We start from the raw sequence: 54658 nt of genomic DNA on the forward strand, positions 1-54658 counted from the left end.
GTCGTCTGGTTCAGGAAACCTATGCGAACAAGGTTTATGCCAATCAGGTTGGCAAGATCGTTCGTTCGGGCATCCAGATCACGACAGCGTCTGCAATTTGCGCCGTGCTCGATATGCTTGCCAAAGGTGAAATTGCACAGAAGGGTTTTGTTCGTCAGGAAGACATCACGCTTGATGCATTCCTCGCAAACCGCTTCGGCAAGGCCTATGCACAAGACGATCATTCGACGCGTCTCGTTGCCTGAAAGCACCTTTAAGGCCATATCAGACCCGTTGCGCTCAATGCGCAGCGGGTTGTTTGCGTTCTGATATGACCAAAGTTGCGATTGAATTGGTTCGGCTTTGCGGGCAATCCGAACTGAGGACTTCATAAAAAGCCCGTGTCTAACAAGAGGAATAGGGAAGCGATGTTTAAAACAATTTTGCTGGCCGGTCTGGCCTCTGTCGCCCTCGCCATGCCTTCGCAGGCGAAGGAATGGAAAGAAATCCGTATCGCCAGTGAAGGTGCCTATCCACCCTTTAACTATATGTCGCCCGACGGTAAGTTGGTGGGATTTGATCTCGATATCGCCAATGCACTTTGTGATGCAATGGAAGCCAAGTGCACAATCGTTGCCAATGATTGGGATGGAATGATCCCCGGCCTTCAGGCAAACAAGTTCGATGCGGTGATTGCTTCGATGGCCATTACGCCAGAGCGTGAAAAGCAGGTTGCGTTCTCCGAGCGCTATTATACAACGCCGCTCGCAGTTGTTGTACCCAAGGACAGCGATATCACTTCGCTCGAACCTTCTGCATTCGATGGCAAAACCGTAGGTGCGCAAGCTGGTACAACGCAGGGTAACTATGCCGATGACGTTTATGGCAAGGCCGGCGCGGATGTGAAGCTTTACCCAACGGCTGATGAAGCCAATGCTGATCTTGAAAATGGCCGTATTGACGCAATTGCAGCTGACAAGTTTCTTGCCGCAGATTGGCTGAAAAAGCAGGGAGCTGATTGCTGCAAGTTCCTGGGCGATATTCCGGGTTCGGAAACGAAGATTTCTGTGGCTCTGCGTCAGGGCGACGATGATCTGCGCGAGCAATTCAATGCGGCCATCAAAAAAATTCGTGAAGACGGCACTTACGAAACAATTCGCAAGAAGTATTTCGACTTCGATATCTATTGATAGAATTTATGAGCGTCGCCAAATGTTTAACTTGAAACTGGCGACGCTCGGTGCTTCATTGAGAACATAATATTGTGGGCGAGAAACCTGCAAAGCAGAACTATAACAATGTTCAAGGGGAATATTATGTTGAAATCAATCCTGTTCGCAGGTGTGGCCTCCATTATCGCTGCACTTCCAGCGCAAGCTAAAGAATGGAAGGAAATCAAGATCGCCACGGAAGGCGCTTATCCGCCATTCAATTTTGTTGCAGCTGATGGCTCTTTGCAGGGGCTTGATGTCGATATCGCCAATGCGCTTTGCAAGGCGATGGACGCTAAGTGCACCATCGTTGCCAATGATTGGGACGGCATGATTCCCGGTCTTCAAACCAACAAGTTTGATGCCGTTATCGCGTCGATGAGCGTGACGGAAGAGCGCAAGAAGCAGGTATCTTTCACTGACAAATATTATTCCACACCGTTGTCAGTTGCTGTTCCTAAAGACAGTCCGATCACGTCACTTGATGCAGAAGCGTTCAAAGGCAAGTCGGTGGGTGCGCAGGGATCCACCACGCAGGGCACGTATGCGGAAGATGTCTACGGTAAAGCCGGAGCAGACGTCAAACTTTACCCGACAGCTGATGAAGCCAATGCCGATCTTAAAAGCGGGCGTCTTGATGCGGTCGTATCCGATAAATTCCCGATTTCGGACTGGATCAAGGCTGATGGGGCTGATTGCTGCAAGTTGATAGGCGATGTGCCCGGCACACAAACCGACACAGCAATTGCTGTGCGTCAGGGTGACAATGATCTGCGCGAACAGTTTAATGTCGCCATTAAGAAAATCCGTGATGACGGAACTTATGAGACAATCGTCAAGAAATATTTCGACTTCGATATTTACTGATTCAATATAAGTTGTTTGTAAAAGTTTGCTCACTTTGATGTATGAATGCGCGCATCGACAATATTGTCGATGCGCGCTTTTATTTCATGAAATGGGTTGGGGATACCATGCAGCAGCAAGATGTCATCGTTCTGGGCGCGGGTATTGTCGGGGTTTCAGCCGCGCTTCACTTGCAGGCACGAGGCCGATCGGTAACGCTTGTTGATCGCGGCGAACCGGGACAGGGTACAAGTTTTGGAAATGCCGGTCTTATCGAGCGTTCAAGTGTTATTCCCTATTCGTTCCCACAAGGCTTTTGGACTTTGCTGCGCTATGGTTTAAACCGGCGTTCTGATGTGCGCTATGATCCATTCTATGTTCCACGTATCGCCCGCTGGCTGTTTCAGTATTGGCGAGAATCTTCACCGGAACGCCTGAAAATCGCCACCGACGCCATGTTGCCTCTCGTGCAAGCGAGTGTAAGCGAGCATGATGCTCTGATCGAACAAGCAGGTTGTCAGCGCCTGGTTCGTTCGCAAGGGTGGATCGAAGTTTTCCGCAGTGAAACGGCTTTTCAGGCTGCTGTTCAGCGCCTGCCGCAGTTACAACGCTTTAATCTGGCCTATGATGTTTTGGCTTCACAAGCGCTGAGAGTGCGCGAAGCAACGCTGGGTGAGGTTGCAGGTGGTATCCATTGGCTCGACCCAAAAACTATTGTCAATCCCGGTGGTCTGGTTCAGGCTTATGCGGATTTGTTTCGATCAAATGGCGGCCGATTTGTTAATGGTGATGCAGCAACGCTTTGCGAAAGCACAAATGGCTGGCAGGTTATCACCAGGGATGGCCCAACTTTCGCACGTGAAGTTGTTGTGGCACTTGGCCCGCAGTCGGGGCTGATTTTTAAAAAATTTGGCTATCAAATTCCGCTTGGTATTAAGCGTGGCCATCATATGCATTTTGAAATGCAGGATGGTAAGCGCATTGGTCACACAGTTGTTGACGAAGAAGCAGGTTATGTCCTCGCGCCGATGGTGCAGGGGGTTCGCCTTTCGACCGGTATCGAGTTTGCATCACCGGATGCTCCAGCCAATTTCATTCAGTTGAAGCGTGCTGAAAAAGTGGCGCGACGCCTTCTGCCGCAATTGGGTCTGCCAATTGAAACCAAACCATGGCTTGGCCTGCGCCCGTGCCTGCCGGATATGCGGCCGGTTATTGGACCCGCGCCGCGCCATAAGGGACTATGGTTTGATTTCGGTCATGCGCATCATGGTCTTACAATTGGTCCGGCAAGCGGCCGGTTACTCGCCGAGATGATGACAGGTCAAAACACATTTACCGATCCAGCGCCTTATTCGGCAAATCGATTTCTCTAATAGGCTTCGATTTTCGGCGGGTGGTCTTGTCATTTGCGGTGAAGCGGGGTTATCAATTAATCCCTTTCACATCCGCGTTCAGCGGCAAATCAATCCGGAAAAATCTCGTGAAAATGAAGCCTTTGGGCCGCACAGGCCTCAATGTCAGCGAAATATGCCTCGGCACCATGACCTGGGGCGTGCAAAACACTGAAAACGATGCGCATGAGCAGCTCGATTTTGCTGTCGATGCTGGTGTCAACTTTATCGATACAGCCGAAGCTTATGCCATTCCGATGAGCCCGGAAAGTTTTGGTAAAACCGAAACTTATATCGGAAACTGGTTTAAAAAGACTGGCAAGCGTGATCAGGTCATTCTCGCCAGCAAGATTGCAGGTGGTGGCCGTCAACCGTGGATTCGCGGCGGGGCAAAGCCTAGCCGTGCAAGTGTTGCAGAGGCCGTTAATGATAGCCTCTTACGATTGCAGACAGATTACATCGATCTTTATCAGATTCACTGGCCATCGCGTCCGCACTATCATTTTGGTCAGGGCTGGAGCTTTGATCCGTCCAGCGTTGATCCGAAAGTTGAACGCGAACAGATCCACGATGTTCTGCTTGGTCTGGAAGATGCCGTTCGCGCGGGTAAAATTCGCCACGTTGGTTTGTCGAATGAAACCGCATGGGGCACCATGCAATGGCTGAATATTGCTGAGCAGCACAACCTTCCGCGCATGGCATCGATCCAGAACGAGTATGGATTGTTGCAGCGTGAATTTGATCATGACATGGCGGAAGTTTCGCTGTTCGAAGATGTAGGTTTGCTTGCATATTCAACGCTTGCGGCAGGAGTCCTGACCGGCAAGTACCTTGATGGCAAGAAGCCAGAAGGTTCACGTGCTTCTGTAATGGAGGGCGGCATGTGGCGCGATAATTCTTACTCGCAACCAGCAATTCGCGCTTACATCGATGTTGCCAGTAAGCATGGACTTGATATCGCGCAGATGGCCATTGCATTCTCTGCATCAAGGCCGTTTATGACTTCGGTCATTATTGGTGCAACGACTATCGAACAGCTCAAAACGAACATTGCTGCCGATGCACTAAAGCTCTCGGATGAAGTACTGGCAGACATTGACCAAGTCTACCGTAATTTTCCACGTCCGCTTTGATTGAAATCAGCCAGCCACGTATCTGTGGCTGGCTTTTTAGCCTTTCAGATAAATCTCGTGTTTGACAATCCAATCGTCGATTGGCGTCTCGCTTGATGAACTCACGATCACCAGCCGGTCAAACTTTAACTTTCGACCTGACAGCTCTTTGGCAAGTCGTTGAATCTCTGCGTGCTTCAACGTTGAATCGTCAACACCGTAGGCCAGCGAGACATGCGGCATGAAACTCTGCAAGCTGGCATCGCCTGAAATTTCAAGCGTGTCCTGCTTCAGGCGCATCAGTGCCGGTGCTTTTTCAAGTGCTGCATAGAAAGAGCGAAAATAGGCTTCGCTTCCCGTCACATTCTCAATCAAGAGCTCAAGCGGTTTGCGGCCGATGGCGAGGCTTATCGCCTGTGGCAGAAGCTCTTCTGCAGATCGTTTCATATCCGGCACAAGCGTTATGTGAGGTTCAAATACCGGTGAGTTGAAGCGCTCGCTCAAATCCCGGACGATTTTCTCTAGAAAAACAAGATCATCTTGAGCGGGGCGCAGCCAAATCGAATGATCGGACATTCAGGGTTTGCCTCCGTTTAAAGAATTCTCTGCTTTGAGCCCGCGGACGCTGCCACGCAGAATAAGCGGTGTGTCGATCATCACCATCTGCGGCGGCTCGTTGGGCGCGCTTTGTCGTTCATCAAGCATGCGGACGATTTCCGCTGATAGGCGCTCGGCATTCTGATCGAAAGTTGTGAGACGGTATGCTCCCCAGCGCGCTTCGGTGACGTTATCAAAACCGATAACGGACAAGTCTTCCGGGATAGAGAGGTTAAAAACGTCGCGCGCGCAATCAATCAGCCCAAATGCCATAAGATCATTGACGCAAAATACTGCTTCAATCCGGTCGCGCTCACTGAGCAGAAGCGACGCTGCTGCAAAGCCGCCATCGTAATCCGTCAGCTCTCCGCGCTGTACGCTGACATTGAGACCTAAGTTTTTAGCTCGAGCGACATAGGCTTCTTCGCGTTCCAGAAGATTTGGACTGCGAACATTTGATGTCACTAGCCCAAGCCGCTTCATGCCGCGCGCAGCGAACACATCCACCGCGGTTTCTGCCGCTTGTTTGTTATTGATCCGGATATGGTCGGGGCCATCTTCGTTACGGCCAACAACGATCAGGGTATGGCCATTGCGCTGTGCCAGTTCGACAAAAGACGATGACGGCATACCAGACAGAACCACAGTCGCTTCGGCCCGATAACGAAGAAGCGTCTGGTGAGCTGCCGAAAGGTTCTCGCCGTGCTGACCGGTGGGGATCAACACTGGCACGCTACCACGCGCCGTCAATCGACGGGACAGGGCTGCGATCTGGCGTGAGCGAAAAGGGCTTGCTGGATCGGCTGCGATCATACCGACGATGCGGCTGCGGTTGGCAAGCAGACCACGCGCCAGATCATTCACCTGATATCCGAGCTTATCGGCTGCTTTCAGCACTTTTTCACGCGTTGACGGTGAAACACTGGCTCCGGGCGTAAAGGTGCGGGAGACAGCGGAGCGAGACACACCAGCCTCCACCGCGACTTCGTGCGCGCTAATGAAGCGTGGCTGATTTTCGGGAAGCTCGTCCTGAAAACAATCTTTCTCGGCCATAGTTATCGACCCACTTTCGAGAGAACATCGGCGCGCAGAAAACGCTCGACGACGAACATGAACGCAATAGATGGCACCAGCAGGATCAGCGCACTGATCGACGCGATCTGATAATTGCCACCAGAGCTTGCTGTATAAAGCATCAGCGGCAATGTTGTAATGTCGGGTGCGCCGACAAAATATGTACCGGTGAATTCATCCAGTGATTCAAGGAATACAAAAATTGCACTTGCAAGCAGGCCGGGTGCGGCGATTGGCAATGTAATGTGGAAGAAGGTCTTCATGGCGGAAGCGCCCATAGAACGCGCTGCTTCTTCCAACTCGCGATCAATCGCCGAAAAAGCGGCTGTCGCAATCCACACCGCATAGACCAGACCATGCGTCACATGCACCAGTACCACACCGATAATCGTACCGTTCAAACGCAACGAGTAGAACATCTGTGCAATATTCACGTATATCGGCAAGTTCGGAAATGCCTGAGGGATCAGCAGGATCAGCAAGATTATCCCACGAAATGGCAGCTTCAGCCGCGCCAGTGCATAACCAGCGGGAATGGCAAGACCTAATGAGACAAGGACAGTAAGGCTTGCGATGATAACGCTTGTGCCGAGCGATGAAAGCGCATTTCCACGCGGTGAAAACACATTCGCCCAGAAGGAAAAGCCATATTGAATAGGCAGCGTATGCGGAAAATACCAGCGTTCAGCTACCGCCCAAAGCAGCAGATTGGCAAGCGGACCGAAGATTGCAAAGGCCAGCAGTCCAAGCAATATGCCACGCGGTATCCAGCGCCAGTCGAGTGCGGTGCTCATCAGCCATGCTCCTTCATGGTTTGTCTGAGATAAATCCATGCAACCAGACTGGTCATCAGGAGCGAGATAGTGCCAAGCGCATTGGCGACGCCGTAATCGCCATAGGCATTGATACGGAAAGCCATATTCGCCGTGATCATTGTAGGCGACTGTGCATTGATCATCAGCGGCACTGAGAGCACAGACATCATCGTGACAAAGCTGAGGATCAGGCCAACGAGCAATGTTGGGCGGACTTGTGGAAGAACGATTTCGATGAGAATGCGAAGACGTCCAGCACCGAGATTGCGCGCAGATTCAATCGTGCTGCGATCAATCGATGCCATTGCACCAGCAAGAAGCAAAGTAACGAAAGGCGTCTGTTTCCAGACAAATGCTATGACAATACCGCGCCAATCAAGAAAGCTCATTGCCTGTAGTGGTGTGAGAATGCCGCTCTCGATCAGGAGGCTGTTCATCAGGCCGTTCTTAGCGAGAAATGTGCGCAATATCTGGCCGACCACGATGAAAGGAATGAACAGCGGCCAACGATAGAGCCAGCGCAGTACGGTGACGGCACGTTGATTGGAACCGAGCGTCAGATAGCCGCCAATAGCGATCGCAAAAAGAGCAATCAGCGCAGCAGAAAGCGTTACGATCACAAGGGTGAACACCATGTCGCTTGAATATAGCTCGAAAGCCTTGGTGAAATTGTCAAAACCCCAATTCTCTCCAACATGAAATGCTCCGGTTATTGCACCAAACAATGGTACGATGAACAGAAACAAAACGATTGCCAGTGCTGGTGCGACCAGCAGAAACCCCGTCATTCTCTGCGACATGGATATTCCCCGAGTTTATTAGTTAGGTGCCGGGTGCATGAAACACGCACCCGGCATGCTATTTATCAGTTGCCAACCTGACGCTCGTAAGCTTCAAGAATTGCCTTGTTATAGGGTGCAATCGGGAAGGGTTTGCCGTATTTAGCCAGATCTTCAGGCGATATATCGGTGAAAAGTTTGTTCCATGTGTCCGTATTGAGTTCAGCCTGAACGTGTTCAGCATCAATCCCTGGATACCAGTTGAAGCGTTCGACAATGCCTTCAGCCTGAACTTTAGGACTGGTTGCAAGCGCTACGAACTTTTCAGCAAGTTCTTTATTGGCGCTTTTTTCTGGAATGACATAATGCATTGGCTGCCCGGGCATACCCGGCGAAGGCAGAACAAGTTTCATTTCCGGTGGAAGCTGGCCATTGGCCTTCCACGAATAGAACATATCAACCCAGACCGGACCCATGGCGATTTCACCACGGCTCAACATGTCGAGCGTACCTGCATTGCCCGGTGTCAATGTTGCATTCGTGGTGAACTCTTTCAGCGAGGCAAAGGCCTTGTCCCAGTTCCTGGCTTCGCCTTCTTCGAACGGACCTTTCATCAGTTTGTCTGAATCGCCACCATAGGCATAAACCCAGCCCATGACGAAGCTCACGCCCGATGCGCCACCTTTGATGCCATTATAACCGAACTGCTTCGGGTTTTCCTTGGCCCATGTGATTAACTCGTCATAGCTTTTCGGTGGATTTGCAACGAGAGCCGGGTTGTAGGCAAGCGCCGTCTGGCTGTTGAACATTGGCATAACATAGCCATCGACATTGGTACCAAGCGCCATCTTGGCGTTGTCGCGCGTGACGAGCTTGCCGCTGTCGATCTTGCTGCGATAGTTTTCGAGAAAATTCTTTTCGACCATCGGGCCTGCAAATTTCTCATGAACAACTGCAACGTCAGCGTCCCACTTTTCAATGCCAGCCTTTGACTGTGCTTCGAAGCGCTCGAGAATTTTCTGGGAGCCAGCGTCGCCCGGGCCGGTGCCAACAACGCGAACCGTTGTGCCAGGATTTTCCTTCTCGAACAATGGACCGAGATACTCATTTACGTAATCGACCATGTTTTGATCGCCAGCAGTCAAAACGGTCAATTCCTGCGCTGCGGCCGGCGACGCCGTCAGGCCGAGGACAAGAGCTGTTTTCAGGATCGTCTTCATCGAATAATTCCTGCTTTTATATCCGCATAGCGGAAGATTTAGGCGGTTGGATATTGTGTATCCGGTGAGGTGTAATCGGGAATTCTGTGCGGTTGCGGACGGTTATAGGCCCGCAATCCTCTGCTGAGCAGGTCAAACTGCTAAAGATCGGATTGATGAGAACTCTTTAGATGTGCACAGCTGTGCATTGCCGGAGAAACCACTCATCAAGCTTATCAGGTCACTTATCGAACAGGAAAAGCGCCTGTTCAGGAATACGGATTTCAACTGGTGAACCGGGCTGGTGGCTCTCCGTTGCATCAACCAGAAGATGTCTCCCGCCGACATTTATCATGTGCCGCCATAGGCCGCCCGGGTAGCTCGTCTGATCGACTGTGCCGGTCAGGATAAGTTCAGGTGTTGTGCCAGAATTAGCGGCGCCGGGGCTTGTGAGTTTGGCGGCTTCACTGCGGAAACGCGTTGTTGCAATGCCATCAGACAGATTGCGACGTCCGGCCGGGATTGTGCTTGCTTTGTTATGCGCACCTGCTGCGATCTCTATGCGGTCTGCCTTAATGCTGACCGGAAGCTCGATGACGTTCTCAGCCCCCATAAAGGCCGCAACAAAGTCAGATGCCGGATGATTATAAACTTCTTCCGGTGCGCCAGCCTGTGCCACTTCGCCATTGTTCAAGATAACGATGCGGTCAGCCATAACCATGGCTTCTTCACGATCATGCGTCACATGTACAGCCGTGATACCAAGGCGACGCTGCAGAGCGCTGATTTCATGGCGAACGGACAAACGGATGCGGGCATCAAGGTTTGAAAGTGGCTCATCAAGCAGCAGAATGTCGGGTTCAATAGCGAGCGCACGACCGAGTGCTACACGCTGGCGCTGACCGCCGGAAAGTGCGGCTGGCTTGCGATCAAGCAGGATATCAAGCCCAAGAAGGCGTGCAACTTCTTGAACTTTCTGCCGGATTGTATCTTTCGCTGTGCCGCGAATACGCAGCCCATAGCCGATGTTTTGCGCAACCGTCATATGCGGCCAGAGCGCATAGGACTGAAACACCAAAGCCATGCCGCGCTTGTCAGGCGGTAACCGGGTGACATTCTTGCCACCAACATGGATAGCGCCATCGCTTGGTGTATTGAAGCCAGCTATCGCGCGCAATAAGGTGGTTTTGCCGCAACCGGAAGAGCCGAGCAGCGCTACAAACTCGCCCTTCCTGACCGAAAGGTTTACGCCTTTGAGAATCTCATTATTGCCATAGCGAACGCGTGCATCCGCTACCTCCAAAAATGCAGGCATATGCATATCCTCCCCAGGATCGACGGCCGGTTTTATTTTTTCTGCACAGCCGTGCAATCTGGATTGAAGCATTTTTATTCTACCTCGACAAGCAACAAAATGTATTGGACTGGAAAAACGCGAACAGCCTTTAAAGGCCGCTCGCCGTCATGTCTAACTATCGAGGATTTATAACAGGCATATGACTGACGCGGTGCGGAAGTGTAAAAACGTGGACAGCTTTGCAAAGCTGTCCACGCTGCACGCAAGCTGTTTCGACACAAAAGGAGACAGCTTACAATAGAGTTCAGGCCGTTTCGGCCTCATGCTGTGTTTCTGCACGTGCCGTTCGCCAACTTGAGAACAGGAAAGCTGCAATGAAGATCACAGTCATCAACAGCACAATTGTTGGTGCAGGGGCGCTGTCGATGAAGAATGACAGATAAACACCCATAAAGGACGAGAAGACTGCAACGATGACTGAGGCGATCATCATGCTGCTGAATCTGCGGGTGAGCAGGAAGGCGATTGCGCCGGGAGCAATTAACATGGCTATAGCGAGAATGATTCCAACCGCTTTCAAGACACCTACAATAGTGAGCGAAATCAAACACAGAAGCCCATAATGCAAGAGCTGTACTCGCAAGCCAACCGCACGCGCCTGCGCGGGGTCGAATGCATGCAGCAGGAAATCGCGCCATTTGACGATCAGAACGCCTGCGGTTACAGCGGCGATAATCGCGGTCTCTATAAGGTCGCCTGTGCTGATGCCCAGAATATCGCCAAAAAGGATGTGATCAAGATGCACATTCGCGCGGACCGAAACATAAAGCACCAGTCCAAGCCCAAACATTCCTGAAAAGACGATGCCCATGACAGTGTCCTGCTTGATACGGCTGTTTTCCTTGAGGAAGCCTGTGGCAAGCGCGCAGATCATGCCTGCAGCAAACGCACCGATACCAAAAGGAAGGCTGACCATATAGGCAATCACAACACCCGGTAGCACCGCATGGCTAATAGCATCTCCCATCAGAGACCACCCCTTGAGCACCAGAAAACAGGAGAGGAGGGCCGTTGGAATAGCGATCAGCACCGACGCGATTAGTGCATAGATCATAAAATCAAACTGGAACGGCATCAGCAGCATGTCGAAAAAGCTCATAGCTCAACCTCCCGCAATGCTTTGGCTGCGCGCCTGCGGGCCGCAAGCATGCCATGCTTGGGGGCCAGAAAAAATACGGTCAGAAACACAAGCGTTTGCAGCACAACAATGATGCCGCCGGTGGCGCCGTCCATGAAATAGCTGACGTAAGCGCCGATGAAGCTGGTGAAGGCTCCAATTAGCACCGCAATCCACAAAAGCCGCGAAAAGCGGTCTGAAAGCAGATATGCAGTTGCGCCGGGAGTGACCACCATGCAGATGACAAGAAATGCGCCTACGGTCTGCATGGCAGCAACGGTCGATGCTGAAAGCAACGTAAAGAACATGATCTTGAGTGCCGTTGGTTTTAATCCGATGGAACGCGCATGGCTTTCATCGAAAAACACTACCATCAGGTCTTTCCATTTCAACAAAAGCAATGCGAGCGAAACGAAGCCTATGATCGCCAGTTGCAGAATGTCGCCGGGTGTAATCGCCAGAATATTTCCTAGCACGATGGTCTGAATGCTGATCGAGGTTGGCCGCAGCGAAATCATAAAGAGGCCAAGGCCGAAGAATGCCGTGAAAATCAACCCGATAATCGCGTCCTCTTTAAGCTTTGTGCGCTGATTGAGAAAGAGCATTGCAGCAGCAGCCAGTCCACCGGAAAAGAACGCTCCAATGGAAAACGGCAGGCTCAACATATAGGCGCCAGCAACGCCGGGAACGATCGAGTGGGAGAGGGCATCGCCAATAAGCGACCAGCCTTTGAGCATCAGATAAGCAGAAAGAAACGCGCAAACACCGCCGACAAGCGCCGAAACCCACATGGCATTGAGCATATAACCGTATGTGAACGGTTCGAGCAGTTGAGCTATCAATTCTGGCTCTCCTGCTTATGCTCATAGACTACCAAAGGTCGCTCATCGTCAGTAATGACACCAATTGCCGAGCGATTCTGCTTCGTTTTCTCATCGAGAATAAGGTGCCGTAGGACCCCGCCAAACGTCTTTTCGAGATTTGACTGGGTGAAAATTTCCTCCGTTGGACCATAAGCAAGTACGGTATTCTTGACGAGAACTGTGCGGTCGCAAAACTCAGGCACGCTGCCAAGATTATGTGTAGAAACAAGCATCACCCGCCCTTCATCGCGAAGACCACGCAGAAGAGTGATAATCGCTTCCTCGGTCTTTACATCGACGCCGGTAAATGGCTCATCGAGAAGTATGACATGCGCGTCTTGCGCGAGCGCACGAGCAAGAAATACGCGCTTCTTTTGGCCGCCAGACAGTTCGCCGATTTGTCGCTTGCGAAACTCAAGCATATTGACGCGGCTCAATGCTTTTTCCACTGCCTCGTGGTCGGCACGGTGCGGAATGCGCATCATGCCCATGTGTCCATAGCGCCCCATCATCACGACATCTTCAACAAGCACCGGAAAATTCCAGTCAACTTCCTCACTCTGGGGAACATAGGCCACGAGATTTTGTTTGAGCGCTCGCTTCACCGGTAAACCGAGGATGGAAATATCGCCCTTTGCGAGGCGAACAAATCCCATGATAGCCTTGAACAGCGTCGACTTGCCAGAGCCGTTCACCCCAACAAGTGCCGTAATGGTGCCGGTCGGAATTTCAAAGCTCGCATTACGCAGGGCGGTATGCCCATTGCGATAGGTGACGGTCGCATCTTTCACCTTCAAACCTTCGACCGCGCTTTTGTTGAGCGCGGCCTGTGTCGGAAGCCGGCGATTTATCTGCACGTTCATTGTTTGAGGCCTTTTGCTATCGTACCTGAAGTGACTTTCAGGAGGTCGATATATGTTGGAACTGGGCCATCCGCCTCTGATAGAGAATCGACGTAAAGTACGCCGCCATACTTTGCCCCAGTTTCTCGCGCGACCTGTTTGGCAGGCGCCGCTGATACTGTGCTTTCAGAGAAAACGGCAGTGATGTTGTTTGCGCGCACTGCATCAATCACCTTGCGGACTTGCTGCGGAGTCCCTTGCTGGTCTGCATTGATCGGCCAGAGATAAAGCTCTTTCAAATCAAAATCGCGCGCAAGGTAGGAGAAGGCACCTTCGCTGGTGACAAGCCAGCGCTTGTCAGCGGGGATAGCGGCCAATTCTGCTTTGATCGGATCAATAGTGGCCTTTATCTCGGCCTTATACGTCTCAGCATTGGCTTTGTAGGTTTCGGCATTGCCCGGATCATATTTGATGAATGCATCGCGAATATTGTCAACATATATGAGCGCAGAACTTGGCGACATCCATGCATGTGGGTTCGGTTTACCGCTGTAAGGGCCTTCCGTAATGCCCATAGGTACAACACCATCACTCACCACCGCGCTCGGAACATTCTTAAGGTGCGAGAAAAATTTTTCAAACCACAGCTCGAGGCTAAGCCCATTCCAGAGAATTAGGTCTGCATCTTGCGCCTTTATAAGGTCGCCTGGCGTTGGTTGATACTCATGAATTTCAGCACCAGGCTTGGTAATTGACTCAACAATAGCTGCATCACCCGCAACATTTTTCGCGATATCCGCGATGACCGTAAATGTCGTTACGACTTTAAATTTATCTGCGGCCGATACAGTGGCGGCTGAGCAGAATAAAAATATGCAGCTTACTATAATCGCTGCTACGCGCTGAAGTTTCGAGTGAAACATATTGTGGGACCTTATTGCTAATAATATGCATTAGCGTAACGGATAATCGCACTACTCTCAAGTGCTTTTGCAAACCATTTGCAAAAAGATTTTTTTGTTGATGTGCAAGAAGTATGTGAATATACACCTATAAATTGTATAAAAATGGTTGCACATCTAAACTGTCTGTCATGGGGGCACGTCAAATACAGTCAAAGCAGCTGCATATTTTTTCAAAATTTCCTGAGATCTAACCCAATCCGTATTGAGTCTAATTTACTTTTTTAATTCTAAGTGGGGGCTTTAATTATGGTTTCTTTTGAGAAAATCAAACAAAAAGAAGTGGTTAAAGGAGTGTCCACTCACAAGGAGGAAGTCCTTTTCGGAGGAAGCTCTTTTGATGTAACGCAGTATCTTAATTACAGGCAGGCTTCCGTGGGGGTAGATGTCTATGTGCCAGAAGATGTGCAAGCTATTCTTTTACTTGAGCCTGTACGCAACTTAAAATTGAAAGAAGCGGATGGGGGTGAGTTTGCAGTGAATTGTGCCGCAGGTACGATTTGCATCATACCCGCAGAACAAGCGGTTGTTATTACATGGCCTCAACAAGTATGCGTTTTAGATGTAAAATTGGGTAATTCGCATTTCAGCACTAATTTAAAATTTTGTGATTTTTTGCATCTTGAAAAATTATTCATTTTCTCGAGTAAAAGGTGCCTGCAGATAGGAAAAATAATATCAGAGAATTTAGAGCTTTATGATCCTAGTGATATGGAGTTCATAAAATCGCTATACAATGTTATTTCTAATCTTATTGTTAGGGGATGCTTTCTATCTCAAGAATCATCGGTGCATAACTCTGGTCTTAGTGCATACGCTTGCCGGCAAATAGAAAATCATCTTAAAGAAAACTTCCGAAATGCTATGTCGGTATCGGATATGGCGGACTACCTCGGCATGTCCTCTGGACATTTTGCGAGTTGTTTTCGCGAAAGTTTCGGCGAGACACCCCATCAATATTTATTAAACTTGCGTTTGGATGATGCAGAAAAGCGGCTTAAAGAGACTGAAATGCCTATTAGCGAGATAGCTGCGTTGCTGAACTTCTCTAGCCAAAGTCATTTGACAACCGCTTTAAAAAAGTACCGTCTGCTCACTCCCGGTGAAATAAGAAGGAGAAGTTCTTTCAAGCGTAGACAGCCATAAAATGGGCTTCTGTAGCGAGTTCGTTCATCACGAAGTCTCTTTAACGCTCATCATTGGTGCACTTTGGTTCTGTTTCCTGAGTAGTGATGTCGTCGTAGCTGCTATTCATCGAGTTCTTTTACAATTCTCTTCCAGCCGTGTTCATTGGCCTTAGCGCTCTCAGTGTTATGTCGCTGCTATTGATTTGGTAATAAACTCGAACTTGATCCGGCGGCCATCGTCTTCATCAATGTCGACACGTAATATTGATTAAGGAAGTGAAACGATTGCCTGTTAAACGGTTTCAGCAGGAGAATGCCATTGCTTCGTGGAGCAGGCATTGAGCAGAACTATACTTCTTTTCAAGTCTACTCGATTATAAGAAGATTACGGCATTTACCGAAGCGGTCAGCCTTTGCGGCACTTCAGCGTTCATGCAGTGAATAGGAGGGGACTTCAAGCGTATATCCATCAGGTTTTGCTGCCAACCTTGGCGCTGGGCACCGCTGTTATCATGGGCAATCAGTCGATACACAAAACAGGAGGGGAATCGCTTGAAATGTAATATGCTGTAGGTTGGGCGCGTCAAATGCCGCTCTATATCCAGATGTTAACGCCATTGAAAAGGCTAAGCTTGAGGCTTTCTTGAGTTGGCAAAGGTGAGGGAACGGTCGAAAATGAATAGAGAACGCTGGCCAGATTTTTACACTGTTTGAACTGCAGGAATATGCAAATTTCGTCAAATCATGCCGACGTCATCCCGAGTAAAAGGGATGAACTAGGAATAGGGACTGTGGAAAAAATATTAATCCTTAATTTTCAACTGCTTTCTGTTTCTTTTTCAACCATTTACGCCATATGAAAACTTCACTTTTTCGCCTGCAGCGACGTATTCGATGAGAGTCATGTGAGAGAACTATCAAGCCTAACGGGAGCATCCAAAACCCTAATACTGGCAGAAACCCTAAGGCTCCACCTAAAATAAGCGAACCTCCAATTGTTCGTCTCATGAAAATGGACTGAGGCATTGGGATTCGCTTTCCCAGAATCAAAATGGCGCGTTTGCGCGTTTTATTTTCGTATTCTTTCGTCACGTATGGCTTTCGCAAGGTTCTAATTCGATATTCTTCAACCGCATATCCCCTACGGAATATAGCTTTAAGGGGACGAAATGCAAAAATTTGGAAAAAAATTAAAATAGGGCTTGGCAAATCAGAAAAGCTCCTGCTATACGCCACCTCGTTGAAACAACGAGCGCCTCTTCCCCGGTAGCTCAGTGGTAGAGCAACCGGCTGTTAACCGGTTGGTCGCTGGTTCGAATCCGGCCCGGGGAGCCACTTACTTTTTTGGGTTACAAATTCTCAAAAAATTTAAGTTAAGCTAATCAAAGACTTACCGCTCTTTTTAAAAATCCCAATATAACTATCGATCCAAATCGGCTACAATCTAGATTACATTCTGGGTTACATTGTGGGCGTTGATCTTGTCAGTTGATATTACGAAATATGTGCAGCGACAGCCGAGCGGAATTTACCGTTACTATAGGCGCGTGCCTATCGAAGTGTCGAATCACGACAAGCGCACTTTCATAAAAGTAAGCCTCAAAACTAAGAATCATAAAGAGGCACTGGAAAAGGCGCAGGGCGTTCATGACGCGATTGAGCGTCTTTGGGCTGCAATGTCATCAGGCAATGACAATCGCCCGGAATGGGAGCGCTACGAGGCTGCTGTGCGAACTGCACAGTCGCTGGGCTTTGCGTACAAACCGGCGTCGGAGATCGCATCAGGATCATATGAAGAGCTCTTTGTGAGGGCGAAACACGCCGCAGACGTCTTAGAGACGCAGCCGTCTGCGGCGAAGGCAATTGTTGGTCTGGTTGATTTCCCTAACCCTCGCATCTCAAATGTCTGGCAGATGTATGAAAAATTCAACCAGGCTGGACTATCCGGTCTATCTGAAGGCCAGCTTTCAAAACACAAGGTATCTCGAGAACGCGCGATTAAATACGCTCGCGACTTGCTCGAAGATATTCGGTTAAGCGAAGTTACGCGCGCTGACGTGCTTCGATATCGCCAATGGTGGACAGATAAAATTGCTTCCGAGAAACTTAAGGCTTACAGCGCCAACCGCAGCTTTAGTGATATGAAAGGCATGTTGTCTGTTATCGACGATGCGCTTCAAACCAACTTTCGCGCACCATGGGCGGGCATTCGCCTAAAAGAGACCAACGCGACAAAACTGGATAAGCGACCGCCATTTTCGGTCGAATGGGTACAGGACCGCTTACTGCAGCGCGGTGCGCTTGACGACATCAATCAAGATGCACGGCTCATTATATATACAATGATTGAAACAGGTATGCGCTTGGGCGAGGTGTGCAATCTTCGTCCCGAGGACATTCGCTTGGATGATGAAGTGCCTCATGTAGAGGTTGCTGAGCGCGAAGACAGGCGACAGAAGACCGACTATTCAGTACGCCGTATTCCTTTGGTAGGCGTTGCACTCTGGGCTATGCAACAGGCGCCGGATGGGTTTGCTCGATATGCTGACAAATCAGATTCAGCGTCAGCTGCTATCAATAAGTTTTTGAGGTCAAAAAAATTATTCCCGTCACCGAAGCACACAATATATTCGCTCCGGCATACTTTTCAGGATCGAATTGAGAACGTGGGCGCATCCGATCGCATGCAAGCCGACCTCATGGGACATGAATTCGGACGCCCTAAATACGGCGATGGCGCCGAAATGAAGCGGCGACGGGAACTATTGGAGTCTATCAAGTTGAAATGGCAAAGCTAGGCTGCGCGGAGTATTGCATGGGCACGGGCAATGGCGTCTTCTCGGCTTTGGGCGGCTAGAAGTTCAGCTTCTGCACGCTCCAACAAAGGAATTGCGGCGTCTCCGAACCTGACCACAAGCTTTGCTGTGTTCCGAACACACTCTTCGTGATCGGCCAAACTAAAAGATCGCCCCATCACTCACCGCCTTTCAGGGCTTGGCGGCTGGCCTCCTTTGCGCGCAAGATGGCGATGCGTTCTTTATTGAGCAGATCGTTGTCTACGATGATTTTTGCCTGACTTTCGGTGAAGCCATAAGAAACAACTTGTCGGATCATGCCTTCCCTATCAGGCCCTTCCAGCTTGGATAGTCTGTCAATGAGGGTCATGGCTTGGCCTCTAACTCAGTCACGAAGCAGAACGCTTCTGCCACAAGTACGTTCAGATCATCTCCAACCACACACCACGGACCATTTGCACCATCTTTGGTAGGCAACTCCGATACATCAAATGGTTCGACACACATGAACTTACCGGGATGGTCAGTATTGAGCTGAGGGTTGCGTTTTCCCACAGTCCATCCACGGTTCTCAAGAAATGCTTTCTTTTCGATAATGTTTTTCGCGATTTCGGATTTCGCCGCCGCGAGTTGGGTTTCGAGGGTTTCAACTTCTTTCAGTTTATTGCCCTGTCGAACGATCTCCATAGCAAGCATATTCCAGCTTGGGCGCTTGCCTACAGGTTCCAACTCCCAAGACAAATGAGCGATGAGGTATGCACGATCAGCCGCAGTTAGATTATTGGTGTTGCTTCCCATAAGGGCAGAAAATTCAGCCTCCAACTCCTTCACCCGCGCAGTCAGCGCCGCTTTGTCGGCTATGAGAGTGGAAAACAAAGTGACAACTTCGTCCGGTGAAGCTGATTCAAAGGTGAAGTTTTCAGCGCTGGCACTCCAATGTTCTTTGCCAACACGCGGATATTGGCCGGGTTCATAAGGCGCTGGATGCATCTTGTTCCAAACGAAACAGACTTCGCCTTCCTTGGTCGTATCCTTCCAGCCATCTCCAGATTTAAAAGCAGTGCCTTTCAATATTGGGATTGCTGCCCGTTCCGCCGCAATGATGGCAACGGCCTGCGAGCGGGTGACGAGTTCATGGGCTTTAGCAGGCCAAACGGCTCTATTAGCCTTGGAGTAGAAATACCCGAGGTATGTTGCCCCCACCGTCTCCAACCCATCCACAGGCGCGCCGGGGCGGGTGTTCCAAGCGTCAATTGCTGACTTGGCGGCAGACTGGTATTCTGGATGCAATTGCTCGAATGTTGCTTCGAACGAATTGATTGGGCTCTTGGAATAGGAAAAGCGATCTTTACGTTCCGGGCCTTGAAAGCTTTCACCGTGAACCTGAGCGCTGCAATCGTCGCACTCCACCCAAAAGGACGGTGTCCACGTATTTGATACGTCAACATTAGTTCCCCCACAAAACGGGCAAGGCTTAAGCGTCTGCATCACTGCCTCCATTAGGGTGGGTGAGCGGCGGATATCCGTTTTCAGCCATAAGCTTGTCGCACTCTTTCAAAGAGAGCAGCTTGCCCGTGCCGTAGTCGAGGCTGTCAATTATCCAGTCCTCGTCTATTTCGCTATAGCTCGTGCCATAACGTTGCTCGAAAAGTCGGTTAATTTCGAGATTAGTCTTGGTGTGTTTCTGCGCAAGCCGACAAGCGGCGTGTAATCGTGCTGTGGTGAGCTTTCTCATACCGCCCCCCCCGGTGCTTTATGTCGGGAAAGCGGGTGTGGCATAAATTCGACCGGATCGACAGGGCTTTCGCCTTCAATGTCCCACCAATAGCCGCCCTTGTGATCGGTCCACGTGGCCTGATAGACGCGACCGTCATCATCGCGAACCCAATAATCATCCGAGCTCCGAACGGTCATTTTCTCGCCGTCACCAAGATCAAAATCTTGATTGAATGTTATGGATTTATCGGCTTCTGAAATTGGACGCCAAAAATGTTCAAGGTTACTGCACCCACCCTCTACAGGCCGTTCTACGCCCATGTCAGGAGATACAGGGTGAGACAGGGCGCGGATTTCTGGGAAAGCTTCAAAATAAGCCTGCCGGTCCCATCCTTGCCCGTCACATCCATCACAAACCCATGTGTTTAAATACATATCGCCACAGTCAGCGTCATTGCGTTCACCAGTTCCGCCGCAAACCTTGCAAGCGCACTTTGCCAGTACCTGCATGGCCTCTGCATGATCGTAATTTACAGGGTTTCCAGTATCCTCCAACGCCTGCGCACGCTCTGAGCTTGTGCCTTGAGAGAGGGTGTGGAAAATCTTTTCTGCGCCCTCCACCGATAGAACAAAATCGTCAAAGATCGACATCGATGGAAAGCTTTTGTGTCCGATTTTCTTCGCGTAATTAATGAGGTTGCGAAGATCAGCTAAGTCGCCTTCCTCCAACGCCTGCACACGCGGCGATGGTTCATCATCCTTGGATCGGTCATGCTCAATGGCACTGTTTTCCGACATAGTGCGCCAGTCAGGCCAATCACGGGCCATGTTCTTTGTCTGCTTGGCAAGAAGGAGCGGCATTAGATCGTTGACGCTGCCACCATGTCGCCAGAAGCCATCCATTGCCAGAATGACAACATCAATCCATTCGGACAGGTCGTGAGGTTCGGCTTCAATCTCTTTCAACTCCTTGCGGATATGTTCGAGAATACCAAGAGTACGCAGCGCAGGGCCAAAGGTCTTCTTTGACCATTCGATTTGACGTGCATAATAGGTTTCAATCGTCTCCGTTGCTTCCACTGCGGACAAGATGCGAGCTGCATAGTAGGCCTGTGCTGCGGCTTTGGCGGCTTCTTCGGACGAGAAAACACCAATCATTGTTCCGTCAGTATAAACCCGGAAGCCGTCACTTTTAATTTTGATATGATAGTACGTCGCGAACTTGGTGTCGGCTGTCCAGCCGATTACCTCACTATCTTCAACTGAATATGTTTCTTCCGTCCACTCCAGCTTCTTGACCGTAACGCCAGTGAGAAAGGGGAGAGCGGCGGTGAGGGCAGCGATGACGCCATCACGTGTTGTTGCGGTCTTTTCAAACGCGTCTAGCGCGTTCTGCACTGCTGCTTCTGGTATGGTCGGGGTGCAATTAGGTGCGCTATCGGCCTCGTAGACCGCCTGTTCAATGTCTTTCAGGTAGGCCATCACGCCGCCCTCCGCTTGAAAGGACGGCGATTGTCGTTGGCTGGGCGCACGCGGCGCATACGGATCTTCTCGCCCGTTTTGCGCGATACATCATATGAGATGTCTTTGATTGTTGCGGCGGTTGCCGGGTCGCTCACGCGGTACCAACGGGCAATCGAAAGGATTGCTGCTACTGTGGTGCCCTGAGCAATGAACTCGTCGGCGGTAAGGATGTGCGTGTGTCTGTTAGACATGAATAAGTGCTCCTCGTGTGGTTTTGGTAAGCGTGACGACCCGTGGCGTGAAAACGCTCGGATCGTCGATGGTTGGGAAATCCTGGGGCGCAGCGCCCCGTCGCTATCTTTCGCGGTAAATCAAGTGACGACGAGACCCATCGCGCCGACGCCCACAACAACGCAAAATCCAATGATAACCGTCATTTCAACAGCTTCACGCGCTGCGTACCGTATCCAAGGCATTGGGCGGGCATGCTTCTTTGCGCGGTGATCCGGGCGCCGCATCGGCTCATCATTGCCTGCACGATGCACGTCGGTCTGCAGGTCTGGTTCCATATCGGCGAGCATTTCCAGTAGGGCGCGGTTCATGCTGCGCTCCTTTCCTGCTGCACATTGTCGTTCGCTACCGGTGCAAGGCGATAGTAGCCGTTTGGCTCAACACCCCGCTGACGCTTTGGAATCGTCCAGCCGTAAGCGGGTAGAATCTTGCGGAGATAGTGAATTTGGATCAGAACAGTATGATGCGCGTTCTCAGGCCCGCCGTTTGGGTCAAGCTGGTAAACATTGTCAACCAGATCGTTGATGTACATACGGCGGGGATGAACGGAAGCAAGTGCTTCCACGATGGCGCGTTGTCCTCTTGGCAGAGGTGCGTCCTGCAGATCAATGGACGGGGTGGACATATTAAGCAGCCTCCAGCACCAAAGCGGATTCTTTGCTGGACACTTCTTCAATAGGACCAGCTGTTGCACCGCTGGTCTGGAAAACTTCGTAAACTTCGCCTGGAAATAGCTTGGCGAGGCGCGTCGCCTCAGCCAAGGCTTGCTCGAAAGATCCGTGTTCATACGGCATGTTAGAGCCGGGAGCTACGCGTCCCGTTTTCTTGCCGCGGCGAAAAACAAAGAACCCGCCGCCGATTACTTCGTTCTTGCGAGGCGCTGGCGATCTTCTTCTTCTCGGTGAAACTGTAGTCATAATTGGTACTCCTCGTGTGGGTTGGTTCAGCAGATCAAGCTGGTGAGGCTGTCTTCGTGCTGTTGTGTCACCTTTATATGTCTATCCGTCATCATATGTCAACATTGATGATGACAAAAACACATCATCAGAATCCGCAGAGTTAACCAAGTGTGAATAATGTTCTTGAAATGTTCGTGATATGATGAAATCCTAAATTAGGAATAGCGTGTATGAGGTGTCATGTTTCCGTTGTTTATTGTGCTAGGGTTCTCTCAGGGCAGGTGGGGGGTAATTCCCGATGCTCCTATCCAAGTAGATACAGAAGATCACGCGCTGAGGCTGGCTCATCGCTTAGCTTGCGAAAAGCCTGCCGTCCTTGCTTTATACAGATGGAATAATGAGACGCAGATCATCGCTGCTATCGGGCGTATACCTGATAGCGCGCTTGAAGCTGTAGCTAGTGGCTAGTTTTTAACGAGTGTTGTATTTCCCGACAACGCGATGGCAGACAGGCCAATCAGCTCGAAATTCCTTGAATTCCTTGTGCGGGTTGTACTGCTCTAACATCCATTCGCGATCATTAAAGCCGACGAGTCGTTTGATGATCGCTTCGTTCTCGTCCATTGCACTGGTGTGATAAAGAATTACGTCTTCATCACGAACTGGCGGCAAATTCGGGTTTACGAGTGCGGTTTCGCCGGGGCGATAGGCAGGAACCATTGATTCCCCGGACAATAGAAGGCCGTAGCCACCCTTAACACCCTGCAGTACTGCAGGCATTTTCATATAGCTGATTGGATCAAAGGTGATGATGACGTGTCCATCGCCGCCCTTCGCCGCAGCATAAACGGGCAAGCCACGTTCTTGGCTTACGAGCTGATCGCCGGGGATAAGAGTCGGTTTGAAGGTGTCAGATATTGGTTTAGCTGATGTGGCGGCCATCTCGCCGTTACCAAAAGCAAGCCAATCCTCATTAAGATCCAGCGCACGAGCCAAGCGGGCGACAAAGTCGACGCTTGCGCCGCGCTTCCCGCCTTCCAGAAGGCTGATCGACGACTTGTCGCGCCCAATTAGAGCGGCAAGGTCAGCCTGACTCATTCCTTTAAGTTCACGCGCCGAACGAAGGCGCTGCGCGAAATCTTTATCCATGATGCGCTTTTCGCATATTGTTGTGAAAATGTAACGTGCGAAAATGTCACCACGTGTTGACAAGTATGCGAATCTGTCATATATAGGTTTCATCAACCGGCGCATAAGACGCTGGACATTTCGAAGGAGGGCCTACCTCATGATGCCAGAGAACATCCTCCCAAGGATATCGGCACTCAATAGATAGACACCGCGCTGAAGCGCAATTGAAACTGAGGAGAGAGCAAATGACCAATTCCGCCAAAAGAAGCGAACCGGCTCTCGTTGAGGTGCCGCCATAGGATCAATAGGGCGCTGCTGACCTGAATAGGGTCAGTGGCGGTTTCGGCGTTCCCGAATGCTGAAAACTTTAAAGGCGGAGTTTAAGAGCCGGCACCACCCGCTGCTCGCTCCGCCTCGTAATAGCCAGACCACACGAGGAGGGCTTTCGCCGCTTCCAAAGTCTGACGTTCCTTGCCGGGTACCACCCCAGCCGACAAGACAGATGGCTTCACCAATGCCATTTGTCAATACTAACCAACACGAGGAGCTATGAATCAACCACAGCTACAAGGCAGACCTGTCTTGCAGGCGGAGGCGCGAAGCCACCGTAATGCAGGAAAAGCATACAGCAAGATTGCATCAATCATGGGCTTAACCAAAGGGCACGTCTGGTCACTACTGGCTGAACGCGCACAGCAGTCTAAGCCTCCTGAGCCGAGCGCAGGCGTTGTTGTCAAACGACGCACCAACCGAGGCTCATGCTCATCTACGTGTCGCGATGTCTTTATCGCGATGCCGCGTATTACAGTTCTGGACGGCCCGTTTATCGGATCTGCTGCATTGAATGGCGCCACAGTCCACTAGCCTTTAAGGCACGACGGCGGTGCTGCTCTGCACCGGCCACAGATCAACCTCCTGAGAGGAGGAATATCAATGAAATCTCACAACTTGCGTGAGCCACACAAGGCTTACCAAACCAAATTCACGCGGACTGGTGAGCGGGATACGACGAACCGCAAGCCTTATCGCACAGCCGCGCAGAAGCTGCATGCCCGCGACACCGCCGTCCTTAAAGACGGTCGGTACGTTTCGAACGCTCCTGTGTCCTTCAGCAGAACGAAGCGGGGTGCAGCGTGACTTGCGAATGCGGCGAATGCTGGGACCTACCCGGCTCAATTGTGACCCACAAGCTGACAGGCTGGAAGGGCATCATTATCGGAGATCGAGACGGCTGCATGTTCCTCACAGTGCGGTTCTGGATACCAGGCACCGGCCTTGGGACGATCGAAGTTTCGCGTTTCGAAGTTGAACCACCCGCTAATGATGGCGACGGCGGTGGTGGCTCTGAGGTAGGAACTGAAGAAGACAATGTCATTCCGGTCGATTTCACCAAGAAAGTAAAACTGACCAAAACGACAAAGACGAGGGGAGTAGCGTGATGACAAGCTCAACTTCCAAGGATCGGCCACAAATCATAATCCTTCATGAAACTGTACTGCAATCTTGGCTGCGTGATGCCAGTACGTTCGCGTTGTTTCTCGGGCTAATTGGCATCGGAATCCTACTGCAGAGTGTAGCACTGCAATGGGTGGGTGCGATTATCGGAATGCTCTGTCTTGCAAGTGTGAAAATATCAAAACGATTGTCTTTCGACGGTGCTCGTAAGTACATAGACGAGACGGAGGCAAGCCTATGAGCCCCTTCAAAGACTACGTCGTCGAAGACGACCGCATCTTGTCCAGCGAGACTACTCTGGGCATTGGTGATCGCTTCGTCATGGGGCTGGCGGTTGTCGCAGCTTTAGCGCTGGCCATCGGCTTTTACTCGTGGGTGTTGTTGTGAACGCTGTCACGTCAGCCGGCAATGGCACCGGTAAGATTGCGCGCTCTCTAGCTCTGACGGGCTTTACCCTTGGATTCTTGCTGATCGTGGCAGGTCTCATCTTCTGGAATGCAGTTCTGCCGTTCTACGGCTTGCTTTATTTGTGGGGTGGCCAATGACCTATCCTTGGTTCCCCACTTTATCCATGTCCGCTCCAATCTGGCTGATAGGATCACTGCTTTTACTAACTATCGTTATAGGATTGAAATTCCTATGAGCGCTCTTGCCCTAATCGGCGGCATTGTACTATCCGGCATCATCGCAGTCGGCATCGTCCAGATCGTCAATAAAACAATCATCCGAAAAAATGAGGAGTAAATGATGCGCAATTTCGCACCTATTATAGGGCTTTTTGCTTTCGTCTTAGCGCTAACAGTGGCATTCAGCTCATGGTACACCATCGACCAAGGTGAGCGTGGCGTTCTGCTTCGTAACGGAGCCCTCGTAGGGACTGCTCAGCCGGGGCTAGGCTTTAAATTGCCATGGATTGAGGAAGTGGTGAAGGTCTCCGTGCAGTCGCGTGCGCAGCTTTACACAGAAGTTCCAGCCTATTCGAAGGATCAGCAATCAGCGGTCTTATCTCTTTCAGTCAATTATCGAATCCCTGCCGATCAAGTCACAGAAGTCTATAGTGTCTACGGCGGTGAAGAAGGCCTCTTGTCTCGTCTTGTAGATCGGCGGGTGAATGAAGACTTAAAGACCGTATTCGGTCAATTCACAGCCGTTGCAGCGATTCAGGATCGTTCACGCCTAAATCTTGAAGTGGCATCAGCCATTCAGAACTCCGTGAAAGGCCCGGTCATCATCGACAGCGTACAGATTGAGAATATCGACTTCTCCGACGCATACGAAGCTAGCATCGAGCAACGCATGCTTGCAGAAGTTGAAGTGCAAAAACTTCGTCAAAATGCTGAACGCGAAAAAGTGCAGGCTGAAATAACGGTAACCCAAGCAAAGGCGAATGCTGACGCTGTGCGCGCGCAGGCAGAAGCAGAAGCCGAGGCAATAAGGATCAAGGGTGACGCAGAAGCGGCATCTATTAAGGCGCGCGGCGACGCACTTCGCGAGAATCCCGGCCTTGTGGCACTGACACAAGCCGAGAAGTGGAACGGCCAGCTTCCGACCACGATGTTGCCAAGTGGCTCCGTTCCAATGCTTCAGCTTCAATAAGCAAACTTGGCGGGGTTTGTCCCGCCAACACCACTACCGACCAGAACACACGAGGAGTCACTTATGGCTATCAGCCTATCAAGCCTCAAATCTACTAAGAGAAACGACCCGCCAGTCATGCTTTTGTATGGAGTCGACGGTATCGGCAAGACCAGCCTTGCCGCTGAGTTTCCAGACCCGATCTATTTGGCCACAGAAGGCGAGCGTCCGCCGTCTGATATCGAAATGGCAACGCCAGGCACGATTGAAAGCTTCGACGACTTGCTCAACATTATCGGCGAGCTGTTGACCGTCGAGCATGATCGGCGCACCGTCATTATTGACAGTGCCGACGGCCTCGAACCGCTTGTCTGGGCTGCTACATGTGCCCGCCTTGGTATCAATAGTATTGAGGAGGCTGGATTCGGTAAAGGCTACGTGGAAGCCGACACCGAATGGAACGAGCTTATGTCAGCGCTGTCGGCGCTCGCTCAAGCTGGCATTTATGTGGTCATCCTCGCCCATCCCGAGATTGTGCGCTTCGACAGCCCGACGACAGATCCTTATTCGAGGTACCAGCCGAAACTGCATAAGCGCGCCAATGCACTTGTTCGCGAAAAGTCTGACGTTGTGGCGTTCATGAACTACCGTGTTTCCATCAAGGAAAAGGAAGTCGCGCGCCAGACAAAGGTCGCCCATGCCGAGGGCGGCAAAGAGCGCCAGATCCATCTGAATGAAGGCGCAGGCTTCAACGCCAAGAACCGGTATTCAATGCCCGACGCCGTTCCATACCGCAAAGGGCAGGGCTTCACCGAGCTGGCGAAATACTGGCCGGTCACGCTGCAGGAGGCTGCGTGATGGGGTGGTTCAGTCCAAATCCTATGCAGCTAAAGTTTGGAGAACCTGTCCATCAGATGGCAATCCGAGCGCTTCTTTCTGGTGCATTGAAACCCGATTCAGAAAGCATTCTGACTTCAACCAAGTATCATTTTGTAGGCCCTCACGGGATTGTTTACCGCGGAAAAGATCGAACTTGGCGTCGAAATACAAGCAATTTTGCGTCTGGTTTAGCTCAATTGTGCGAAGAAATTCAACAGGACTTCAACGAGCGCATAGCGGCACAAGAAAAAGCACGTGAGTACGCTCGCGACAAACTATCTGTTCCCAGCCTTTTTGCGTCCGTTACTAAACAAGAGGAACCCGCATAATGGAAAAAGCACTAGCAGGACTGGTTACGGTTGCCGCCATCCTTTTCTTTGCACCGCTGATCGGCGTTCTATTTGGCGCGTTTTCGGGATGGGTGGTCGGTTTCTTCTTCACTGAAACTGTGCAGGCATTCTTCACCGCTTTGGGCGTCAATGCTGGTCACTTGTCGCTTTGGCAGATTGGCGCTGCGCTTGGATTCATCGGTGGGTTTCTCCGACCCACTGTATTTCGCGCAAAGTCTTAATCTGCGCACTAACCACACCACCAACACGAGGAACTAACAAATGGCAAGACTTGGAACGGCGTTTGACGCCACCCAACACGACACGACGCAGTCGGACTATTCCGAGCTGCCGAACGGCACATACAAGATGGAAATCGAGGCGGCCGACGTGGTGCCGACTTCGACCGGTAGCGGCACTATCCTGAAAACAACGTTGAAGGTGCTCGAGCCCGCTGAATACGCCGAACGCAAGCTGTTCAACAACTACAACATCGAGAACAAAAACCCGACCGCGCAAGAAATTGGTCAAAGGCAATTTGCCAGCCTTTGCCGCGCTCTCGAGATGTCCTCGGTAGAAGACACCGACGACCTGCTCTTTAAGTCGTTCACGGTGCGAGTGGCCCTCGGCAAACCTTCAAAGGACGGGCAGTATCCCGCGCGCGCCGAGATCAAGAAATACTTCTTCCCTGACGAAAACAACGTGCCTGAGCCGAGCATTGACGCTCAACAGCCTGCGGCGGCAGCGCAGCGATCAGCCAATGACAACCGCCCTGCAGCGGCAAACAACAACAAGCCATCGCAGCCTGCAAAAGCTGCGGGAAGCCGTCCTTGGTCTAAGTAAGCACCAAAAAGCTGCCGGTGCTTTCGCGCCGGTAGCCCACCGAACCGAACACGAGGAGTTTTGTATGGCATACGAATCCGAGCGCAGACAGATCGATGGTGCGCTTCCAATACGCTTCGACGGTGCGTTTGTTGCTGGCGGCGCAGTAACGAGCGTATTTACCGGTACTGACATAAATGACGTCGATTTGTATTTCAAATCTCGCCGCGCATTCGAGCGAGCTATTTATGACGCGTATGAGGAAGGCCTATGGTGCGTGGCTGCCAGTAAGCGCGCCGTGACCTTCACCGATCAGAGCAACAATATTGCTCAGCTGATGTATTTTGACTTCTTCCCAAGTGCCCAGTCTATTTTTGACGCCTTTGATTTTACCGTTTGCATGGGAGCGGTGGATCTGGATGCAGGCGCCAAAAGTCCAGATTCCGGATTTGCGTTTCATCCTGACTTTCTGAAGCACAACAGCCAGCGCTTTCTGAAATTCAATGCTGGCACTCGCTATCCACTAGCGTCAGCTACCCGCGTCCTGAAATATCAACAGCGTGGCTACACCATCGGGAAAGGCGACATCATGAAAGTTGCCTTGGTCGTTCGTGGCGTGAAGATCGAAACTTGGGAAGACCTGAAGGACCAGATCGGTGGCGCTTACGGTGACAAGGTTGTGCTCGGAAATGAGGACAAACCTTTCACCATTGAGGCGGCCATCAAGGCACTTACTGTTGAGGATGCCGAAAGTGAACCTTGGGTGCAACCGGCCAACGATAACATGCCGGGCAATGCAGAAGCGCTGCTTGAACAACTTGCCGATCTCAATGGCATCGAATTTGTTCCGCCTGAGCTTGATGAAGACGGCTGGCCTCTAGCAGCCTAAAACCAACCACGGCGCGGTCACCAGCCGCGCCTACCACCAACACGAGGAGAAACCCATGCGGGTAACGCTTGATCGAGCGCAGCTTGCGCACGCCTTGTCGACCGTGACAAAGGCAGTTGAGGCCAGAACGACAACTCCAATTCTTGGCAACGTGCTTTTGTCCGTGGACAAAGGAAAGCTGGGCATCACCGGCACTAATCTTGATCTGGAAATCAGCACCAGCTTGCCGGTTCTGGACAGCCAGGAAGGTACTGTCACGGTTGCAGGTAAGCTACTTCTGGATATTACCAAGCGCGCCACAAGTGACGTTAACTTGGAAGCCGACGGCAATCATCTGGTCGTTAAATCTGGAAAGAGCCGTTTCAAACTAGATACATTGCCAGCTGCTGACTTCCCTTCCTTCAGTCACGGAAGCTTCGACACCACAATCGAAGTCGATCTGGCATCACTCGTGCAGGAAGTGCAGTTCGCTGTCAGCACCGAAGAAACCCGGTATTACCTCTGCGGCGTCTTTCTGGAAGCAAAGGACGGCCATATCGTTGCCACGGCGACAGACGGGCATCGTCTCGCATCGACACGCATTGAGCAGGAAGCCACGTTTGCTCCGGTCATTCTGCCTAACAAGTTGCTCTCATTGCTGCCGACCGGCGTCGCGTCAGTTTCGCTGTCGTCAAACAAGGTGATGGTCGAGAGCGGCTCGACTGTCATCGTGTCGAAACTCGTCGACGGCACATATCCGGATTACGAGCGCGTTATTCCAAAGCCATCGGAGCGTGTAGCTACACTATCGGCAAAAGCACTACGCGAAGCTGTCGGCCGAACGTCGGTTATCGCAAGCGAACGCGGTAAGGCCGTTCGGTTCTCATTTGCTTCGGATGCTCTGACACTGAATGTCGCTAATCCAGATCGCGGCGATGCAACTGAGGAAATGGAGGTCAACTTCAGCAGCGAGCCGCTGACGATCGGTTTCAATGGTCAGTATGTCACCGACCTTATGGCGGCGTTTGGTGCGGATGAAATCACGATGTCGATGGCCGACTCCGGCTCGCCTGCGCTGATCACGTCGGCCGGTCAGCCGGGATATAGGTGCGTAATTATGCCGATGCGGGTTTAGACCGTGGCCCCACTCCCCAAACCTCAATCGACAACCGTCGGCGCGATCTATGCTGCTTACGAGGCCCAGGCGAAATCCTGGGACTCGTGGGGCATCAGCGTGGGCGAGGCTGGCACGGAATGCGACAGGGCGCTTTGGTACGGTTTCAGGTGGGCCTCGGCCCGCGAAGTCCATAGCGGACGCCAGCTGCGCTTGTTTGAAACGGGTAATATCGAAGAAGATCGGCTCGTTGCTGATCTCGAGCGCATCGGCGTCGACGTATACGGGCAGCAAGACAAGATCCGGCTTGTATCTGGCTTTGTGCGCGGCAAGTGCGACGGCAAGGCAATGAATGTGCCGGAGGCGTCGAAGACAGAACACCTGTTAGAGTTTAAATCAAGCAATGCCAAGGGCTTCGCGCTGATTGTTAAGGGCGGCTGTCAGAAAGCAAAGCCGTTGCACTATGCGCAGTGCCAGCTTGGAATGCATGCCTTCGGTTTGAGCCGGTGCCTTTATCTTGTCTCATGCAAGGACAGCGACAGCCTTTATTCAGAGCGCATCGAATACGATCTGGAATTCTGCCTTCGGCTGGTAGCGCGCTGCGAACGCATCGTATTTTCGGACACTCCATCGAGCAGAATTAGCGAAAACCCGGAGTTCTTCGGATGCATGTTTTGCAAGCACAAGGCCGTCTGTCATCACGATGCACAGCCGCGAGTGAACTGCCGAACTTGCCTTCATGCTCAGCCTGAAAGCGGCGGAGATTGCCATATCTCATGCGCGCGATGGGCAAAGCCATTGTCGATCGACGAACAGCGCGACGGGTGCCCAGCTCATCTCTACCTACCGGGCATGGTGAATGGCGAACAGATCGACGTCGACAAGGAGGCCGAGACGATCACTTATAAGATGAAGTCGGGAGAGGTTTGGGTGGATGGCTATAAGGGTTAGGACCAGTATTGGGAGAGGCGGTCTTCTTCGCGATCAATAGATGAATTAAAGTATATCAATGCGTTTGTCAGTAAAGATTTCTCGCTAAGAAATTCATCGGATTTGTAGTCTCCGTCTTCTGTTAGTTTGTTAACTCTGTTCGCAAAGATAGCAGCCAGTCTAGCGTTCTGACGTAGTTCAAAGGGAAATTGACGAGTTATTTTATAAACTTCTTCCTCTGATATTTTGGGATATTGAATATAGTTCGAGTTCGATATTCGACCTATTTTGGTAGACCAGGAATTTTCAGCAAAAGCGACAGAACGATAAATCTCTCTGAGTCTATCTAGATTATCTAGTTCTTCTTTCAGTGAACGCTTTACCGTCGCCACATGCTGTCGTCTATTTGCATCCAACTGCTGCTTGGCAACCACGACAGCAACCAAAACCGGGATGCCCGCAAGGATCGTTCCGTAGTCCTTCATAAGCACCAAGAACGCTTCCCCAAAGGTCGGCAGCTTTGCATAGAGCGCACCGAAGACCATCGCGCAAACACCGACGTAGACCGCAGTCGCCACGTACAAAATCGATGAAGAAAACTGCTCGTTTTCTTTTTCTACTTTCTCTTTATCAGACAAGGTAACGCCCCAACATGCTAACCTTACGAAACTACCAGTCAGAAGCAATAGACGCCGTTTTCGACTATTGGCAAGAGGAGGCAGGTAATCCGCTTGTTGATCTTGCGACCGGCTGCGGCAAGTCGTTGGTTATGGCGTCACTTATCCAGCGCCTTGTCGAGGGCTGGCCTGATATGCGCGTGATGGTCGTTACGCACGTCGCGGAACTGATCGAACAGAATTATCTGGAATTGCTGGGCGTCTGGCCATTCGCGCCTGCAGGTATCTATTCAGCTGGCCTTGGCCGTCGTGACGCTCGCAGTCAGATCGTGTTTGCTGGCATTCAGACTGTTCATAATAAGGCGCAGCAAATCGGTCACGTCGACGTGCTTATGGTCGACGAGTGCCACCTCATCCCGGTCAACAGCAACACGATGTATCGCAAGTTCATTGACGCGCTGCTTGAGGTTAATCCGGATATGAAAATCCTCGGACTGACTGCCACGCCTTATCGGTTGGATAGCGGTCGATTAGATGAAGGCGCAGATCGCCTGTTTGACCAGATCGTCTACACATACGGCGTTGCTGACGGGATCCGTGATGGCTTCCTTGCTCCGCTAACGAGCAAGCCAACCGCTACAGAATACGACGTCAAAGGCGTAGGAAGGCTCGGGGGCGACTACAAGCAGCGCGCGCTAGAGGAAGCGATTAACCGAACCGACCTCAATGATGCTGTGGTTTCTGAGATCATTGCAAAGGGCACTGATCGTCGCTCCTGGCTTTGTTTCTGTGCTGGCGTAAAAGCTGCACTGGACGTGCGCGACGTATTCAGATCACGCGGCATTACATGTGAAGCCGTAACGGGCGATACGCCGAAGGAAGAACGCCGCCGCATACTAGAGGACTTCAAAGCGTACCGCATCCAGTGTGTGACGAACAACTCAGTTCTTACCACAGGATTCAATCATAAGGGCGTTGATTTAATTGCATTTATGCGCCCAACCCTGTCATTGAGTTTGTACGTACAGATGGCCGGCCGTGGCACTCGTCCGCTCTACAAGGCAGGTGCGCCACTAGATACGGTTGAGGAGCGGCTTGCTGCTATCTCGGCAGGACCAAAGAAGAATTGCCTGGTACTCGACTTCGCGAAACTCGTCGACCGGCATGGCCCTGTCGACATGGTCGAGCCGAAAGCGCCAAGCGCTGGCACTGGCGAGCCGCCAATCAAGATCTGCCCAACCGTACCTGACGGCAATGGGGCGGTCGGTTGCGGTGAGAAGGTGCACATCTCGCTGATGAAGTGTCCATGCTGCGGCTATGACTTCCCTCCTAACGAGGACGAGAAGCTAACCCGACAAGCCGCTGACGTTCCGATTGTCAGCACTGCCGAGGCAGAATGGCGCAAGGTGACCGGCCGGACGTTTCATTTCCACGAAGGTAAGGGCGACAAGCCACCGTCGGTCAAGTGCAGCTACATCGCTGGCTATACGCAGATCAATGAATGGCTTTGCCCTCAGCATACTGGTTTCGCACAAACCAAGGCGCATCGATGGTGGACGCAGCACGGAGGCCAGCGGCCGTTTCCAAAGACAGTCATGGAATGGCTTGAGCGTCAGCGCGAGTTGCTTACCACCGACGAAATAAGCGTCGTTCCGAATGGTAAATATTGGAATGTGAAAGACGTGCGGGCAGGCCTTAGTCTTGAAGCAGACAATGACAACGCTCCGGAGCCTGCGAACGACAATGTGTCGGTAGGCCTTTCGGAGATGCTAGACGACGAAATACCGTTCTAAAAAGAGCGGTCCGAAGACCGCTCTTTTGGTAATCACTGGTTAGGAATTACTTCGCCCAACGACCTTCATACTTAAAGTCAGGGGCCTTTTCGAGATCTTCTTTGGTCGTGTCCATCTTGGCTGACCACTTCTTGTCATTCTCAGAATAAAGAATCTCAATGTTCTGGGGTGCCACTACAACATACTTCTCACCAATGCCGAGGAAACCGCCAACTGAAACGATATACCCAGTCAGCGCACCATCAGAAATTACCAAATCCTGGATTTTGCCGATGGTTTCATCTTTAGAATTAACGATGTCCAGGTTCAGGATGTTGTTAGTGATCACATCAGTCGGCTTCGCACTAACGAACACTTCAGTTTCGGTTGTCGTCGCAGTTTGAGCGTTTGCAAAAGAAGCGAGTGCAACCGTAGCGACAGCAGCCAACAGAATACGACGCATGTGAATTCTCCTAATGAAATCTAGACGTTAATGTCGGTATACAAATGCGGAAGGGCTTAAAAAGGTTCCAAAGATAATTCTAAAATTTTGCCGATGATGCGTTGCACGACCACCCATTAACACACCATTTATTATAGTGCCGCACCATCGGCATTACCAACCACACGAGGAGCATCAAATGAATAATGCAGAAACTTACGATCCGTATAACGCCAGAGGGATGGGCCACAACAACCCGCCGACCTCTGCATATGAAGAGATCAAGCAGGAAATCGAAGAACTGTTCGACGAGGCGAAAAACTTCGCGGACGGCGAAGCCATCGACAATCAGGCTCTCGCCGACGCTGTGACCGAGCTCCATGACAAGTTGCATGAGGCTGGAAAGCGCGCCGAAGAAGTTCGAAAAGAAGAGGCTAAGCCGCACGACGACGCCAAAACTGAAATCCAGGCGCGTTACAACAAGCTGATCGGCAATACTAAGACATCAGGCAAAGGCAAGGTCGTGCTTGGCAAGGAAGTGCTTCAAGGGCTACTGACTCCATGGCGCAATAAGGTTGCTGCTGAAAAGGAAGCGGCTGCTCGGCGGGCAAGAGAAGAAGCTGACCACGTCATTCGTGAAGCGCATGAAGCTATGCAAGCAAGCAAGGGCAATCTGGAAGCACGCGAGCAGGCAGAGGAACTGGTCAAAGAAGCGAAACAGGCCGACCGTTGGGCGAAGCGTGAAGACAAGGCAGCAACGACTGGCACTGGCCTTCGTTCGGTATGGCATTGCGATCTGGTCGACGAAGGCGTTGCGCTTGATTGGGCATACGGCCGTGCGCCAGAGCGTTTCAAAGCTGTTGTACAGGCAATGGCCGAAGAAACCGTGCGCGCCGGTATGCGGCAGGTGCCAGGCTTCAATGTGCGTGAGGAAAGGGTGGCGCGGTAACTAGGTTGAGTCAGTTTTTTGTTCGATAAATGGGTAATCTCGCAAGACCAATCGTAACAGAATGCCGGATCTAATTGCCTCTTCTTTTAGCTCCTTCAATGGTATTGGGTGGCTTTGATCGATCTGAAATGTTGCGTCGTCAGATAGGTTTTGTGAGATATACCTTAAAAGATAGGCCCAAACTAAGCAATGGGCTTTCGCTTTACTGTAATCTAACAATGAATAGGAACTATTTACAAGTAGTGTCTGAGACGCGCGATAGTAATAATACGCTTTTTTGGAGAGATCAACGTTGATTACGCTAAGCTGGGCGGATGAAGTAGCTTTCAGGTTGAACATTTTTGTTGTCGAGTTGTAATTAACACCGTAAGTGCGGCGTGTATGGTTTTGGTGCTTATTTAGATCAGATATCAGATCATAAAACTCGGAGGAAACATTTGCGCAGCTAATGATCGCTGCTTGTTTGCGTCGCTTGTTTTCGGTTTGCTCCGATGCTCTAACTTGTTCTCGAGCGCTTACCAACACAAAGACCCCAGCTCCTAGAGCTAAGGACCCGCCAATCAATGTTTGATAAGGTTCAACCCACTTAAGTAAAAGTATCCATCTAGCGCCTTCAAAATAGGCACTGAAACAAGCGCCACTCAGAAACATTCCGCATGTGCTCTCATAGTGCCATGCAACAAATGCCAGCAGGGCCCATGTAGATGCAATGCCGATAGCCCAATACTTCAACTTTTCCATTGAGGCCCCACGCCGAAGAAGAATCGCTGTTCACTTATAGCAACCACCCCGCCAGCCACCAACTGGCGGGTTACCACAGCACGAGGAGAGAATATGTCTTACGCAGAGTTGTTGGCGCGTAAAAGCGCTGATGCACCACTGCGCGGCCTGTCGTCTATTCCGTCACTACATGAAGGCATGTTTGCCTATCAGCGTGACGTGACCGAGTTTCTACTCGGTGTAGGCGGGGGTGCCGCGTTCCTGGATACAGGACTTGGGAAAAGCTTTGTCGCATTAGAATGGGCAAGAGTAGTTTCAGAGCAGATCGGAAAGCCCGTTTTGATGCTGGCACCGCTAGCAGTTGCGCCGCAACACGTTCGTGAGGCGCAGAAATTCGGATACGAAGACGCGCGAGTTGTTCGTTCGCAAGACGATGTTGGACCGGGTATCAACGTCACTAACTACGCCAAAATAGATCATTTCGACCCCAGCGAGTTTGCAGGTGTGGTGCTTGATGAGTCCAGCGTCATCAAGAATTTCACCGGCCAGACAACCCGTAAAATGATTGCGATGTGGAAAGACACACCATTTCGTTTGGCATGCACCGCAACGCCGGCACCGAATGACCACATGGAGTTGGGCCAGCATTCGCAGTTCTTGGGCGTAATGAATTCCAACGAGATGCTAACTCGGTGGTTTATCGCCGATCAAACGAATATGGGCCGCTATCGTCTCAAGGGACACGCCGTAAAACCATATTGGAGTTGGGTTGCGAGTTGGGCCAGATGCATTTCAAAGCCATCAGATCTCGGTTATTCCGACGATGGTTTCGGACTGCCACCTTTGGAAACATTTCGACACGAAATCAGGGCGGACTTGAGTGTCGACGCGGGAGAAATGTTGTTTCGCATTCCGGATACTAGCGCAACAGCCATTCATAAAGAAAAGCGCCTAACTGCCAACGCACGAGCTGAGGCAATCGCGGAGCAGGTCAATTCAGAGCGCTCCGAGCCTTGGGTTGTGTGGTGCGACACTGATTATGAAGCCGATGCTTTGACAAGCCGTATTCCTGATGCAGTCGAGGTTCGGGGATCGATGACGGACAAGGTAAAAGAAGATCGATTGGTTGGGTTCAGCGAAGGAAATATCCGCGTAATCGTCAGTAAGCCGTCAATAGCTGGTTTTGGCTTAAATTGGCAACACTGCGCTCGAATGGCATTTGTCGGACTGTCGTTCAGCTACGAGGCATATTACCAGGCCGTGCGTCGCTGCTACAGATTTGGGCAGAAACGACCAGTTTATGTGCATATTGCGCTAGCAGATACCGAACGAGCGATATGGGACACAATCAATCGCAAAAGCGGCGATCACGCAAATGAAGCGCGAGATGTACTCAGCGATGCGTCGAGCCCATCAGAAACGCCAAGTCAAAATCAACTATCACCCAACTACGCCTGTAAACTTGCCCGATTGGGTGAAGGGAGCTTCTGTATGACCTATGTCCTAGACCAAGCAGCCGGTGACAAATGGGCGGCTTACAATGCAGATTGCGTGCCATTCACACAGGGACTGCCTGATGCGTCTATAGATTTCAGTGTTTACTCCCCGCCTTTCTCTTCGCTCTACATTTATTCGGAGAGCGTTGCAGACATGGGAAATTGCGCGACGGACGATGAGTTCTTTGAGCAATACCGTTACTTGGTGCGCGAAAAATTCCGCGTAACTAGGCCGGGACGCCTCACTGCAATCCACGTCAAAGACCTAGTATATTACCAGAATAGCAGTGAACGTGGCACAGCAGGACTGCGCCCGTTTTCGGATGACTGCACTCGCCTTCACATTGAGGAAGGTTGGGATTTTCATTCGCGGATCACAATCTGGCGCGATCCAGTGCGGGAAATGCAAAAAACAAAAGCTCATGGGCTTCTTTGGAAAACACTTAGAGCTGACAGCACGTTTAGTCGCATGGGTATGCCTGAGTACCTGCTCGTTTTTCGGAAGTGGGCGAAAGATGGCGAAGAAGTTAAACCAGTAACCCACACTAAGGAGAGTTTTCCAGTGACGGACTGGCAGGATCATGCATCGCCAGTATGGAACTTTAGCAAGCAGGATTTGCCCGAGACTGATGTTCTGAATGTTAAGGTTGCCAGATCGGACAAGGACGAAAAGCACCTTTGCCCCATGCCTCTAAACATCACAAAGCGCGAATTGCGTATGTGGTCAAATGCAGGCGACACCGTTTTCTCGCCGTTTATGGGAATTGGATCTGAAGGATACGTTTCTCTGCAAAATAACCGCCGCTTTATCGGAACAGAATTAAATCCAAACTACTTCAAACAGGCCGTGAAAAATCTAGGCGACGCCGCAGCTGTTGGCGAGGTGCCAAAGCCTCTTTGGAGATAACGACAACGTCGGGGCTGCAAATGCAGCCTGACGACATCTGCCACGTCTGCTTCCGTCACTCCGTAGGTCTCGGTGTGCAGGAAAACAAAGAACCGATCCGCTGGCTATGCAAGGAATGCGCTGACATTGCCGAGCATATCCGCACACGCCGCAGGCTAGATCCGTACGAACTTCGCGCGCTTGATACCGGAGTTGAGGCGGTTGGGGAGTTTTTGCACTCGATACAGAAAACCGACCTTGCGGAATGCGACGAGCTGGAAGCGCGCATGCTGGTGAAAGCCGCATGGGAAGGGTGTGGACGAGGGATGCGGGAAGCTTTGAAGGATGCGCCGTTTTAGTTCACTGCAACGGCCCGTTTCGTCTGGCGACATAGAGACCGTTCAATAGATCGACCATGTCATCAGCCTCCTGAATATCGAGGTTGGTGATGTAGGTCTCGTTCACCATCACCACGAGGCCAGTGAATATATCAATCACAGCCCAGGTTCCGTCTGGCATCTGCTTCATATCATAGCGGGTTTCAGCCATGGCAGCGCTCCAAGGATTATTCATGCAGAATATCACCACTCAGCAATTTGCAGAAGACCCAATGCTCGACGTTGCCCTGTCTTATCAGGCGCAAAGCTGGCCCGTTTTTCCGTGCCGTCACTGCGACGAAGAAATCATTGATCCTCAGACAGGCGAAATCGAAATCCTCGCCACTAAGACCCCGCTCACGAGCAACGGGTTCCGTGGCGCGACACTGAACGAGCGCATCGTTCGCGAATACTGGCGCCGTAATCCTTCCGCGATGATCGGCGTGCCCACCGGTGCACCTATTGGTGCATGGGTTCTTGATATCGATCCCAAACACGGCGGCGACGAAACGCTTGCGGCGCTCGAGTCCGCACACGGCGCGCTGCCTGCAACGCTGACCGCAGAAACCACCAGCGGAGGCCGTCACTATTTCTTTCGTCATCGTCAGGGCGTTCGAAACCGCGGCGCGCTTGGCTCAGGCGTCGACGTGCGCGGTGACGGCGGTTATGTTATTGCGGCCGGGAGCGTGCCGGAGGTCGGCTTGCCTTATCGATGGGTATCCGAGCAAGAGCCGGTCGACGCGCCAGACTGGTTACTTGAGCTTGTATTGCCACGCTCATACGAAAGCACTTACGCCGCAGCTCCGTCTGTCAGCGGCAAGATCAACGACCGTTATGTCGAGCGTGCAGTTCAATCGGAGCTTGACGATCTTGCACTTGAACCGATGGGCAATCGCAACAATCGATTGAACGACGCCGCATTTCGTTTGGGAACTTTCGTCGGGGCGGGAGCTCTGGCTGAATCCGAAGCGCGTGCTCTGCTGCAGGATGTAGCCCGAGGATGGGGCCGCGACTGGCCGCGCTGCGTAAAGACGATCGACAACGGCCTTGCTGCTGGTGCCCGCAGCCCTCGCAGCGTGCCGCAGAATGACAACGACAACACGCGTCTGGTAGATATCAGCCGCATGATTGCCAATGGCTTGGCGAAAGCGGAGGCGCGCACCGATGGTGTTCCGGAGTCGGTTTCGGGATTTGATTCATCTAAAAAAGAACCGGAACAAACCACTGAAAATAAAAGAGCAATCATCGCGACGCCGTTCGTTTGGAAAGACCCTTCGACCCTGCCACGGCGTGAGTTTGCGTTCGGTAAGCACTTCATCCGGAAGTATGTTTCAGTGACGGTTGCGCCGGGCGGTCTCGGAAAAACTGCGAACAGTATCGTCGAGGCGCTGGCCATGGCTTCGGGTAAAGCGCTCAATGGCACGAAGCCTCCGAAGCGTCTGAAGGTCTGGTTGTTCAATGCGGAAGATCCCCGCGACGAGCTTGAGCGCCGCATCATGGCTGCGTGTATTCATTTCAATCTGAAGCCAGCTGATATCGATGGACATCTGTTTCTAGACACAGGTCGCGAGCAGGAATTGGTCATTGCGATCGACGACAAGAAAGGCGTGCGCATTCAGGAGCCAGTCGTTGAAGCAGTCGTTGAAACGATCTCTGAGCTTGGCATTGACGTGATGATTGTTGACCCCTTCGTGTCGACGCATCAGGTCAATGAAAACGACAACGGCGCAATCGACAAGGTGGCCAAGCTTTGGGCGCAGGTTGCTGACCGGACGAACTGCTCAATCGATATCGTGCATCATCTGCGTAAGGTGAGCGATCGTGAAGCGACTGTCGAAGACGCTCGTGGTGCTGTGTCCCTGATCGGTGCGGCACGCTCGGTGCGCGTGCTGAACCGCATGTCGGAAGCGCAAGCCAGTGAGGCTGGACTTACACACGAGGCGCGGTTTTCATATTTCAGCGTGGTCTATGGCAAATCGAACTTGTCGGCGCTTTCTCACAAGGCTGACTGGCGCAAGCTGGAAAGTGTCGCTCTGGGCAACGGGCAGGGCCTAACCAAGCCTCAAGACCATGCGCCAGTTGTGACGTCGTGGGCGTGGCCGACGAGCGAGGAAGTGGCTGAAACACTTACCGAAGACGAACGCGACGCAATCCGTGGCGTTGTGAACGGCGGCATGTACAAACCGGCGCCGCAGGCCAAGGAATGGGTAGGGCGTGCCGTTGCATATGCACTGCAGCTAGACGTTGACGAGGAGACAGATAAGAAGCGTGTCGGCATGATCACCAAGGCGCTGTTCGCTGAGGGCTTCTTAATGAAGGTGGAAGACCGGGACCCTGTTCAGCGCAGGGCCACGACGTTTGTTCGAGCGGCGTAAAGACGCAGAAAATTGGGTAGCAAAAACGTTCGTGAGAGCTACAGTCAGCCCAAAACTAAAAGGAGACTGTTATGGCGGATGGCAACTTTTCTGGCGCTAAACGTAGCGTTGTGGTTGATGGGTTCACGAATAGTGTTTTGGACCCGAAAGAGCCAATGCTCGGGCCATTGCAAAGCGGCGGCACAATCATTGCAAATACTGCTCCTGGGTGCTGGGGGCCAATGATAACTCCACGGTTGCGCGGTGGGCATGAGGTGACAAAGCCCGTTTTCATTGAAGGAGCTGAGGTTGGGGACGGAGTTGTCATTCGTATTCGAGACGTATCGGTCACGTCGTTAGCTACAGCTTCCGGTCATGACACGGTTTCCAATCAGTTTTGCTTGGGTGACCCCTTTGTAGCCGCACGATGCCCTACCTGTGACGAAGTCTGGCCTGAAACGCACATAGAAGGAGTGGGGCAAGATTCTGTCCGCTGTAATAAGTGTGGAGAGGCCATAAAGCCGTTCACCATGGAGCACGGTTACACCGTTGTTTTTGATGATACGCAGTCAGTAGGTGTAACACTGCCTCAAGATGCAGCGCGCAAGATCGCCGAAAATGCTGATCACTATGCATCTCTGCCGGATAACTCGGTGCAGCACTCAATCTTGAATTATGCTCCTTCGGACCTTGTTGGTGCAATCGTTCGAATGCGTCCATTCTTGGGGCAGCTAGGCACGACTCCGTCTATTGCTATGCCAGACTCACACAATGCAGGTGACTTTGGCTCCTTCCTTGTCGGAGCGCCTCACAGTTACGCGCTTACTCCAGAACAGCTTCTGGAGCATAAGACCGATGGTCATATGGATATCGACGCTGTTCGTGCAGGTGCGGTTTTAGTTTGTCCTGTAAAAGTTAAGGGTGCTGGCGTCTATATGGGCGACATGCATGCGTCGCAGGGGGACGGTGAAATCGCTGGTCACACCATGGACGTGGCAGGAAGTGTTACGCTTCAGGTTGAAGTTCTGAAAAAATATAACAATGACGGACCTGTATTATTTCCACTGCTGGAAGATCTTCCTCCACTGGCCCGTCCATTCACCGAGGAAGAGAGGCAGAAGGCGTTCAAATTGGCGCAACAATGGGGCGTTGAAAGAGCCGAAGAAGTGGCGCCGATCTCTGTTATTGGAACGGCACAGAATATGAATGCCGCAATCATCAACGGTTTGGAGCGTGCATCAAAGCTTCTTGGCATGACTGTTGCTGAAGTCCGTAATCGGGCCACAGTGAACGGAGCCATTGAGATTGGGCGCGACCCAGGTGTAATTCAGGTTACTTTTTTAGCGCCACTGAAGAATCTAGACGCGGCTGGTCTTGGAGACATTGCGCGCAAGCAATACAGCCTCTGATCATCCTATCGTAATGAGTTAGAGCGCCCTACGGGGCGCTTTTTTTGTAGAAGAAATCATCTATAGCCTCCGAAGTTTTCCTGCACAGGCATCTATCTATCCTTATAGGAAGTTTTATATTGAATAAGGTATTAGTAGCAAATCTTCTTAATTTTATCTCGCGCTGGCTACTGGATTTTAGGTGACAATATGGACAAAAAGTTCTCCTTTCTGCATGCAGAAGGCCGGTCGGTCGACGAGATTAAAGCAGTCGATTGGAGTAGAACGCCTTTAGGTGACCCCGCCAACTGGCGACCTACACTAAAAACCGCTGTTCAGATGATGCTTTCTTCACATTTTCCGAAAGCGATTTGTTGGGGTGCTAATTACATTACACTATTTAATGACGCGTTCCGTCCTATTTTGGGAAAGAAAGCGGGCTGCATGGGGAAGCCGTTTAGTGAAATATGGGCGGAGGCCTGGTCGGACATCAGCACCATCGCCGATAAGGCGTATGGGGGAGAAGCTACATTTATCGAGGACTTTCCTCTAGTAATTGATCGTTATGGCTTCCCTGAGCAGTGCTATTTCACGTTTTGCTATAGTCCCATTCGCGATGATGATGGCAGCGTTGGAGGCTTTATGGATACAGTTGTCGAAAGCACTGGAAAGGTTGAAGCTGAAAAAAATGCGGCAGTATTTAACGCCGAGTTGGCACATCGAATTAAAAACAATTTTAGCATCATCAATTCTATTGCGAGTCAAACGTTCGTCCATTCTGACCCCGAAGACCTCAGGGTGTTTGCCGAGCGAATAAGAGCTTTAAGCAATGCACACGATGTTTTGCGTTTAGGCAAACATTCGAACGGCCACATCAAGCAGCTGATTGCCGGCACATTGGCGGCGCTGGCTATCGAATCGCGTGTAAAGGTAGACGGTCCTGATATACTTATAGGCCCCAAGGGAGGATCCGCTCTTTCCCTCTTGGTTCATGAGCTCAGCACAAATGCAATTAAGTACGGCGCGCTCTCTAATAATATCGGCAGTGTCAGTATCGAAATATCTTCGGATTTAGTGGATGGTATTGAAACGCTGGCTTTCAGATGGAGCGAGTTTGGTGGGCCGCTGGTGGTTCAACCTGATAGAAAGGGGTTCGGTTCGAAACTCATAAGAATGGGGTTAAGTGGAGGCGGCGTCGCTAAGCTTGATTTTTTACCAACGGGAGTTGTTGCCGAGTTCACCGCGCCTCTTGTTTCTTTGATGGAAGAAAATCGTCATTTGCACGATAGCTATGACAAACGAATACACAACCCGCTGTCACAATCAAAATACAACCATAGGTAACGCGTAAGTCATGCTGCGTAAGTCTCAAAAAACCTAAAAAGACTTGCGCAAAAGCACGCTGCTTTTAGTGCGTAAGAGTTCTTATATAGAAACTTACGCACAAAGCGCGCAGCGCGTAGTTCTATGCGTTTGAGAACTACGCACTTTTGAGAAAATTTCCTGATTGAAAAATACAACCTGATTTGAGGTTGGTTGAAATATTTGAACGCGCGGTGTCGGCCATTAACACCAGATTTATTGTGTCGGTACACACTCACACTGCCGCTACCAACGGCATGAATTACCACCGCAACAAACACGAGGAGAACACATGGCTCGCAACCGCTCACGCGCGCCTGCAGCAAAAACAAAAGCCACGACGCAAACCGTCCGCATCAATGGCGTTCGAACAATCATCACGACACGAGATGGAAAGGTGACGACAAAAGCGGCCCTGCCTCTGGAATGGGAACTGCAAGCTGCACAGGTTCGGGCATTACGCAGATTGCCAGAATACGTTCACACAGCGCGAGACGTTCGACCGGGAACATTCACACTGGCTGGAGATCAAAACGCAGCCAAGCGTGGCCCCAAGGCAAGAGCCGAAGCATTAGCAGCAGGACTGACGCCGGGAGAAGCAGACGTCCGGATATACCTCTACGGTGGCGTACTGAGGCAAATCGAAAACAAGGTCGGCAAGGCCAAACTCGAACCAAGCCAGATAACCCGCCATCCGTTGCTTGATGCTCTCGGCTTTCCCGTCGTGGTCGTCAGGGCTGTCACCGAAGAAGATGCAGCAGAGCAGGCAGTCAGGTTGGTTAAAGGCTGGTTGAGTGAAAGCGCGACAAACCAAGCCGCGTAAGTGACGAACCAAACACGAGGAGAATTTTATGAGCAATGCAGTAACAAACAGAATCATCCCTGAAGGCTTCTATTGGTCAAAGTTGTGCGGAATGGCTTTAAGGAAGAGACAGATTGGGTCACCAGTCACGGTAGAACGGCACAACATGGCCCCAAATTCTTTGTTGAGGCGGGTACTTGCAGAAATATCGCCTGTCGAGAACGACGCGAATGAAGCCAAAAAACTGACATCAGAAGACGCTTCCCGTTACGGTTCCGCACTGTGGTCTGGCAAATTGAAAGAATATTTCTCTTGGAGGGCGGAGCAGGGGTTATCGTGGTGGCATGAACAAGAGCGCCTTTATCCTTTAGCAGCCAATGATAATTCGGCGGCAGCAGTCAGGAAGGCAGCATGAGTAGACACAAATCTCTTGCCGGAGCCATGGCTGCTTTGATGGCTTACAAAAAACGGCCTGAAAGCGAAATCACACCCGTTTCAACAAACTGGAATGTGGTGCCTGAGAATAGCAACGAACCCGAAGTGATATCGCAGATGCATACTGAGCGACGCATTCAAATACTTCCGACCGTTGAGGAAATCATGCGGAATGTCGGCAGTGAGGACATCGAGCGCAATGATCTAGGCCAGATAGTGCGTATTGGTCGGCTCAAATTCAGCGATGGTACGCAGGTTGAGGCTGGAAACAAATATGGACCCGGTGGCGAGGTAATCGCCACCAAACATCGGATGCCAGCTGGTGCAATGCTTGGATGCCGCGAACAGGAGAGCAGAACGCTAGGCGGAGAAGAAAACCCATCTGAAGTTGCAGCAAGTAATAGCTACTTTCTAGCTGCGTTCGAATTGAAGCGCCGAGAGCGTATTCCATCAGGCAAAAAGACAAAGCGAACATATCAAACGCATGACCAAGCGAAAGAGGAACTAGCGAAGGCGTACGCAAACACGCCGCAGCTGCCGCCAGTGACTTACTGCCCGCCGGGGCTGCCCAATGCTGGTAGCAAGATCGCTGATAGCTTTCTGGGCATGAAGAAAACGACGATTGGTGAATCTGGATCAATGGGGTGGCAAGACGTTTCTACTGCCTTGGTCGATCGAGAGATATGGGCGCAGGCAATTGAGGCGTTATCAGAGAGGGATCGGACGGCGCTGAATTCTGCGGCGCATGGGAAGGTGAGGAACTACGAAGGGTTAGGAATATCTTTGGGCTTCAAGCCAGAATATTCCAGACGGAGGGGTGGGCGGAAGGCTCTGACAGCCGCGAATGATAACCTCCAAGAAAATATAAAAAGATTTTCTGCTTAGGTCCATATTTTGCATAGTTATGGTTCTTAGATGTGAAGGGGTCGTGATGGAAGCATTACGACCCCAACCTATTTCCGGCAACGGACCCTGCGCTATGCTGCATTTCGTTGCAGCCTCTGAGTGTGGGGTAACTATCAAAAGACAAGTCATTATCGCTTAGCATGCTTTGTATGATCAGTGACGCTCGTCTTCAAATCCCCGGCGCCGTTTCTCCTCCGGCAGACGGGATACGGCGGGTTGAGCTCATTCCTGTGGGCTCCCCGCCGATCAAGCGCTGGCGATGCCTACTGGATCCAAATGGGTACCCAGTCCCTCAGGCCTTCTCCTATTTAGGACGTGCCTGCCAAAAGCAGGACAGAGGCCCGGTAGGTATTTGGGGCCCTCTGGTGTCACCCATCGCCAACGGAATTTCATTAATTGAGATGTAAAAAAAAGCAAGTGGAGATAGCTAATTGTTTGATCGTCTATTCCGAATTGCAACTGACGTTGTAACAACTCCTGTCGCAGTAGTTGCTGACGTGGTTACACTAGGCGGATTGGTCAATGATCGTGATGAGCCATATATTGTCACGAAGGCTCGGCGTGTCAGCAGCGAAACGGCAAAGGTCATTGACAAATTGGCATCATGACACAACGCACATGGCTTCGCCTCTATAAGACTGCCAAATGGCAGCGAATGCGCGAGCGACAACTGACCGAGCAACCGCTTTGCATGTTCTGCTTACAGGTAGGCGACGTTGAACCGGCGACGGTATGCGATCATGTCATCGCTCATAAGGGCGACGAGTTCCTCTTCTGGGATGCAGGCAACCTTCAGTCACTTTGCAAGACGTGCCATGACCGAACCAAGCAACGCTTGGAGCGAGGCCAGGACATCGTGACCTTCGGGGCCGACGGGTGGCCGATTTGACCCCTGGGGGCATCAAAAAGTTGACGAAGGTCGTAAACCCCGGAACGGCGAGGGACTGTCGAACGCGATCCCGCAAGTTTTCAAAGTTTTTTTACAGGTGAATAATGGGCGCAAGAGGGCCAAGGCCTGAAACGCCTGAAATTCAGGCGCTGAAGGGCAATCCGGGCAAGCGAAAGAAGCGTGCCCCGTCGATACGTCCTAACGGCGATGTTTATATTCCAAACTATTTAGATGACGATGCCCGCGAGTGCTTCGAGATGATCGTCTCGGCTATGCCGCCAAGCACTTACGCGGCGACAGATGCGGGCGGTATTGCCGTTTACGCGGCCGCATGGGCCGACCATAAGCGCGCGACAGAAGCGTTAAAAACATTACCGGCATTGGTGCCAGGGTCGACCGGGAATCTGTCAGTAAACCCATGGTTCAAAATCAAGAATGAAGCTGCACGCATTATGATGGCGATGGGCGACCGCTTAGGGTTGGATCCAAAATCGCGTGCTGGTCTTGTTGCGCCAGAGGAGAAGCCAAAATCGAAGTTCGCAGGCCTGATTGGGCAAAGCGCGGTGAAGGCGTAACCCAACTGGGGCTGAACCGTGCAGAACGTGTGATCCAGTTCATTGAGCTGTTGCGCGTACCGAGCGGTGAAGGACAGGGCGGGCAACTACTGCTTAGACCTTGGCAAAAGCAGTTCATATCCGATTTGTATGCGCCGCATGACGCGAAAGGCCTTCGACGCGTGAGGCGGGCCTTGCTGTCAGTTGCGCGTAAAAACGGCAAGACGGCGATTATTGCTGCCATTGCACTGGCTCATCTTATCGGGCCTGAGGCTATACAGAATGGAGAAATCTATTCAGCCGCTAATGATCGAGAGCAGGCGGCACAGGTTTTCAAATTTATTCGCCAGTTGGTGGAAGCTGATGAAGAATTAAGCCAAGCGCTTGACGTCGTACCGTCGACCAAAACTGTTGTGTGCAAGAGCAATGGCTCCTTTTACAGGGCGCTGAGCGCCGAAGCAGGCACAAAGCACGGATTAAACCCATCTGTTTGGATTTACGACGAGCTTGCCCAGTCTAAAAATCAAGAGCTCTATGAGGTAATGAATACTTCTCAGGGCGCTCGGCAAGAGCCGCTTGGGATCGTCATTTCTACACAGTCGCCAGATCCTGAACATCCGCTTTCAAAGTTGATCGATGATGGCCTTGTAGCCGACGATCAAACCGTTCTAGTTCACCTGTATTGCGCAGATGACGACGCCGATATCATGGACGTAGATGCGTGGAACGCAGCAAATCCGGCTTTAGGAGACTTCAGGTCTATTGAAGATCTCAAGGCGCTTGCTGTGCAGGCGTCTCGCATGAAGACAATGGAATCGAGTTTTCGGAACCTGTATCTCAACCAGCGTGTAGATCAGACGTCCCCGCTGATTCCTCGTTCCGAATGGAAGGCGTGCCAGACAGGCGGAACACTTATAGCTGGAGAACGAGCCTTTTTTGCCCTCGATCTTTCGGGCGTGCATGATCTGACCTCTCTTGTCGGTGTGAGCGCCGACGCGAGTGAGGATAGGTTAAAGGCGTGGAACTGGAAGCCACAAGAGTTTCTGCTAGATCATGCAAAACGCGATCGTGCACCTTACGATGTTTGGGCAGCGGAAGGGTGGCTAGATACGCCTCCGGGCCGTGCTATTGATTATGCGTATGTTGCTCAGCGAATAGCTGAAATTCGCGAAGAATATGATGTTGTCGGGTTGGCATATGATCGCTGGCGCATCGAACAGCTGCTTGTCGAATTTCAGCGCATTGGTGTCGACGTCTATATCGACGGTAAGGATAAGCCATTTGATGGCGCGTTGCGCCTTGTTCCGTGGGGGCAGGGATATCGCGATATGTCACCAGCGGTTGAAGCACTTGAAGCTTCAGTGATTCATCGTCGCTTAAAGCACGATGGCAATCCCGTGCTGACTTTCTGCTTTGCGAACGCGATCGTGGCAACTGACGCATCCGGTAATCGCAAACTCGATAAGAGCAAAACTAGATTTCGTATCGACGGCGCCGTCGCATCAGCGATGGCGATCGGCCTGAAGGCTCGCGAAGTTACACCCGAAGAGCGGGAAAACCTCGATGACTTTATCAATAACATGGTCGTCATCGCCTAACTCACGACGGAGCGATTATGGGCTTCATTGATAGATGGGTCGGAAAACCCATCAAGCTCACCGACGGCGAGTTCTGGCGAGGTTTCTTCGGCCTTGGAACTACGTCAGGTGAAACAGTCACTTATGAAAAGGCTCTAGAGCTCGATGCCGTATGGGCGTGCGTAAATCTCATAGCTAATTCTGTGAAGACGCTGCCCTGCAACGTGTTCAAAGACGACGGCGTCACCATTGATCGTGAAAACGTTCTCTATGAGCTACTCCACGATATGCCCAATCTTGATGACACAGCGTCTGATTTTTGGGCGATGGTGGCCATGTGCCTTTGTCTGGACGGTAACTTTTTCGCCGAAAAGAAGATGAACGGCGGTCGCCTTACAGCTTTGAATCCGTTTCATCCACTAGCTGTTAAGGTCTGCCGTGACGATCGGAACAATCGCTATTACGAAGTGACTGAAACCACCAAAGGCAAGTCAGGCACCATCCGCCGTATCAGCGAAGATAAGATGTTCCACGTTCGGGGCATGGTTATTCCTGGTTGTGATCGTGGTCTTTCGCCAATTGGCGTTGTCAGGAACACTGTCGGCAACGCGCTTGCGGGTGAAAAGACGGCTGGCAAGATGTTTGCCAACGGCATGCAGGTTGCGGGCGTTCTTTCATCTGACCAGATCCTTAAGTCGGATCAACGTAAGCAGCTTGGTGAAGTGCTTAGCCAGTTCGCAGGGTCCGATAAGGCTGGCAAGATTGCCGTTCTCGAAGCTGGACTTAAATACCAGCAGCTAACGATCAATCCACAAGATGCACAGATGCTCGAAACGCGGCAATTCAGCGTTGAGCAGATCTGCCGCATCTTCGGCGTGCCCCCTGTCATGATTGGCCATGCGTCGAACGGGACGACCACTTGGGGCAGCGGGATTGAGCAGCTAATCCTGCAGTTTACCAAGACATGCCTCACTCCGTTACTGCGCAGTATTGAATCGGCAGTCTATCGCGATTTGCTGGACGCAAAGACGCGCAAAACGACTGTTGTAAAGTTCAATATGGAAGGCTTGCTGAGAGGCGATAGCCAAGCGCGCGCTGACTTCCTGCAGAAGATGGTCAATACCGGCATTTATACGCCAGATGAGGCCCGCAGTTACGAAAACAAGGCGTCCAAACCAGGGGGCGATCAGCTCATCGTCAACGGAACAATGCAACCTTTGCACGGCATCGGCCACAACGGCGGACCATCGATTGATGACGCGCCCGAAACGAGCGCTGCTTAAGGGATTTCAATGAAGTATCAGAATATCCTCTCGGCATTTGCTGCCGAGCCTTGGGCAATTGCGCCTGAAAAACTCGAAGCGATGACCGCCTTCCTTCTATTTAAGGCAGAAGGAGGTTGCTTTTCGCCAGATGAGGTTGCGGCCCGTATCAGCAACAAGCGCGCGAGTGAACTCGCAAAGACCGAAGGCGCTACAGCGGTAATCCCTGTTTATGGTGTACTTGCGCAGCGCATGGATCTCATGTCTGAGATCAGTGGCGGCGTGTCATACCAGTCTTTGAAACGAAGCATTCATGAAGCGTTGGCCAACGACGATGTGAAAGCCGTTATTCTGGATATTGATAGCCCTGGCGGGGCTGTCCCGGGAACAGACGAGCTCGCTTCTGAAATCCGCGCCCTTCGCGGCGGTGACAAGCCAATCATTGCACAGGTCAACAGTTTGGCGGCAAGTGCCGCGTACTGGATTGCATCTGCGGCTGACGAGATTGTTGTCACGCCTTCCGGCCGGGCTGGCTCTATTGGCGTTTATACATCGCATGATGATGTATCTGCATATCTCGAAAAGAATGGTGTGAAGCGCACGTATATTTCAGCGGGCAAATACAAGGTCGAAGGCAACGAAGTTGAGCCTTTGGGTGAGGATGCCCGACAATTTATTCAGGATCGCGTTGATTATTCTTATCGTCGTTTTGTTGAGGCGGTGGCGGAGGGTCGCGGCGTCACAAAGGCTAAAGTAGAAGACGGCTTCGGCCAAGGCCGCGTGTTTTTCGCACAGGAACTTATTGATCGTGGAATGGCTGACCGGATCGCCACGCTAGACGAAACGCTGGCGCGGTATGGTTCCGATGCAACACCTCAGCCGGTTCGTCGCATCAAGGCTGCAAACACGGCGCGTGCGCAGGATGCTGACACCCTGATCGCGAAGATCCGTGCTGGTGACGAAGTTTCAAAACGTGAATTCGAGAACGGCCTCAAGGGGCTTGTTGGCTGTTCCAATTCAGAGGCAGAGCGGGCCGCTCGGCTCTACCTCAAGTCTGATCAGGGGGAACCTGATGTCGATGCGGATGCTGCTGTTTCGGCGGCGCTAGATCAGCTCATCGCTGAAACAAAATCGTTCAAAATTTAACATCAGGAGGGCTTTATGCCTGAATTTAATATTGCTGAAAAGATTGGCGAACTTGGCCAGTCGATTGCTGCCATCAAAGAACAGGTTGGTAATCTGGGTTCGGAATACACTGCAAAGCTGGAACAGGCCGGCGCGGTTTCGACGGACCTTAAGGACAAGACCGATAAGGCGCTATCGCAGCTTGGTGAAGCCACTACTCGTATCAGTGAACTTGAAAAGCGCGCTGCTCGCGAAAAGGAAGTCGAAACCGCTGGCTTTAAGGGCCTCGGCGACTACCTGGTCGAATCCGAGAAGTTCCTCGCCATGGACAAGGGCGGTCGTGGTTCCGTTCGAGTGAAGGCAGAGCGCGCGGATATCACTTCTGCCAACACAACTGTCGGTGCCGGTCGTTCGGATACAACGTCGCTTGTGTCGGGTCATCGCGTTCCAGGCATCATTGCACCGCCTAACCGCACCTTCACGATCCGTGATCTGCTTGCACAGGGTGAAACCTCGAGCAACAGCATCGAATACGTGAAGGAAACTGGGTTCACGAACAACGCCGCTCCGGTGGCGGAAGCGCCAACTACGCCGAAGCCGAAGTCGGATATCACATTCGATCTTGAAACGACGCCTGTTCGCACGATCGCCCATATCTTTAAGGCTTCCCGCCAGATCATGGACGACGCGCCAGCACTTGCTTCGTATATCAATGCACGGGGCACGTACGGACTTAAGTTCGTTGAAGAAAATCAGCTTCTCAACGGTGACGGCACTGGTCAGAACCTGAACGGTCTTCTCCCGCAGGCTACTGCCTTTGCTCCAGCGTTTACGCCAGCATCCGCAAACGGCATTGATCGTCTGCGCCTCGCAGTGCTGCAAGTCATTCTTGCTGAATATCCAGCGACCGGCTTTGTTCTCAATCCTACTGATTGGGCCAAGCTGGAACTGACGAAGGATGGCGAAGGTCGTTACATCATCGGCAACGCTCAGGGCTCGACCGCTCCGACCCTCTGGAATCTTCCAGTTGTTCAGACGCAGGCCATGGCAGTCAATGAGTTCCTGACTGGAGCATTCAATCTTGCCGCTCAGATCTTCGACCGCCAGGATGTTGAAGTTCTGCTGTCGAGCGAGAACGAAGACGACTTCGTCAAGAACATGCTGACGATCCGCGTGGAAGAGCGTCTTGCTCTTGCTGTTTATCGTCCTGAAGCCTTTGTTAAGGGCGATGTCGAGGAATAATAGCGGCTGGGAGGCTTCGGCCTCCCTCCCTTTTGGGAGGGTTTAATGGCGCTATTAGAGCTTGAAGCAGTCAAACGTCACTTACGCGTCTTTCATGATGACGAAGACAGCCAGATTGAAATCTACACGGCTGCTGCGGAATCTATCGTTACGGAATATCTCGACCGAGAAGTCGTTGCTACTGGCGTAACTCCTGCTTTGCCTGATGGCATAGTAGTGAACCCGGCCATTACCGCGGCGATTTTACTGGTCGCAGCCGACCTGTACGAGAACAGAGAGCCTGATATGAGCGCGCAAAGCGAGGTTGTATTGCCTCGACACGTTCGCGCGCTGTTGGCTCCGTGGCGTGTTTGGCGATCAATCCCAGATGAGGATTAAAGAATGCAACCAAAGAATTACAGAACCGACGGCGGTGACACGCTCGTCATCGGCGGCACTCTGAAAGTTGAAGCCGGTGCAACGGTTGAAGGCCTTGAGGGCAGCGGCGGCGGTTCGACCGCATGGGCCGATATTACGGGAAAGCCGACGACTTTTGCGCCGACGATTGGTGCAACAGCCTCTACTGCCGCCGCTGGCAACCACAACCACGCAGTGACAGCTGACGCTGGGAGTAGTCTTGCAGCAGCTGCAAATATTCAGGCTGCCTTTGTGGCGCTGTCGGCGCGCGTTAAGGCGCTCGAAGACGCCGCCGGCTAATGCCTTGGATTAGGTTCTTCGAAGACTTCGATTGGAAGCCGCTCCCGCAAATCACCATCGCTTATAAGGCTGGATGGTCCGGCCCTGTTACTACACCTTGCGCAAATTCTGCCGTCGCAATCAATAAGGCTGTGCGGCTGAAAACTCCCAAAAAGGGCGAGAAGGATGGCGACACGTAAAGGAGCCGGTGCGCTCAATAACATCGTGGTCTTTCAGCAGCGCGAAGCGGTGAGGGACGAAGGCGGGGGCACGAGCCAGGATTGGGTAGACAAGTTCGAAACTGCCGCTCGTTTACAACCCCGACTTGGTTCTGAAACCGACATTGCGGCCCGCACGCAGGGCATCCAGCCTTATACGCTCGTTGTAAGAAGCGAACCGCGAACAAGGGGCGTCACGCCGTCTTGGCGGGCCAGAAACAAGCGAACCGGAGTCCTTTACGAGATCCAGTCATGTGCGAACCCGGACGAAGTTAATCAGTACATCGAAATGCGCGCTGTTGTGCAGGGCGGTGGTTGATGGCTATCGGCGCTCGTGTTTTGGGGCTTGCTAAACTCGAACAGAAATTCAAGCGCTTGCCGAAAATCGCTCGCGACATGGTTCGCGGTGCTATGGAGCAGGGCGCCGACGATATCGTCGACATGATGAAGCGACTCGCACCAGTCGACGACGGGAAGCTCCGTGACAGCATTGGATGGCGGTGGGGAAAGAAGGCTCCCAGAGGCAGCGATGCAATCGCAACAATGGAAACTGGCCTTGCAGCTGACTGGACGATAACGATCTATGCTGGCAACAAAGAAGCTTTCTACGCTCGATGGGTCGAGTTCGGTACGCAAGCTAGTATGTCTGTCGCACCGCGCGTGGATCGCAGATATAAATCTGGTAAGGTAATGACGCAAGGTAAGGCCGCTCATGCTGCTACCCCTGCTCAACCATTCTTCTACGTGACGTGGCGCGCAAAAGACAAAGAAACAAAACGCCGTATTCGTCGAGCCATCACCAAAGCAGCGAAAACAGTAGCCGCAGGAGGCTGATGGATGGACCCTGTATGGGAACTTCAAACCGCGATCTATGCGCGGTTATCGCAGAATGCTGCGCTGACCTCGCTAATCGGCGCGGACAGGGTCTATGACAATCCTCCCGCCGACCCTAATGGCAATATACCGGCCGCAACTTATCCGTATGTTTCATTCGGCAGCGCTTCGTCTTCTGATGACAGTGCCGATTGCGTCGATGCGGTCGACGTTACGTTCCAAATTAATTGCTGGTCG

67 protein-coding genes and 1 tRNA gene (2 of these 68 only partly in view) are annotated in these 54658 nt (G+C 51.7%); 43 read left to right on the forward strand and 25 right to left on the reverse strand.

Features of this window, described 5'->3' with window-relative positions; genetic code table 11:
* The 5 genes from H5024_RS16825 to H5024_RS16845 form a co-directional block, all read left to right on the forward strand.
* A protein-coding gene (locus H5024_RS16825; protein WP_187548258.1) for a saccharopine dehydrogenase family protein crosses the window boundary here: on the forward strand, nucleotides 1-245 show its end. It extends 859 nt beyond the left edge of the window; the window shows 245 of its 1104 coding nt (coding positions 860-1104); its start codon lies beyond the left edge, outside the window; the stop codon is at nucleotides 243-245.
* Nucleotides 246-407: 162 nt separating this feature from the next.
* Nucleotides 408-1169 (forward strand): ABC transporter substrate-binding protein, encoded by a 762-nt coding sequence (locus H5024_RS16830; RefSeq protein ID WP_187548259.1) that lies wholly within the window; start codon nucleotides 408-410, stop codon nucleotides 1167-1169.
* A 126-nt stretch (nucleotides 1170-1295) separates the two neighbouring features.
* Nucleotides 1296-2057 carry an ABC transporter substrate-binding protein gene (locus H5024_RS16835; RefSeq protein WP_187548260.1) on the forward strand — a complete coding sequence of 254 codons (762 nt, stop codon included), beginning with the start codon at nucleotides 1296-1298 and terminating at the stop codon, nucleotides 2055-2057.
* A 107-nt stretch (nucleotides 2058-2164) separates the two neighbouring features.
* Nucleotides 2165-3409, forward strand: a complete 1245-nt coding sequence (locus H5024_RS16840) for an FAD-dependent oxidoreductase (RefSeq protein ID WP_187548261.1) — start codon at nucleotides 2165-2167, stop codon at nucleotides 3407-3409.
* Nucleotides 3410-3522: 113 nt separating this feature from the next.
* A complete protein-coding gene (locus tag H5024_RS16845) occupies nucleotides 3523-4560 on the forward strand; it encodes an aldo/keto reductase (protein ID WP_187548673.1) in 1038 nt (345 codons plus the stop codon).
* Nucleotides 4561-4596: 36 nt separating this feature from the next.
* Here the strand turns inward: H5024_RS16845 and H5024_RS16850 are convergent, their stop codons facing one another.
* The 10 genes from H5024_RS16850 to H5024_RS16895 form a co-directional block, all read right to left on the reverse strand.
* A complete protein-coding gene (locus H5024_RS16850) occupies nucleotides 4597-5115 on the reverse strand; it encodes a 2'-5' RNA ligase family protein (RefSeq protein ID WP_187548262.1) in 519 nt (172 codons plus the stop codon).
* Nucleotides 5116-6189 (reverse strand): LacI family DNA-binding transcriptional regulator, encoded by a 1074-nt coding sequence (locus H5024_RS16855; RefSeq protein WP_187548263.1) that lies wholly within the window; start codon nucleotides 6187-6189, stop codon nucleotides 5116-5118.
* Nucleotides 6190-6191: 2 nt separating this feature from the next.
* On the reverse strand, nucleotides 6192-7004 hold the full coding sequence (locus H5024_RS16860; protein ID WP_187548264.1) for an ABC transporter permease subunit: 813 nt from the start codon (nucleotides 7002-7004) through the stop codon (nucleotides 6192-6194).
* Nucleotides 7004-7825: a sugar ABC transporter permease gene (locus H5024_RS16865; protein WP_187548265.1), complete on the reverse strand. Its 822-nt coding sequence runs from the start codon at nucleotides 7823-7825 to the stop codon at nucleotides 7004-7006. The genes H5024_RS16860 and H5024_RS16865 overlap by 1 nt, the downstream gene beginning before the upstream one ends.
* A gap of 65 nt (nucleotides 7826-7890) precedes the next feature.
* On the reverse strand, nucleotides 7891-9024 hold the full coding sequence (locus H5024_RS16870; RefSeq protein WP_187548266.1) for an extracellular solute-binding protein: 1134 nt from the start codon (nucleotides 9022-9024) through the stop codon (nucleotides 7891-7893).
* A 220-nt stretch (nucleotides 9025-9244) separates the two neighbouring features.
* Nucleotides 9245-10318, reverse strand: coding sequence for an ABC transporter ATP-binding protein (locus H5024_RS16875; RefSeq protein WP_187548267.1), 1074 nt, complete (start codon nucleotides 10316-10318; stop codon nucleotides 9245-9247).
* Nucleotides 10319-10604: 286 nt separating this feature from the next.
* The gene (locus H5024_RS16880) at nucleotides 10605-11459 is read right to left on the reverse strand and encodes a metal ABC transporter permease (RefSeq protein WP_187548268.1); all 855 of its coding nucleotides are present in this window, start codon (nucleotides 11457-11459) and stop codon (nucleotides 10605-10607) included.
* Entirely contained in the window at nucleotides 11456-12319 is an 864-nt protein-coding gene (locus H5024_RS16885) for a metal ABC transporter permease (protein WP_273728492.1), read from the reverse strand. Before H5024_RS16885 ends, H5024_RS16880 begins: the two co-directional genes overlap by 4 nt.
* Nucleotides 12316-13203: a manganese/iron ABC transporter ATP-binding protein gene (locus H5024_RS16890; protein ID WP_187548269.1), complete on the reverse strand. Its 888-nt coding sequence runs from the start codon at nucleotides 13201-13203 to the stop codon at nucleotides 12316-12318. Before H5024_RS16890 ends, H5024_RS16885 begins: the two co-directional genes overlap by 4 nt.
* The gene (locus H5024_RS16895) at nucleotides 13200-14105 is read right to left on the reverse strand and encodes a metal ABC transporter substrate-binding protein (protein ID WP_187548270.1); all 906 of its coding nucleotides are present in this window, start codon (nucleotides 14103-14105) and stop codon (nucleotides 13200-13202) included. Before H5024_RS16895 ends, H5024_RS16890 begins: the two co-directional genes overlap by 4 nt.
* 288 nt (nucleotides 14106-14393) lie before the next feature.
* Between H5024_RS16895 and H5024_RS21330 the strand changes: the two genes are divergently transcribed.
* Nucleotides 14394-15290: an AraC family transcriptional regulator gene (locus tag H5024_RS21330; protein ID WP_247875318.1), complete on the forward strand. Its 897-nt coding sequence runs from the start codon at nucleotides 14394-14396 to the stop codon at nucleotides 15288-15290.
* 791 nt (nucleotides 15291-16081) lie between these two features.
* Here H5024_RS21330 and H5024_RS16905 read toward each other — a convergent pair.
* A complete protein-coding gene (locus H5024_RS16905; protein WP_187548676.1) occupies nucleotides 16082-16363 on the reverse strand; it encodes a hypothetical protein in 282 nt (93 codons plus the stop codon).
* A gap of 168 nt (nucleotides 16364-16531) precedes the next feature.
* Between H5024_RS16905 and H5024_RS16910 the strand changes: the two genes are divergently transcribed.
* Nucleotides 16532-16606 (forward strand) — tRNA-Asn (locus tag H5024_RS16910).
* Nucleotides 16607-16752: 146 nt separating this feature from the next.
* Nucleotides 16753-18069 (forward strand): DUF6538 domain-containing protein, encoded by a 1317-nt coding sequence (locus H5024_RS16915; protein ID WP_348770709.1) that lies wholly within the window; start codon nucleotides 16753-16755, stop codon nucleotides 18067-18069.
* A gap of 175 nt (nucleotides 18070-18244) precedes the next feature.
* Here the strand turns inward: H5024_RS16915 and H5024_RS16920 are convergent, their stop codons facing one another.
* The 10 genes from H5024_RS16920 to H5024_RS16965 all read right to left on the reverse strand — a co-directional run bounded on the left by H5024_RS16920 (nucleotide 18245) and on the right by H5024_RS16965 (nucleotide 24088).
* Entirely contained in the window at nucleotides 18245-18436 is a 192-nt protein-coding gene (locus tag H5024_RS16920; RefSeq protein ID WP_187548271.1) for a hypothetical protein, read from the reverse strand.
* Entirely contained in the window at nucleotides 18433-19554 is a 1122-nt protein-coding gene (locus tag H5024_RS16925; protein WP_187548272.1) for a Lar family restriction alleviation protein, read from the reverse strand. Before H5024_RS16925 ends, H5024_RS16920 begins: the two co-directional genes overlap by 4 nt.
* Nucleotides 19541-19801, reverse strand: coding sequence for a hypothetical protein (locus H5024_RS16930; RefSeq protein ID WP_187548273.1), 261 nt, complete (start codon nucleotides 19799-19801; stop codon nucleotides 19541-19543). Before H5024_RS16930 ends, H5024_RS16925 begins: the two co-directional genes overlap by 14 nt.
* Complete coding sequence (locus H5024_RS21190; protein ID WP_247875319.1) at nucleotides 19798-21264, reverse strand: dATP/dGTP pyrophosphohydrolase domain-containing protein; 1467 nt, start codon at nucleotides 21262-21264, stop codon at nucleotides 19798-19800. Before H5024_RS21190 ends, H5024_RS16930 begins: the two co-directional genes overlap by 4 nt.
* Nucleotides 21264-21497, reverse strand: a complete 234-nt coding sequence (locus tag H5024_RS16940; protein ID WP_187548274.1) for a hypothetical protein — start codon at nucleotides 21495-21497, stop codon at nucleotides 21264-21266. Before H5024_RS16940 ends, H5024_RS21190 begins: the two co-directional genes overlap by 1 nt.
* 120 nt (nucleotides 21498-21617) lie before the next feature.
* Nucleotides 21618-21848 carry a hypothetical protein gene (locus H5024_RS16945; RefSeq protein ID WP_187548275.1) on the reverse strand — a complete coding sequence of 77 codons (231 nt, stop codon included), beginning with the start codon at nucleotides 21846-21848 and terminating at the stop codon, nucleotides 21618-21620.
* Nucleotides 21845-22162 carry a hypothetical protein gene (locus H5024_RS16950; protein WP_187548276.1) on the reverse strand — a complete coding sequence of 106 codons (318 nt, stop codon included), beginning with the start codon at nucleotides 22160-22162 and terminating at the stop codon, nucleotides 21845-21847. Before H5024_RS16950 ends, H5024_RS16945 begins: the two co-directional genes overlap by 4 nt.
* Before the next feature lies 1 nt (nucleotide 22163).
* The gene (locus tag H5024_RS16955) at nucleotides 22164-22454 is read right to left on the reverse strand and encodes a hypothetical protein (protein ID WP_187548277.1); all 291 of its coding nucleotides are present in this window, start codon (nucleotides 22452-22454) and stop codon (nucleotides 22164-22166) included.
* 453 nt (nucleotides 22455-22907) lie between these two features.
* A complete protein-coding gene (locus H5024_RS16960) occupies nucleotides 22908-23585 on the reverse strand; it encodes a helix-turn-helix domain-containing protein (protein WP_247875320.1) in 678 nt (225 codons plus the stop codon).
* A gap of 362 nt (nucleotides 23586-23947) precedes the next feature.
* Nucleotides 23948-24088 (reverse strand): hypothetical protein, encoded by a 141-nt coding sequence (locus H5024_RS16965; protein WP_187548279.1) that lies wholly within the window; start codon nucleotides 24086-24088, stop codon nucleotides 23948-23950.
* A gap of 28 nt (nucleotides 24089-24116) precedes the next feature.
* Here H5024_RS16965 and H5024_RS16970 point away from each other — a divergent pair, with 28 nt between their 5' ends.
* From H5024_RS16970 to H5024_RS17035, 14 genes are all read left to right on the forward strand, one after another.
* Entirely contained in the window at nucleotides 24117-24431 is a 315-nt protein-coding gene (locus H5024_RS16970; RefSeq protein WP_187548280.1) for a hypothetical protein, read from the forward strand.
* Between the two features lie 69 nt (nucleotides 24432-24500).
* Nucleotides 24501-24704, forward strand: a complete 204-nt coding sequence (locus tag H5024_RS16975; protein ID WP_105534707.1) for a hypothetical protein — start codon at nucleotides 24501-24503, stop codon at nucleotides 24702-24704.
* Nucleotides 24701-25006: a hypothetical protein gene (locus tag H5024_RS16980; RefSeq protein WP_187548281.1), complete on the forward strand. Its 306-nt coding sequence runs from the start codon at nucleotides 24701-24703 to the stop codon at nucleotides 25004-25006. Before H5024_RS16975 ends, H5024_RS16980 begins: the two co-directional genes overlap by 4 nt.
* On the forward strand, nucleotides 25006-25263 hold the full coding sequence (locus H5024_RS16985) for a hypothetical protein (protein WP_187548282.1): 258 nt from the start codon (nucleotides 25006-25008) through the stop codon (nucleotides 25261-25263). Before H5024_RS16980 ends, H5024_RS16985 begins: the two co-directional genes overlap by 1 nt.
* Nucleotides 25260-25409, forward strand: coding sequence for a hypothetical protein (locus tag H5024_RS16990; protein WP_187548283.1), 150 nt, complete (start codon nucleotides 25260-25262; stop codon nucleotides 25407-25409). Before H5024_RS16985 ends, H5024_RS16990 begins: the two co-directional genes overlap by 4 nt.
* Nucleotides 25406-25567 carry a hypothetical protein gene (locus tag H5024_RS16995; RefSeq protein WP_187548284.1) on the forward strand — a complete coding sequence of 54 codons (162 nt, stop codon included), beginning with the start codon at nucleotides 25406-25408 and terminating at the stop codon, nucleotides 25565-25567. Before H5024_RS16990 ends, H5024_RS16995 begins: the two co-directional genes overlap by 4 nt.
* Nucleotides 25568-25769: 202 nt before the next feature.
* Entirely contained in the window at nucleotides 25770-26618 is an 849-nt protein-coding gene (locus tag H5024_RS17000) for a prohibitin family protein (protein WP_187548678.1), read from the forward strand.
* A gap of 63 nt (nucleotides 26619-26681) precedes the next feature.
* Nucleotides 26682-27455, forward strand: coding sequence for an ATP-binding protein (locus H5024_RS17005; RefSeq protein WP_187548285.1), 774 nt, complete (start codon nucleotides 26682-26684; stop codon nucleotides 27453-27455).
* On the forward strand, nucleotides 27455-27805 hold the full coding sequence (locus H5024_RS17010) for a hypothetical protein (protein ID WP_187548286.1): 351 nt from the start codon (nucleotides 27455-27457) through the stop codon (nucleotides 27803-27805). Before H5024_RS17005 ends, H5024_RS17010 begins: the two co-directional genes overlap by 1 nt.
* Complete coding sequence (locus H5024_RS17015; protein ID WP_134152525.1) at nucleotides 27805-28047, forward strand: hypothetical protein; 243 nt, start codon at nucleotides 27805-27807, stop codon at nucleotides 28045-28047. Before H5024_RS17010 ends, H5024_RS17015 begins: the two co-directional genes overlap by 1 nt.
* A 40-nt stretch (nucleotides 28048-28087) precedes the next feature.
* Entirely contained in the window at nucleotides 28088-28648 is a 561-nt protein-coding gene (locus H5024_RS17020; protein WP_187548287.1) for a DUF669 domain-containing protein, read from the forward strand.
* Nucleotides 28566-29516: a hypothetical protein gene (locus H5024_RS17025; RefSeq protein WP_187548288.1), complete on the forward strand. Its 951-nt coding sequence runs from the start codon at nucleotides 28566-28568 to the stop codon at nucleotides 29514-29516. Before H5024_RS17020 ends, H5024_RS17025 begins: the two co-directional genes overlap by 83 nt.
* A 55-nt stretch (nucleotides 29517-29571) precedes the next feature.
* Nucleotides 29572-30630 (forward strand): DNA polymerase III subunit beta, encoded by a 1059-nt coding sequence (dnaN, locus tag H5024_RS17030; protein WP_187548289.1) that lies wholly within the window; start codon nucleotides 29572-29574, stop codon nucleotides 30628-30630.
* A 3-nt stretch (nucleotides 30631-30633) separates the two neighbouring features.
* On the forward strand, nucleotides 30634-31560 hold the full coding sequence (locus H5024_RS17035) for an oxidoreductase (RefSeq protein ID WP_187548290.1): 927 nt from the start codon (nucleotides 30634-30636) through the stop codon (nucleotides 31558-31560).
* Here H5024_RS17035 and H5024_RS17040 read toward each other — a convergent pair.
* Nucleotides 31557-32177 (reverse strand): hypothetical protein, encoded by a 621-nt coding sequence (locus H5024_RS17040; protein WP_187548291.1) that lies wholly within the window; start codon nucleotides 32175-32177, stop codon nucleotides 31557-31559. The two genes, H5024_RS17035 and H5024_RS17040, sit on opposite strands and share 4 nt — an antisense overlap.
* A gap of 14 nt (nucleotides 32178-32191) precedes the next feature.
* Here H5024_RS17040 and H5024_RS17045 point away from each other — a divergent pair, with 14 nt between their 5' ends.
* The gene (locus H5024_RS17045) at nucleotides 32192-33949 is read left to right on the forward strand and encodes a DEAD/DEAH box helicase (RefSeq protein ID WP_187548292.1); all 1758 of its coding nucleotides are present in this window, start codon (nucleotides 32192-32194) and stop codon (nucleotides 33947-33949) included.
* Nucleotides 33950-33995: 46 nt separating this feature from the next.
* On the opposite strand, the gene H5024_RS17050 is transcribed toward H5024_RS17045, so the two are convergent.
* Nucleotides 33996-34391 (reverse strand): PRC-barrel domain-containing protein, encoded by a 396-nt coding sequence (locus H5024_RS17050; RefSeq protein WP_187548293.1) that lies wholly within the window; start codon nucleotides 34389-34391, stop codon nucleotides 33996-33998.
* Between the two features lie 178 nt (nucleotides 34392-34569).
* Between H5024_RS17050 and H5024_RS17055 the strand changes: the two genes are divergently transcribed.
* Entirely contained in the window at nucleotides 34570-35319 is a 750-nt protein-coding gene (locus H5024_RS17055; protein WP_247875321.1) for a hypothetical protein, read from the forward strand.
* Here the strand turns inward: H5024_RS17055 and H5024_RS17060 are convergent, their stop codons facing one another.
* Nucleotides 35320-36060: a hypothetical protein gene (locus H5024_RS17060; RefSeq protein ID WP_187548294.1), complete on the reverse strand. Its 741-nt coding sequence runs from the start codon at nucleotides 36058-36060 to the stop codon at nucleotides 35320-35322.
* A 93-nt stretch (nucleotides 36061-36153) separates the two neighbouring features.
* On the opposite strand from H5024_RS17060, the gene H5024_RS21335 reads away from it, so the two are divergent.
* Both H5024_RS21335 and H5024_RS17070 read left to right on the forward strand, forming a co-directional pair.
* The gene (locus H5024_RS21335; protein ID WP_247875322.1) at nucleotides 36154-38442 is read left to right on the forward strand and encodes a DNA methyltransferase; all 2289 of its coding nucleotides are present in this window, start codon (nucleotides 36154-36156) and stop codon (nucleotides 38440-38442) included.
* 20 nt (nucleotides 38443-38462) lie between these two features.
* Nucleotides 38463-38780, forward strand: coding sequence for a DUF6511 domain-containing protein (locus tag H5024_RS17070; RefSeq protein ID WP_187548295.1), 318 nt, complete (start codon nucleotides 38463-38465; stop codon nucleotides 38778-38780).
* Between the two features lies 1 nt (nucleotide 38781).
* Here H5024_RS17070 and H5024_RS17075 read toward each other — a convergent pair whose 3' ends face one another.
* Nucleotides 38782-38994 (reverse strand): hypothetical protein, encoded by a 213-nt coding sequence (locus tag H5024_RS17075; RefSeq protein ID WP_247875323.1) that lies wholly within the window; start codon nucleotides 38992-38994, stop codon nucleotides 38782-38784.
* Here H5024_RS17075 and H5024_RS17080 point away from each other — a divergent pair.
* The 17 genes from H5024_RS17080 to H5024_RS17160 form a co-directional block, all read left to right on the forward strand.
* Complete coding sequence (locus H5024_RS17080; protein WP_247875324.1) at nucleotides 38993-41173, forward strand: bifunctional DNA primase/polymerase; 2181 nt, start codon at nucleotides 38993-38995, stop codon at nucleotides 41171-41173. The two genes, H5024_RS17075 and H5024_RS17080, sit on opposite strands and share 2 nt — an antisense overlap.
* A 71-nt stretch (nucleotides 41174-41244) precedes the next feature.
* Nucleotides 41245-42561, forward strand: a complete 1317-nt coding sequence (locus H5024_RS17085) for an acetamidase/formamidase family protein (RefSeq protein WP_187548296.1) — start codon at nucleotides 41245-41247, stop codon at nucleotides 42559-42561.
* 189 nt (nucleotides 42562-42750) lie between these two features.
* Complete coding sequence (locus tag H5024_RS17090) at nucleotides 42751-43884, forward strand: PAS domain-containing sensor histidine kinase (protein WP_187548297.1); 1134 nt, start codon at nucleotides 42751-42753, stop codon at nucleotides 43882-43884.
* Between the two features lie 310 nt (nucleotides 43885-44194).
* Entirely contained in the window at nucleotides 44195-44725 is a 531-nt protein-coding gene (locus tag H5024_RS17095; RefSeq protein ID WP_187548298.1) for a VRR-NUC domain-containing protein, read from the forward strand.
* A gap of 28 nt (nucleotides 44726-44753) precedes the next feature.
* Complete coding sequence (locus tag H5024_RS17100) at nucleotides 44754-45119, forward strand: hypothetical protein (RefSeq protein ID WP_187548299.1); 366 nt, start codon at nucleotides 44754-44756, stop codon at nucleotides 45117-45119.
* Nucleotides 45116-46024, forward strand: a complete 909-nt coding sequence (locus H5024_RS17105) for a hypothetical protein (protein ID WP_187548300.1) — start codon at nucleotides 45116-45118, stop codon at nucleotides 46022-46024. Before H5024_RS17100 ends, H5024_RS17105 begins: the two co-directional genes overlap by 4 nt.
* A gap of 712 nt (nucleotides 46025-46736) precedes the next feature.
* The gene (locus H5024_RS17110) at nucleotides 46737-46934 is read left to right on the forward strand and encodes an HNH endonuclease signature motif containing protein (RefSeq protein WP_348770720.1); all 198 of its coding nucleotides are present in this window, start codon (nucleotides 46737-46739) and stop codon (nucleotides 46932-46934) included.
* Nucleotides 46935-47038: 104 nt separating this feature from the next.
* Entirely contained in the window at nucleotides 47039-47509 is a 471-nt protein-coding gene (locus tag H5024_RS17115) for a P27 family phage terminase small subunit (protein WP_187548302.1), read from the forward strand.
* A gap of 29 nt (nucleotides 47510-47538) precedes the next feature.
* On the forward strand, nucleotides 47539-49086 hold the full coding sequence (locus tag H5024_RS17120) for a terminase TerL endonuclease subunit (RefSeq protein WP_187548303.1): 1548 nt from the start codon (nucleotides 47539-47541) through the stop codon (nucleotides 49084-49086).
* A gap of 17 nt (nucleotides 49087-49103) precedes the next feature.
* Nucleotides 49104-50348: a phage portal protein gene (locus H5024_RS17125; RefSeq protein WP_187548304.1), complete on the forward strand. Its 1245-nt coding sequence runs from the start codon at nucleotides 49104-49106 to the stop codon at nucleotides 50346-50348.
* Between the two features lie 9 nt (nucleotides 50349-50357).
* A complete protein-coding gene (sppA, locus tag H5024_RS17130) occupies nucleotides 50358-51473 on the forward strand; it encodes a signal peptide peptidase SppA (protein ID WP_187548305.1) in 1116 nt (371 codons plus the stop codon).
* Nucleotides 51474-51488: 15 nt separating this feature from the next.
* A complete protein-coding gene (locus tag H5024_RS17135; protein WP_187548306.1) occupies nucleotides 51489-52694 on the forward strand; it encodes a phage major capsid protein in 1206 nt (401 codons plus the stop codon).
* A gap of 45 nt (nucleotides 52695-52739) precedes the next feature.
* Nucleotides 52740-53072 carry a head-tail connector protein gene (locus H5024_RS17140; RefSeq protein ID WP_187548307.1) on the forward strand — a complete coding sequence of 111 codons (333 nt, stop codon included), beginning with the start codon at nucleotides 52740-52742 and terminating at the stop codon, nucleotides 53070-53072.
* Nucleotides 53073-53075: 3 nt separating this feature from the next.
* Nucleotides 53076-53390, forward strand: coding sequence for a hypothetical protein (locus tag H5024_RS17145; protein ID WP_187548308.1), 315 nt, complete (start codon nucleotides 53076-53078; stop codon nucleotides 53388-53390).
* 165 nt (nucleotides 53391-53555) lie between these two features.
* Nucleotides 53556-53906: a head-tail adaptor protein gene (locus H5024_RS17150; RefSeq protein ID WP_187548309.1), complete on the forward strand. Its 351-nt coding sequence runs from the start codon at nucleotides 53556-53558 to the stop codon at nucleotides 53904-53906.
* Nucleotides 53906-54421 carry an HK97-gp10 family putative phage morphogenesis protein gene (locus tag H5024_RS17155; protein ID WP_187548310.1) on the forward strand — a complete coding sequence of 172 codons (516 nt, stop codon included), beginning with the start codon at nucleotides 53906-53908 and terminating at the stop codon, nucleotides 54419-54421. The genes H5024_RS17150 and H5024_RS17155 overlap by 1 nt, the downstream gene beginning before the upstream one ends.
* A 3-nt stretch (nucleotides 54422-54424) precedes the next feature.
* Nucleotides 54425-54658, forward strand: the 5' portion of a protein-coding gene (locus H5024_RS17160; RefSeq protein ID WP_187548311.1) for a DUF3168 domain-containing protein. It continues 186 nt past the right edge of the window; the window shows 234 of its 420 coding nt (coding positions 1-234); it begins with the start codon at nucleotides 54425-54427; the stop codon falls past the right edge of the window.

It is taken from the genome of Ochrobactrum sp. Marseille-Q0166, from assembly GCF_014397025.1.
In the GTDB taxonomy this organism is placed as follows: domain Bacteria; phylum Pseudomonadota; class Alphaproteobacteria; order Rhizobiales; family Rhizobiaceae; genus Brucella.

What these genes read in the sequence shown, in the direction of transcription:
- H5024_RS16830 (WP_187548259.1), top strand. Translation starts at nt 408, where the DNA reads ATGTTTAAAACAATTTTGCTGGCCGGTCTGGCCTCTGTCGCCCTCGCC.
- H5024_RS16835 (WP_187548260.1), top strand. Translation starts at nt 1,296, where the DNA reads ATGTTGAAATCAATCCTGTTCGCAGGTGTGGCCTCCATTATCGCTGCA.
- H5024_RS16840 (WP_187548261.1), top strand. Translation starts at nt 2,165, where the DNA reads ATGCAGCAGCAAGATGTCATCGTTCTGGGCGCGGGTATTGTCGGGGTT.
- H5024_RS16845 (WP_187548673.1), top strand. Translation starts at nt 3,523, where the DNA reads ATGAAGCCTTTGGGCCGCACAGGCCTCAATGTCAGCGAAATATGCCTC.
- H5024_RS16850 (WP_187548262.1), bottom strand. Translation starts at nt 5,115, where the DNA reads ATGTCCGATCATTCGATTTGGCTGCGCCCCGCTCAAGATGATCTTGTT.
- H5024_RS16855 (WP_187548263.1), bottom strand. Translation starts at nt 6,189, where the DNA reads ATGGCCGAGAAAGATTGTTTTCAGGACGAGCTTCCCGAAAATCAGCCA.
- H5024_RS16860 (WP_187548264.1), bottom strand. Translation starts at nt 7,004, where the DNA reads ATGAGCACCGCACTCGACTGGCGCTGGATACCGCGTGGCATATTGCTT.
- H5024_RS16865 (WP_187548265.1), bottom strand. Translation starts at nt 7,825, where the DNA reads ATGTCGCAGAGAATGACGGGGTTTCTGCTGGTCGCACCAGCACTGGCA.
- H5024_RS16870 (WP_187548266.1), bottom strand. Translation starts at nt 9,024, where the DNA reads ATGAAGACGATCCTGAAAACAGCTCTTGTCCTCGGCCTGACGGCGTCG.
- H5024_RS16875 (WP_187548267.1), bottom strand. Translation starts at nt 10,318, where the DNA reads ATGCCTGCATTTTTGGAGGTAGCGGATGCACGCGTTCGCTATGGCAAT.
- H5024_RS16880 (WP_187548268.1), bottom strand. Translation starts at nt 11,459, where the DNA reads ATGAGCTTTTTCGACATGCTGCTGATGCCGTTCCAGTTTGATTTTATG.
- H5024_RS16890 (WP_187548269.1), bottom strand. Translation starts at nt 13,203, where the DNA reads ATGAACGTGCAGATAAATCGCCGGCTTCCGACACAGGCCGCGCTCAAC.
- H5024_RS16895 (WP_187548270.1), bottom strand. Translation starts at nt 14,105, where the DNA reads ATGTTTCACTCGAAACTTCAGCGCGTAGCAGCGATTATAGTAAGCTGC.
- H5024_RS21330 (WP_247875318.1), top strand. Translation starts at nt 14,394, where the DNA reads ATGGTTTCTTTTGAGAAAATCAAACAAAAAGAAGTGGTTAAAGGAGTG.
- H5024_RS16920 (WP_187548271.1), bottom strand. Translation starts at nt 18,436, where the DNA reads ATGACCCTCATTGACAGACTATCCAAGCTGGAAGGGCCTGATAGGGAA.
- H5024_RS16925 (WP_187548272.1), bottom strand. Translation starts at nt 19,554, where the DNA reads ATGCAGACGCTTAAGCCTTGCCCGTTTTGTGGGGGAACTAATGTTGAC.
- H5024_RS16930 (WP_187548273.1), bottom strand. Translation starts at nt 19,801, where the DNA reads ATGAGAAAGCTCACCACAGCACGATTACACGCCGCTTGTCGGCTTGCG.
- H5024_RS21190 (WP_247875319.1), bottom strand. Translation starts at nt 21,264, where the DNA reads ATGGCCTACCTGAAAGACATTGAACAGGCGGTCTACGAGGCCGATAGC.
- H5024_RS16940 (WP_187548274.1), bottom strand. Translation starts at nt 21,497, where the DNA reads ATGTCTAACAGACACACGCACATCCTTACCGCCGACGAGTTCATTGCT.
- H5024_RS16945 (WP_187548275.1), bottom strand. Translation starts at nt 21,848, where the DNA reads ATGAACCGCGCCCTACTGGAAATGCTCGCCGATATGGAACCAGACCTG.
- H5024_RS16950 (WP_187548276.1), bottom strand. Translation starts at nt 22,162, where the DNA reads ATGTCCACCCCGTCCATTGATCTGCAGGACGCACCTCTGCCAAGAGGA.
- H5024_RS16955 (WP_187548277.1), bottom strand. Translation starts at nt 22,454, where the DNA reads ATGACTACAGTTTCACCGAGAAGAAGAAGATCGCCAGCGCCTCGCAAG.
- H5024_RS16960 (WP_247875320.1), bottom strand. Translation starts at nt 23,585, where the DNA reads ATGGATAAAGATTTCGCGCAGCGCCTTCGTTCGGCGCGTGAACTTAAA.
- H5024_RS16965 (WP_187548279.1), bottom strand. Translation starts at nt 24,088, where the DNA reads ATGGCATTGGTGAAGCCATCTGTCTTGTCGGCTGGGGTGGTACCCGGC.
- H5024_RS16970 (WP_187548280.1), top strand. Translation starts at nt 24,117, where the DNA reads ATGAATCAACCACAGCTACAAGGCAGACCTGTCTTGCAGGCGGAGGCG.
- H5024_RS16975 (WP_105534707.1), top strand. Translation starts at nt 24,501, where the DNA reads ATGAAATCTCACAACTTGCGTGAGCCACACAAGGCTTACCAAACCAAA.
- H5024_RS16985 (WP_187548282.1), top strand. Translation starts at nt 25,006, where the DNA reads ATGACAAGCTCAACTTCCAAGGATCGGCCACAAATCATAATCCTTCAT.
- H5024_RS16990 (WP_187548283.1), top strand. Translation starts at nt 25,260, where the DNA reads ATGAGCCCCTTCAAAGACTACGTCGTCGAAGACGACCGCATCTTGTCC.
- H5024_RS17000 (WP_187548678.1), top strand. Translation starts at nt 25,770, where the DNA reads ATGCGCAATTTCGCACCTATTATAGGGCTTTTTGCTTTCGTCTTAGCG.
- H5024_RS17005 (WP_187548285.1), top strand. Translation starts at nt 26,682, where the DNA reads ATGGCTATCAGCCTATCAAGCCTCAAATCTACTAAGAGAAACGACCCG.
- H5024_RS17010 (WP_187548286.1), top strand. Translation starts at nt 27,455, where the DNA reads ATGGGGTGGTTCAGTCCAAATCCTATGCAGCTAAAGTTTGGAGAACCT.
- H5024_RS17015 (WP_134152525.1), top strand. Translation starts at nt 27,805, where the DNA reads ATGGAAAAAGCACTAGCAGGACTGGTTACGGTTGCCGCCATCCTTTTC.
- H5024_RS17020 (WP_187548287.1), top strand. Translation starts at nt 28,088, where the DNA reads ATGGCAAGACTTGGAACGGCGTTTGACGCCACCCAACACGACACGACG.
- H5024_RS17025 (WP_187548288.1), top strand. Translation starts at nt 28,566, where the DNA reads ATGACAACCGCCCTGCAGCGGCAAACAACAACAAGCCATCGCAGCCTG.
- dnaN (WP_187548289.1), top strand. Translation starts at nt 29,572, where the DNA reads ATGCGGGTAACGCTTGATCGAGCGCAGCTTGCGCACGCCTTGTCGACC.
- H5024_RS17045 (WP_187548292.1), top strand. Translation starts at nt 32,192, where the DNA reads ATGCTAACCTTACGAAACTACCAGTCAGAAGCAATAGACGCCGTTTTC.
- H5024_RS17050 (WP_187548293.1), bottom strand. Translation starts at nt 34,391, where the DNA reads ATGCGTCGTATTCTGTTGGCTGCTGTCGCTACGGTTGCACTCGCTTCT.
- H5024_RS17055 (WP_247875321.1), top strand. Translation starts at nt 34,570, where the DNA reads ATGAATAATGCAGAAACTTACGATCCGTATAACGCCAGAGGGATGGGC.
- H5024_RS17060 (WP_187548294.1), bottom strand. Translation starts at nt 36,060, where the DNA reads ATGGAAAAGTTGAAGTATTGGGCTATCGGCATTGCATCTACATGGGCC.
- H5024_RS21335 (WP_247875322.1), top strand. Translation starts at nt 36,154, where the DNA reads ATGTCTTACGCAGAGTTGTTGGCGCGTAAAAGCGCTGATGCACCACTG.
- H5024_RS17070 (WP_187548295.1), top strand. Translation starts at nt 38,463, where the DNA reads ATGCAGCCTGACGACATCTGCCACGTCTGCTTCCGTCACTCCGTAGGT.
- H5024_RS17080 (WP_247875324.1), top strand. Translation starts at nt 38,993, where the DNA reads ATGCAGAATATCACCACTCAGCAATTTGCAGAAGACCCAATGCTCGAC.
- H5024_RS17075 (WP_247875323.1), bottom strand. Translation starts at nt 38,994, where the DNA reads ATGAATAATCCTTGGAGCGCTGCCATGGCTGAAACCCGCTATGATATG.
- H5024_RS17085 (WP_187548296.1), top strand. Translation starts at nt 41,245, where the DNA reads ATGGCGGATGGCAACTTTTCTGGCGCTAAACGTAGCGTTGTGGTTGAT.
- H5024_RS17090 (WP_187548297.1), top strand. Translation starts at nt 42,751, where the DNA reads ATGGACAAAAAGTTCTCCTTTCTGCATGCAGAAGGCCGGTCGGTCGAC.
- H5024_RS17095 (WP_187548298.1), top strand. Translation starts at nt 44,195, where the DNA reads ATGGCTCGCAACCGCTCACGCGCGCCTGCAGCAAAAACAAAAGCCACG.
- H5024_RS17100 (WP_187548299.1), top strand. Translation starts at nt 44,754, where the DNA reads ATGAGCAATGCAGTAACAAACAGAATCATCCCTGAAGGCTTCTATTGG.
- H5024_RS17105 (WP_187548300.1), top strand. Translation starts at nt 45,116, where the DNA reads ATGAGTAGACACAAATCTCTTGCCGGAGCCATGGCTGCTTTGATGGCT.
- H5024_RS17110 (WP_348770720.1), top strand. Translation starts at nt 46,737, where the DNA reads ATGTTCTGCTTACAGGTAGGCGACGTTGAACCGGCGACGGTATGCGAT.
- H5024_RS17115 (WP_187548302.1), top strand. Translation starts at nt 47,039, where the DNA reads ATGGGCGCAAGAGGGCCAAGGCCTGAAACGCCTGAAATTCAGGCGCTG.
- H5024_RS17125 (WP_187548304.1), top strand. Translation starts at nt 49,104, where the DNA reads ATGGGCTTCATTGATAGATGGGTCGGAAAACCCATCAAGCTCACCGAC.
- sppA (WP_187548305.1), top strand. Translation starts at nt 50,358, where the DNA reads ATGAAGTATCAGAATATCCTCTCGGCATTTGCTGCCGAGCCTTGGGCA.
- H5024_RS17135 (WP_187548306.1), top strand. Translation starts at nt 51,489, where the DNA reads ATGCCTGAATTTAATATTGCTGAAAAGATTGGCGAACTTGGCCAGTCG.
- H5024_RS17140 (WP_187548307.1), top strand. Translation starts at nt 52,740, where the DNA reads ATGGCGCTATTAGAGCTTGAAGCAGTCAAACGTCACTTACGCGTCTTT.
- H5024_RS17145 (WP_187548308.1), top strand. Translation starts at nt 53,076, where the DNA reads ATGCAACCAAAGAATTACAGAACCGACGGCGGTGACACGCTCGTCATC.
- H5024_RS17150 (WP_187548309.1), top strand. Translation starts at nt 53,556, where the DNA reads ATGGCGACACGTAAAGGAGCCGGTGCGCTCAATAACATCGTGGTCTTT.
- H5024_RS17155 (WP_187548310.1), top strand. Translation starts at nt 53,906, where the DNA reads ATGGCTATCGGCGCTCGTGTTTTGGGGCTTGCTAAACTCGAACAGAAA.